Below are 57,671 nucleotides of genomic sequence, written 5' to 3'. Positions count from 1 at the left end.
GACGAGCACGGTGCCGCCGTCGGCGAACACCGCGACCGCCACCGCCAGGGCCACCACGAGGGCGATCTGCCACGGGCCCGAGCCGATCCAGGAGATCAGCAGGTCGCCGATCAGCACGCCGAGACTCACCCCGAGGACGAGTTCGGCGGTCCGGCGCAGCCGGGACCCCAGCGCGACACCGAGGCTGATCACCGCGGCGATCGGGGCGAAGAAGGGCCGCGCGTGCCCCACGAGGTCGGCCGCGACGAACCAGGCCAGGCCCGCCGCGAGCCCGCACTGGACGATCGGCACCGCCGACACCCGCAGGCGACGCGCCCCCAGGTCCAGCCGGGTGCGCGCCCGTGCAGCCACGCTCATGGAGCAGCGTTCGTCCGACGGCTGGGGGTCAGGAGACGCCCAGCGCCGCGGCGGCGGCCGGGTCGGAGTCGGTGAGGAACGACCGGATCCGCTCGACCTCGTCCGTCTCGCCGATCGCCTCCGCGGCGCGCAGCAGCGACCCCAGCGCCCGCAGGAAGCCCTGGTTCGGCTCGTGCGACCACGGGATCGGGCCGAAGCCCTTCCAGCCGTTGCGGCGCAGCTGGTCCAGGCCGCGGTGGTAGCCGGTGCGGGCGTAGGCGTACGCCGCCACGGTGTGCTTCTCCGCCAGGGCGTTCTCCGCGAGGACCGCCCAGGCGATCGACGACGCGGGGTTGGCCGCCGCGACGTCGGCCGGGTCCTCGCCCGCGGCCAGCGCGGCCGCGGCGGGGTCGACGGGCAGGCGCGTGGGCTCGGGGCCCAGCAGGTTGCCGTGCAGACTCATGTCCCCATCCTGCCCCGTCGACCCCGCGTGCGATCCGGCCGGGCTCAGCCCGCCAGGGACCTGCCCGCGGACTTCAGCGACTCGCAGGCCTCGACGACGCGCTCGGACATCGCGACCTCGGCCTTCTTGCCGTACGAGCGCGGGTCGTAGGTCTTCTTGTTGCCGACCTCGCCGTCGACCTTCAGGACGCCGTCGTAGTTCTCGAACATGTGCGCGGCGATCGGCCGGGTGTAGGCGTACTGGGTGTCGGTGTCCACGTTCATCTTCACGACGCCGTAGGACAGCGCCTCGTGGATCTCCTCCAGCAGCGAGCCGGAGCCGCCGTGGAACACCAGGTCGAACGGCTTGGAGCCCTCCGCCAGGCCCAGCTTCTGCGTGGCGACCTGCTGGCCCTCCTTGAGGATCTCCGGCCGCAGCTTCACGTTGCCCGGCTTGTAGACGCCGTGCACGTTGCCGAAGGTCGCGGCCAACAGGTAGCGGCCCTTGTCACCGGCGCCGAGGGCCTCGACGGTGCGCTCGTAGTCGCCGGGCGCGGTGTAGAGCTTCTCGTTGATGTCGTTGGCGACGCCGTCCTCCTCGCCGCCGACCACGCCGATCTCGATCTCCAGGATGATCTTCGCCTTGGCCGCCTCGTCGAGCAGCTCGGCCGCGATCTTGAGGTTCTCCTCGAGCTCGACCGCGGAGCCGTCCCACATGTGCGACTGGAACAGCGGGTTCCCGCCCTTGGCCACGCGCTCCTGGCTGGTCGCGATGAGCGGGCGGACGAAGCCGTCGAGCTTGTCCTTCGGGCAGTGGTCGGTGTGCAGCGCCACGTTGACCGGGTACGAGTCCGCCACCACGTGGGCGAACTCGGCGAGCGCGGTCGCACCGGTGACCATGTTCTTCACCCGGGTGCCGGAGAGGAACTCGGCACCGCCCGTCGAGACCTGCACGATGCCGTCGCTACCCGCCTCGGCGAAGCCGCGCAGGGCCGCGTGCAGCGTCTCGGAGCTGGTCACATTGATGGCCGGGTACGCATACTCCCCGCTCTTGGCCTTGTCGAGCATCTCGTTGTAGATCTCGGGGCTGGCGATCGGCATCTGAATGCCCTCCTCGGGTCCGCGTCGTCGCCCGCCAGTATCACCCACCAGCACCGACGTGCCGAAGGGCGTCGACGGTCGACTTCACGAGCCCCGTCTGCGCGAACGCCACCCTCGATAAGGTGGCGCCCGTGGGGGGAGCGAACCCGGTGGACACCGGCGGCTACGAGAGCACGGTCGAGCGCACGCTGAGCAGGCTGCGGCGGATCGACTCACGGCCCGATCCCGCCGTCGCCGCCCCGCCGCCGCCGCAGGACCCGGGCGCCCCCCTGACCCTCGCCGACCTCTACCGCGACCACCGGATGCGGTTGGTCCGGCTCGCCGTGCTGCTCGTCGACGAGCCCGCCACCGCCGAGGACGTCGTCCAGGAGGCCTTCGCCGGGCTGCACCGGCACTGGGCCGGGCTGCGCGACGAGGCCGCGGCCGTCGGGTACCTGCGCACCGCCGTCGTCAACGGGTCCCGGTCCGTGCTGCGCCGGCGCCGCACCGCCCGCGAGTACGTGGCCCCGCACCAGGTCAACGCCCGGTCGGCCGAGTCGTTGGCGATGCTCTCGGCCGAGCACCAGGCCGTCGTCGAGGCGCTGGGCGCCCTGCCCCCGCGGCAGCGCGAGGTCCTGGTGCTGCGCTACTACGGTGGGCTGTCCGAGGCCGAGATCGCCGAGTCGGCCGGGATCACCCGCGGCACGGTCAAGTCCACGGCCAGCCGGGCGCTCGACGCGGTGGCCCGGGTGATGGCGGAACGGTCCGGGGGAAGATGAGGCCCGGGAGGACGACCATGACGAACCCGCACGCCCACGCGACGCCGAGCCCGTCGGCGGACCCCGGCCGGCGGCTGGCCGAGGCGCTGCACGCCCAGGCGGTCTCCGCCGCCTCGACCCCGACCGGGCACGCCGCCCCCCGCCCGCGGTCCCCGGTGCCGGGCCTCGACGCGGCGCTGCGCCGGCAGATCGTGTGGGCGCTGGTGCTCGCGCTGCTCGCGGGCCTGGTGCTCGGCGCGGGCATCGGGCTCGTCTCGCTGCTGTTCCCCGGGGTCCTTCCCACGGTCGGCTGAGGGGACGCACAGGTGCGCCCGGTACCGTCCTCGTCGTGACCCACACGCTCGCCCTGGGCCCGGAATGGCTGAAGCCCGACGTCATCATCGGCTGGCTCGGCCCCTGGGCGCTGCTGGGCCTCGCACTCATCGTGTTCGCCGAGTGCGGCCTGCTGCTGGGCTTCTTCCTACCGGGTGACTCGCTGCTGTTCACCGCGGGCCTGTTCGTGGCCTCGGGTGCCATCCGCACCCCGCTGTGGCTGGTCTGCCTCCTGCTCGTGGCAGCGGCCTTCGCCGGCAACGCGTGCGGTTACCTGATCGGGCGCAAGGCCGGCCCCGCCGTCTTCGACAGGCCGCGGAGCAGGCTGTTCAAACCGCAGCACGTCACGAAGACACAGGAGTTCTTCGACAGGTACGGCAACCGCGCCATCGTCCTCGGCCGGTTCGTGCCGATCGTCCGGACGTTCATCACCGTGATGGCCGGCGTCGGGAAGATGGAGGCCAGGCGCTACTTCACGTACTCGCTGATCGGGGGCGTGGCCTGGGCCGCCGGCGTCACGGTGCTCGGCTACTTCCTCGGCCAGATCGAGTTCGTGCGGGTCAACATCGAGCTGATGCTCCTCCTGATCGTGCTGCTGTCGGTCGTGCCGATCGTCGTCGAGTTCCTGCGCGCCCGCCGGCAGGGCCACGGCGCCCTTCCCGCCGACGGGATCGACCCGGACGCGACCGTCCGCATCCCGATCGTGCGGCCCGACGAGCGCCCGCCCGGCCACCCCCGCTGACCCGGCCACCCGCCGACCGGAGAGACACGTGCGCGAGACCGTCCTGGCCCTCGACCCGCTCGGCTCGGCCGGGCCGGTGACGGTCTGGGTCGTCGTCCTCTCGTTCGTGTTCCTCGAGTGCGCGTTCGTCATCGGGCTGTTCCTGCCGGGCGACTCGCTGCTCGTCGCCGCCGGCGTGGTGCTCGCCGCCCACCAGCTCGAGGTCTCCGCATGGCTGCTCTCGGCGGCCGCGGTGGTCGTCGCGGTGGCCGGCAACCAGGTCGGGTACCTGGTGGGCCGCTACACGGGGAACCGGATCAAGGTCCGCAAGGGCGGGCGGATCCTGACCCGGGAGAATCTCGACCGGGCCGGGCGGTTCCTCGACCGGTGGGGGTTCTGGTCGGTCGTCGTGGCGCGCTGGGTGCCGTGGGTCCGCACGCTGGCCCCCGCCATCGCCGGCGCCGCGCGCATGGACAACCGCAAGTTCCTGCTGGCCAACCTGGTCGGCGCCCTGGTCTGGGTGCCCACCCTGATGATGCTCGGCTACTACGCGGCGGGCCTGCTCGACCGCGTGCCGTGGGTGCGCCAGGTGGCGGTGGTCGCGGCGATCGCCTTCTTCGCGATCGGCACCGCCGTCGGGATCGTCCGGTACGTGCTGGAGGTCCGCAAACCGGTCGACGACGGCGCGGAGCCCGCCGGGTCCGCAGTGGCACGTCCCGCGGGCCCGGGCGGCTCGGGCGGCTCGGCGACCGACCGCCCCTGACGCGGCGCCCCTGCCGACCACGCGCTCAGGCGACGCCTGCGCGCTCCAGCCGGGCCGCGGCCTCCAGCAGCATCCAGCCCGAGAGCTGCACGGACAGATCGCCGTCGGGTGTCCCGGCGGCGGGCCGGCGGGCACGCGTGCGCCAGTCGTGCGCGAAGGCCGGCCCCGCGGCCGTGTCCGCCCGGTTCTCCCAGACCGACTCCGCGCTGGCGAGGACCAGGTCCCGGGCGTGCGGCAGTCCGGGCTGGCGGACCGCCGCGTCGGCCAGGTAGCGCGCCAGGATGCCGTTGAACAGCCCGCCGTCACCGCCGTCGTCGTAGCCGCCGATCACCCCGTCCGGCTCGGCGAGCCCGCGCGCCGTCGCCGCGAGCACGGAGGCGGCGCGGTGCGACCAGCGGGCATCGCCCTCGCGCTGCGCCAGCTCGACGCAGGCCCCGAGGTAGACGCCCTGGCAGTAGGTGTAGGTGGTGGCCGCGACCTCCCGGATCCCGCCCTGTGCGTCGAGCCGGACGCCGTCGCGCACCAGGCCCGTGGCCGGGTCGACGAGCGTGGCCGCCATCCAGTCGGTGAGCGCGGCGGCGGTCACCAGGTCCTCGACCGCGCCGGTGCGGGCGAGCAGGATCGCGGCCGGGCCGTTGGCGGGGGCGTTCGTGAAGTCGTCGCCGCGGCGCCACCAGATGCCGCCGCCCCCCGCCGGGGTGTGCGCGGCCCGGATCCGGGCGGTGACGGCGTCGAGCGCCGCGCGCCGGCTCCGCACCCGCACCCCGGCGCGCTGGACGGCCAGGCCGAACCAGGCGATGTCGTCGTAGTAGTCGTTGGTCCAGCGGCCCAGGTTGCGTACCCGGATCCCGCGCACGAGCCCGGCGATCGCCGCCGCCCGGCCCCGCCCGGGGGCCCGGCCCTGGGCGTCGACCAGGCAGTCGAGCAGGTGGGCCTGCCACCAGTAGTGCCACGGCCCGATGAGCGCGCGGGCCCGCTCGCCGGGCGCGGCGGGCCGCGGGCTGCGGATGCGCCCGATTCGGGTGGCGGGCAGCACCCCGCCGACGCGATGCAGGTAGCGACGGGTGACCGCGCGTTCCGCCGCGGCCGCCCGATCCGTCCACCGGCTCGTCATCGCGACGATCCTCGCAGACGTTTTCTGTCGGGGGTCGGGCCTACCGTCCGCGGCATGAACCCCGAGATCCCCTCCGAGCTCGTGCATCGCATCGACCAGTACGAGGCCTGGCAGCGGGAGACGATCCGCGGGCACGGCTGGGCGTTGCAGGCGGTGCTGGGAGACGCGGAGGGCCCACCCTTCGTGTACACGGTCGGGCTGTCCGGCTTCGACCATCCCGAGCTGATCGTGTTCGCGCTCGACCAGGCCACGGCGGCACGCGTGCTCAACCGGCTGGGCGAGTACGTCCGGCTCGGCGGCCGGCTCGGTCCCGGGGACACGGTCGGTCTGCCCGAGGGCCTGGTCAGCCTGCTCGCCTTCCCGGACTCCGAGGCGTGGTTGCCGGGCGCGAACCGGCTGTACCAGCTCCCGGGCGGGCCGCCGGTGGAGGCGCTGCTGCTCGTGCCCGAGGAGGGTCGGGCCGACGGGGCCCGGGCCGAGGAGCCGGGGGAGGAGCTGCCGTGCCGGTTCTGCGGGTGACCGGGCAGGTCCCGGCGGCCGTCCGGCTCGTCACCAGGCGCGCGAGAGGTCGGCGTACTGCCGGACCCACGTGTGCATCGTGATGCCCGCGGCGACACCGGCGTTGATCGAGCGGGTGGAGCCGAACTGGGCGATCGAGACCAGGAGGTCGGCTCCGGCCCGCGCCTCGTCCGTGAGGCCCGGCCCCTCCTGGCCGAAGAGCAGCACCGCCTCGCGAGGCAGCTCGGCGGTCTCCAGCGGCACCGAGCCCGCGGTGTTGTCGACCGCCACCACCACGAGTCCGTGCTCGCGGGCGAAGGCGAGCAGTCCGGCGACGTCCGGGTGATGGTGCAACGTCTGGTAGCGGTCGGTGACCATCGCTCCGCGCCGGTTCCACCGCCGTCGTCCGACGACGTGGACGGCGGCCGCCGCGAACGCGTTCGCCGTGCGGACGACGGTGCCGATGTTGTGGTCGTGGCCGAAGTTCTCGATCGCGACGTGGAACGGGTGGGCGCGGGTCGCGAGGTCGCCGACCACGGCCTCCCGCCGCCAGTACCGGTAGGCGTCGACGACGTTGCGCCGGTCCCCGTGCTCGAGGAGCTCGGGGTCGTAGCGCGGGTCGTCGGGCCACGGCCCCTCCCACGGGCCGACGCCCACCTGGCCGGGCACGGCCCACTCGGTCGCCCCGCGACTGTCCTCCGCCACGGCCCCATGATCCCGCCCGACCCCACCCGCCCGCACACGACTCCGCCACCGGCCGGGTCCGGGGCCGGGCGACCCTCGTCCCCCGGCACAAGAAGCCCGACTCACCGAAGCCCAGAACCCGACTCGCGCACTGTTCCGCGAGTCGGGCTCCTGGCTTCGGTGAGTCGGGCTCTCCGACGGTCCACGGGCCGGCGTTCGCCGTGTGTTCGGTGACGCCGTGTGTTCGGTGATGACGTGTGCTCGGTGACGACGTGTGCTCGGTGACGACGTGTGCTCGGTTACGGGGTGGCCGGCGGTGGCATGGCCGCCGCCGAGCTGCCCTCCTCGCGCTCACGGATCGCGGGCAGGGCCAGCCGGACGGGGGCGTGGGCGCGGTGGGCCCCGGCCGCCGCGGCGTGGTACTCCTCGAGCAGGGTGAGGAACTCCGGGTCGGCGTAGATGCGGCCGTCGACCGTGGGGCCCTCCTGCCCGGTCAGCACCGCCTCGACGTCCTCGCCGGTCAGCGTCTTGTGCGTCTCCAGGGCGTGCGCGATGGCGAGCACGGAGGAGCGGTTCTCCCGCAGGATCTCCGCGGCCCGGTCGAGCAGGAGTCCGAGGTGGTCCTCGATCCGGTCGGCGAGCGCCCGGCGGAGCACGTCCTCGGTGCTGCCGTCCTTGCCCGGGGCGCCCTTGCCGCCGCCCGGGGAGCCGACCTCGAGCCGCCGGGCCGAGGAGTACGACGAGACCGTCGACCCCATGCCCCAGAACCCCTCCATGAACGACGCCACCGTGGTCGCCGACTCGAGGTCGCCGGACACCCCGGACGAGCTGTCGCCGTCGAAGAACATCCGCTCGCCCGCCAGCGACGCGAGCGAGACGAGGATGTCCGCCTCGTACTCCGACCGCCACCGGGTGAACTGGTCCTCCGGCGGGATGCTGGCGACCATACCCAGGTAGTCGCTGCCCTTCTCGATCGTCGCGAGGTCGATCTCCATGTGCTCGCGCACCCGGAAGGCGACGACGGCGTGGCAGCCCTCGTGCACGGCCACGGCGTGCCGCTCGCGCTCGATGTACTCGACGTCCTCCGGCGGGCCGAGCTCCTTGAGCTGCTTGGCCCGCATCAGGTCGCGGTAGGTGATGACCTCGCGGCCGTCCCGGATCGCGGTGATCAGGGCCTCGTTGACCAGGTCCTTGATCGTGGCGCCGGTGGCGTACGGGGTGATCGTCGCGAGCTTGTCGAGGTGCTCGTCGGTGATCTCGTGCGGCACCTTGTCCAGGTAGCCCTGGTAGGTGCGGATCCGGCCGGCCTTGGACGGGTAGCCGACCCGGTAGATCCGGTCGATGCGACCTGGCCGCAGCAGTGCCTCGTCGAGCGACTCCGGCATGTTCGTGGCCATCATGACGAGGATCCGGTACTTGGGCGGCGGCTTGGGCCGCATGCCCAGCGCCCGCCGGCCCCACCTGTTGAGCAGGCCGCGGGGCTTCTTCAGGCCGGAGAGCTCGGTGAGCAGCGCCTGGAGCGTGCCCATGCCGCCCCCGCCGCCGCCCATCGCGCCCCCCATCACGAACCGGCTGCGCGGCTCCTCGACCGGCGGCGCCGACGCCATGGACTCCCGGAAGAGCATCGACTGCGTGTCCCGGGACAGGTAGGAGAAGCCGTGGCAGCCCGTGCCGTGGAAGGGGGCGGGACCGAACCCGCGCGGCCCCCCACCGGGGCCGGTCGAGGCCAGCGTCCCCCGGTTGCCCAGCGCGTCCGCCTCGTCGAAGAACACGATGACCCCGCCGTAGCGCAGCGAGAGCTTGCGCAGCTTCCGGAACAGCGACTTCACCTTCAGGATGCCGATACCCATGAACATGTTGATGAAGGCGCCGGGGTCGACGAAGACGTAGGGCCTGCCGGTCTCGCCCGCGACGGCCTCGGCCATCAGCGTCTTGCCGGTGCCGGGCGGGCCCCAGAGCAGGATGCCGCCGGGGACGTAGCCCCCCTTGGCCTCGATCTCCTCCGGCTTCTCCAGGAACATGATGTTCTCGCGGATCCGCTGGACCACGTGGTCCTGACCCCAGACGTCGGAGAACCGCGTCTTGATGTCGTCCGGGTAGTAGGTGTCCACGCCACCCCGGGACAGCAGCCAGAACAGGCCGATGAACTGGAAGGCGATGAAGAAGAACGCGAACAACAGCTGGAAGATCATCGGCAGGGCCTGCCAGATGAGCGCGGGCGCCTCGAACAGGGCCAGCAGCGGCGAGGTCTCCAGGACCTGCGCCAGGATCACGGCCACGAGCGCGAGGAACGCGACCAGCTTCAGGATCCGGGCCAGTCGGAACCGCGTCCAGTCCGAGAACCGCCGCTTGAGCAGCCGGTCGGTGCCGCCGAAGACCTTCTGCGACCAGAACCGGTGATAGGCCGCGATGCGCTCGGAGAGCAGGTAGTGCACCTGCCGCAGGGCCTCGAGGCCCGCGAGCCAGAGCAGCCACTGCTGCTCGACGAGTTGGAGGCGCAGCGCGTCGGCGAACGTGATCAGCGGGTTGTCCGCCACCATCGCCCACACGAGCACGAGGAACGCGACGGCGAGCAGCAGCAGGATCTTGACCCGGTCCCACAGCGCCATCCTGGTGCGCCGCACGTCCGTCCTCGGTGGCGGCGGCTCGTGGTGCGCCTCGGGCGACGGGCCGTCCGGCGCCCCCGGCTTCCCGGGATCGGTCGGGTCGTCGGTGATGGTCATGGGCCCTCCCGAACCGTGAACGAGCTGACGACGCCGTCGATCTCGCCCTGCCGCTTCTCGAAGCAGTCCGCCGAGCAGCGGGCCAGCGCGAGGTAGAGCTTGCTGGCGTCGTCGTTGAGGTAGCCGGTCTGGTCGAAGATCTGCGGCTCGCCGCCGTTGACCCGGTAGGAGAACACGGTGCGCACGCCGCGGACCCCGTCGCCCGGGGTGAGCACCTGGTCCCCGAGCAGGGTGAAGCCGGTCAACCCGCTCTGCTGCCCGCCGAACTGCATGGTCTGGCGGGCGGTCTCGGAGACCGGGTAGATGAAGTCCCGGATGGTGTCCAGCGAGATCTGCCCGCGCGACTTCTCCGGGATGGGCTGGACCGTGACCAGGACCGCCGGGGACGTCGCGGACTCGCCGATGATGTGGCTCAGCGAGGGCCGAGCATCCGCGTCGTAGGCCTGGATCCACACCCCCTCGGTGGAGTCCTTCGCGGGCTCCACCCCGAGCCGGCTCTCCACCTCGGCGGGGTCGACCTGCCTCCACGACGTGGGCACCTTGAGATAGGTACGGTCGGTGGAGTTGGTGACGTAGGTCCAGGAGGGCGCCCCGCAGCCGGCGAGGAGCGCGACCAGCAACCCGGTCGCCAGCAGCACCGGCGCGCGCAGCGCGGGCCCACGCCGTCGTCGGCGCCCCGCTCGTCCTGCCATGGAAGCCCTCCCCCGCCGTGACTCTTCCGTGACCTACGGAGTATGCGCCACGAAACCGCCCCGACAGTGCACCTTTCGGGTTGCGACGACGTTTCCGCGCGCAGGAAGTGTGCCGTGCGGGCCTGCGGGAAACCTCACCAGGGCGGCGAGCCGAACGGCGGACGAGGGGCACGGACCCGGGCCGTGTCGGCGCGCCTGCGCCGTGTGGCCACGGTCGGTCTGCGAGCGGTGGCGGTGGGCGACCGTTCAGCGGACGCCCGAGCCGAATCTGAGGGGGTTGCTCGGCGTTCGGAGCAATTGCCAGGGCGTTCGGGGCAACTTCGTGCCCGTCGTCGACCGCCGGGCCCGCGCCGGGCGCCGTCGCCCGGCGGGCCCTTAAGCTTCCGTACCCCTGCGCCGGGCCTTGCCTACCGTCCCTCGCCGTGGACAGGACGACGGTCTCGGCGGCCCCGGCGGCGGGCGCCCGTGCAGCATGGGTGACGGCACTGCTCGTGGTGCTCGCGGGCCCCGCGGTGGCGCACCTGCTGACGACCGAGCCCATGAGCATGTGGCGGCAGCTGTCGTCCGTCACCGGTCTGGTGGCCCTCTCCGCGCTGGTCTGCACGGCCGCGCTCCCCTCCCGGCTGCGCGGGCTGACCCGGGCCTTCGGCATCGAGACGGTGCTCGGGCTGCACCGCCAGCTCGGGATCCTCTCCGCGATCCTCATCGCCGTGCACCTGGCGGCCGTCGTCGCGGCCAACCCCACCCAGGTCGGGCTGCTGATGGTGCAGAGCGCACCGAACCGGGCCCGTGCGGCGGTCGCGGCGACGGTGTCGATCGGGCTGCTGGTCGTGCTGGCGATCTGGAAGCGCAAGATCAACCTGCGCTACGAGGTCTGGCGCTGGCTGCACGTGATGCTCGCCGTGTTCGTGCTCGGCGGCAGCGCGCTGCACGTGCTCTGGCTGCAGCACCTGGTCAACGACGCCGTGATGGGCCCGATCCTCACCGCGCTCGGCCTGCTCGTCGTGGTCGTGTTCGCGGCCCGCTGGTGGGGCAAGGCGGTGCTCGACCAGGGTGGTGAGTTCACCGTGCAGGCGGTGCGGGCGGAGAACCCGACCGTGACCACGCTCGTGCTCTCCCCGCGCGAGGGCGGTGAGGGACTGCGGTTCGCACCCGGCCAGTTCGCGTGGGTGCGGCTGCAGCGATCGGCGGTGGAGGAACACCCCTTCACCATCGCCAGCAGCGCACACGACCCGCGGTACACCGAGTTCACCATCCGCGGCACGGGCGACTTCGCGACCGGCGTGCGGGACCTGCGCGCCGGGGAGTCGGTGTGGGTCGACGGGCCCTACGGCTCGTTCACCTGCGACGACGTCCCGGCGGCCGGGCTGGTCCTGATCGCCGGCGGCGTGGGCATCACCCCGATGATGAGCATGCTGCGCACGGCCGCCGACCGAGGTGACCAGCGGCCGCACCGGCTGATCTACGTCGCCCGGGACACCGGTGACCTGCTCTTCCGCGACGAGCTCGCGATGCTGCGCCACTACCTCGACCTCGAGGTCACCGAGGTTCTCCGCCGCCCTTCCGCGACGTGGACGGGCGCGACCGGCGAGATCGACGTCGCACTGCTGACCACCGTCCTGGACACCCTCGACGTGTCCGCCCGCAACGACTACTTCCTCTGCGGGCCGCCCTCCATGGTCTCCGACGTGCACGGCGCGCTGACCGTGATGGGCGTCCCCGACGACCACATCCACACGGAGCAGTTCGACATGGCCTGACCCCCGATCACCCGCCGGCCGGTGCCGCCCGGCGGAGCACGACCCGCACCACCGCACGACCCGGCCACGCTCCCCCTCGCGGCCGGCACGCACCCGCTCCCGACGGGCCGCTCCCCGAAAGGTCCCCCGATGTTGCACCGCATCCCGCGCTCCGTGCGCTGGGCCCTGCTCGTCGCCGTCCTCGGCGCCGTCATGGTGTCCGTCCTGCAGTCCTGGACGACCGGCGCGCCCGGCACGGGCGGCTGGCAGCAGACCCAGTGGGGCCCGCTCGGGCCCGCCGACCGCGACCTGCTGATCAAGGTCCGCCAGGCCGGGCTGTGGGAGCTGCCCACCGGGCAGCAGATGTCCCAGCAGGCCACCAACCAGCAGGTCCGCGAGACCGGGGCGCACCTGGCCGAGCAGCACGCCGTGCTCGACCAGATCGACCGCGACACCGCGGACAAGCTGGGCGTCCAGCTGCCGAGCCGGGCCACGGACCAGCAGATCGCCTGGATGAACCAGATCTCGCAGACCACGGGCACGGACTACGACAAGGTCGCCGTCCAGCTGCTGCGCCAGGCGCACGGGATCGTCCTGCCGGTGATCGCGGAGGTGCGCGTCGGTACCCGCAACGAGCTGGTCCGCCAGTTCGCCGACACCGCCTTCCAGTACGTCACCGGGCACATCGCGATGCTGGAGGCGACCGGACTCGTCGACTACTCGGCCCTGCCCGAGGCGCCCTCGCCCGGCCTGCTGAGCGGCTCCACCAGCCCGGCCGACATGATCGTCCCCGCGATCGTGTTCCTGGCCTGTGCCGCCGCGGCGATCGGCCTGCTGGTCACGCTGCGCCGCGGCAAGAAGAAGGCACCGGCCCCCGCCGCGCCGGCCACCGGTCGTCAGCTCGCGGCCCTGCACTCCGCCCCGGTGCTCACCATCCCCGCACCGCGCGGGGAACCCGCGCCGGGCCGGCGGGGGAAGGGCGCGTCGCTGCCGATGGGGGGCGCCGCCACGGCCGCCGACGGGGCGACCTCCACCGGCGGGCACCGCGCCCGGCGCCGCGGCTCCCGCAGCGGTGGGGTGCGCGTCGACGACTCGGGCGGCCTCCGCGTCGACGACTCGGGCGCCTTCCGCCGTGCCGACACCGGCGGCCACCGGCTCGGCCGTCCGGCCGGGGACACCGGCGGCCACCGGGTCCGCAACGCGGCCGACTCCGGCGGCTACCCGGCCGCCCGCGCGGCGACCGCGGTCAGCGACTCCGGCGGCTACCCGTCCGTCTCCGACACCGGCTCGCACCGCCGGCGCCGCGCCGCCGACACCGGCGGGTTCCGCTTCGACGACCTGCTCGGCTCCGGCCGGGCCGACACGACCGGCGGCCAGCCCGTGCCGCGCACGACCGACACCGGCGGCCACCGGTTCGACGAGTACGACCCGGCCGCCCGCTCCCCCCGCACCGCGACCCGAGGAATGACCCACTGATGGCAACCCGGACCGACACCCCGAACACCCCCGAGAACCCGCGCGTCGGGCGCACCGCCCGCTCCGCCGGCCTGCGCCGTGTCCTGCTGGCCACCGCGGCCGCCGCCATGGTCATGGTCCCGACGGCCTGCGGGTACGCCGAAGCCTCCGACCGGATCTCCTCCGGTGGCAGCGGGCACGGCGCGCACGCCACCGCCCCCGTCGCCGACCGCGAGGACCAGCCGGGCACCGCGCAGGACCCGGCCCAGGACGCGACGGGCGAGCAGGACGCGCAGCGCGGCCGCGGTGAGGAGAACCGCGCCGACCGGGCCGACGAGAACGCCCGCAACGGGCAGGGCCGCGGCGCCGGGCAGGAGGCCCCGGCCGAGGGGCAGGACGCCGAACCGGCCGCGGACGAGGGCGGCGACCAGGACGCCGCCGGGGGCGGCGAGAAGATCAACGGTCTCGACGTCCTCGCCCGGGACTGCTCCCGGAGCGAGCTGGCCCCGCACGACGGTTTCCAGAAGGGCGACCGGTGCGTGTCGACCGCCTTCGGCGAGGTGGGCGACGCCGACCGGAACCCGACCCTGCTGATCACGAAGTTCCCGCAGCAGGTGCAGGAGGGCCAGGCGTTCAGCATCGACGTGACCACGCGCAACCTCAAGCGCGACCGGTTCCTCGGCGCCGCGGCCGGCGGCTACTACCTGGAGAGCTCGCTGCTCGACGAGAACGGCATCCAGCGCGGCCACTTCCACACCGCCTGCCGGATGATCTCGCTCGACGAGGCGCCCGCACCGGGCGAGAAGCCGGCCTTCTTCGTCGCCACGCAGGACAACCAGGGCGGCGCGGGCGAGAGCACGGTGACCGTCGACGTCACCGGGCTGCCGAAGGGCGTCGCGCAGTGCAGCTCGTGGGCCGGTGACGGCTCGCACCGCATCCCGATGATGGAGCGGGCCGACCAGACCCCGGCCTTCGACTCGGTCCGCATCCAGGTCGTCTGACCCCGGCCGGCGGCGCCCGCCGACCCGGAGACCCGGTACGACGGCCGGGAATGGGGCGGGGCGGCGGGCTACAGCCCCAGGTCGGCGAGGCCGAGGAGCGCGCGGTACGGCGCGCCCTCGGCCTCGATGGCTTCCCGGGCCCCGGTGGCCCGGTCGACGACCGTGGCCACGCCGAGGACGCTGGCCCCGGCCTCGCGCACCGCGCGGACGGCCTGCAGCACCGAGCCACCGGTCGTGGAGGTGTCCTCGACGACGAGCACGGGGCGGCCGGAGACGTCCGGGCCCTCGATCAGCCGCTGCAGCCCGTGCTCCTTGGTGGACTTGCGGACCACGAACGCGTCGACCGGCGGGACCTCGGGGTCCGCGGCCCGCTCGGCCGCGGCCGCGTGCAGCACGGCGTCGGCCACCGGGTCCGCGCCGAGGGTCAGCCCGCCGACGGCGGTGTAGCCCCAGTCCGCGGTCAGCGTGCGCAACAGCCGGCCGACCAGCGGCGCGGCCTCGTGGTGCAGCGTGACCCGGCGCAGGTCGACGTAGTAGTCGGCCTCGCGGCCGGAGGACAGCGTGACCTTCCCGTGCACGACGCCGAGCTCGCGCACGAGCTCGGCCAGCCGCAGCCGGCCGGTGTCGTCGGTGGGGTCGGTGGCGGTGCTCATGCTTCAGCGCTCCCGGTCGAAGGTGGCGACCAGCCGGCGGACCACGCGGCGCGGCAGCACGCCCACCACCGACGAGATCGCCTTGTACTGCAGGCTCGGCACGGACAGGACGCGGCCGTCGGCCAGGTCGGCGAGACAGTCGTCGACCACCCGGGCGGCGTCGAGCCACAGCGGCCCGGTGCGCGCGCCGACGTCGATGCCGGCGCGCTCGTGGAACTCCGTCCGGACGAACCCGGGGCACAGGGCCAGTGCCCGCACCCCGGTGCCGGCCAGCGACGCGGCCACGCCCTCGGTGAACGCGGTGACCCACGCCTTGTCGGCGGTGTAGGTGGAGCCGCTGCCCGGCAGGAACCCGGCCACGCTCGAGACGTTGACGATCGCGCCGCGACCCCGGTCCACCATCCCCGGCACCACCGCCCGGGTCAGCTGCAGCACCGCCGTGACGTTGAGGTCGTGCTGCACCTGCAGGTCCTCGGCGGAGGTGGTGAGGAAGCCGCCCCGCTGGCCCATGCCGGCGTTGTTGACCAGCAGGTCCACCGGCGAACGGTCCGGGTCCGCGAGCCTGCGGACGACGCGGGCGCGCTCGTCCGGCACGGTGAGGTCGGCGGGCAGGACCTCCACCGACACACCCGCCTCGCGGTAGCGCGCGGCCGCCTCCTCCAGCCGGTCGACGGTGCGGGCGACGAGCACGAGGTCGCGGCCCTCGGCGGTGAGCCGGTCGGCGAAGGCGGCACCGATGCCGGAGGTGGCGCCGGTGATCAGGACGGAGGGCACGCGGGCGACACTAGTCCGCCCCGGGGCCGGGCTCAGCCGCCCGTGGTGCGGCGTGTGCGGTCAGCGCCTGCTCGAGAGCGGTCGCGACCTCGGCGAGGTCGGCGAGCAGGTCCTGGCCGCGTTCCGGCGAGACGTCGGCCGGCGCGGCCGCGAGCACCCAGGTGTCCTCGGCCCAGAGCAGCTCGATGTCCTCGCCCACCGCGTCGGCGGCGTCGGCCACGCGGTCGGTGAGCAGCGGGCGGATGGCGTCGGCGTCGGAGACGAAGGAGTACCGCTCGCCCACCGGCTCGAGCAGGTCCAGCCCGGCCCCGTCCGCCTCGGGGAGCGGGGCCGACGGCAGCCGCAGCTCGACGGCCGCGGGCAGCGCCTCGCGCAGCTGCACCGCCACCACCGCCGCGTTGACCCGGCCCTGCTGCTCGTGGTCGAAGATGAACCCGGGCCGGCCGCCCTCCGGGGTGGGCACGGTGCCGCTCGCCAGGTTGCGGGCGATGCCCGGCCCGCCGTTCTGCACGGTCCCGTAGCGCCAGCGGCTCGGCAGCACCGGGTCGCTGTCGAGGTACTCCCAGTCGTGCATCGCGGCCCAGCGCTTGCGGTCGCGCACCCCGGTCTCCCCGGCCCCGCCGCGCCGGCGGTCGGCGAGGAGCAGCGCGGCGCCGACGAGCAGCGCGACCACGGCGATCACGAACCAGACCCACGACGGAACACCCACGTGGTGACCCTAGCGCCGCAGGGCCGGATCGTCCGGGAACGCCACGATCACCCGTCCGGGGAGGACGGTCGACGCCGCGGGACGCGCGGTGAACGGTGGTCCGGGCACATCGGTCGGTGCGCACCGGCCCAGGACGGACCCGGAGGTGATCACGGGAGGTGATCACGGGGGTGCCGCCGCCCAGCCGGCCCGCACGCCGTCGACCTTCGCGCCCTCCTTCCCGGTCTCGACGACGGCGTCGCGCCCGAACCCGAGCAGCGCGTCACCCGGCCCACCGAGGGGTTCCAGGACCCGGGCCGCGGCGGGCACGGCGGAACGCTGCGCGAGGCGGGCGAGCGGGTCGAGGAGGACGCCGAGGGCGGCCCGCGCCTCGTCCAGCCAGGTGAGCAGGGCCGCGACGTTCCCGGCGATCCGCGCCGCGAGCGCAGCCGCCTCGCCGACCGCGGACGCGACCGCGAGCGGGGTGAGGGCCCCGGCGCTCGCGATCGAGGCGAGCGCCCAACGGGCGAGATCCCACAGGAAGCCGGCGACGGTGTCCCGGACGAGTGCCCGCTCGGCGCCGACCGTCGCCCCGACCTCCAGGAGCCGGTCCGCCACGGCGGCGCAGTCGGCGGCGAGGCCGCCCAGTGCGGCCGCGTCGCGGGCGGCGGCCGCGCGGGCGGCCCCGGCCGCGGATCCCGTCCAGGCCCCGAGGTCCGGACGGCCCCGTGCCGCCGCCTCCGCGGACACGGCCTGCGCCCCGCGTCGCCAGTCCGTCGCCCGTGCGACGATCTCGGCCGGGTTCCCCGCCAGCCGGTCGAGGGGCTCGCGCAGGAACCCGACGTGCTCGATCAGCCACCCGATCCCGGCCGTGGCGAGCTCGCCGAACGGATCCGCGACGAACCCGAGCGCGTCGAGCCCGGCACCCGCGGCCGTCCACGCCAGGGCCCCCGGGTCGGGCCGATCCGCCTCCGCCGCGGCCGCGACGTCGGCCACGCTCGACGCGAGCCCGGCCCCGTCGAACGGCCCCGGCGCCTGGGCGGGGGTCGGGACGAAGAGCGGCGGGTCGCCGGCGGCGGGCGGGGCGGAACCGGTCCTCCCGGCGTCCGCCGGGGCGGTCACGGTGCCCCCGGCCCGGCCGCCGCCCGCTCGAGGGCGAGGGCCGCGGCCAGGTCCGCCTCGCGGTAGGCCACCGCCGCCTCCCGCGCCGACGCCGCCGCGCGGACCAGGCCCCGGCGGGCCGCCTCCAGCGCGGCGACCCCGGCGCCGGCCGCCTCGCTCGCGGCGCCGGCGAACAGCCTTCCGACCAGCCCGAACGCGTCGGGGGACAGTGCGGTCGGGCCCGGCGCCCCGCTCGCGAGCCGCCGTTCGGCCGCGTCCAGCGCCGCCGCGTGCGCCTCCAGGGCCGCCGGCTCCACCGCGAAGCCCGCGCACCCGCCACTCACCGCTGCTCCACCGCGAAGCCCGCGCACCCGCCGCTCACCGCTGCTCCAGCAGCGGGCCGAGCGCCGCGGTCGCCCGGCGGGAGACCTCCGCGACGGCCCTCGCCGTCGTCGCCATCACGAGCTCGGCCAGGGCACCGCGATCCAGCCCGTCCGCCGCCGCTCCGAACGCGAGCCCGGTCAGCGCGCCGCTGCTGTCCACCGTGGCCCGGACGGCGCCGTCGGGGCTCGCGGCCGTGGACGTCAGCTCCGCGATCTCGGCCCGGGCGTGCTCGGCGCGCCCCCGCAGCTCCTCGATGCGGCGCCGGTAGTCGGCGAGCCAGGCCTGCCCGTCGCCGGGAACACTGCTGCTGGGAACACTCATGGGCGCGGACCGTAGGGGTCACGGCCCGCGCCCACGGCGCTTCGCGACGATCACTTCACGATCGTCAACGAACCTCAGACGGCGGCCGGCACGCCCCGCCCGACGATCAGGCCGCCGGTGCCGCCCTCGGCCGTCGGGTCGAGGTCGACGCGCACGGTGTCGCCCTCGCGCACGGCGCCCGAGAGCAGCTCCTTCGCGAGCTGGTCGCCGATCGCGGACTGCACCAGCCGGCGCAGCGGGCGGGCGCCGAAGACCGGGTCGAACCCGTTCATCGCCAGCCACTCGCGGGCGCCGTCGGACACGTCGAGGGTGAGCCGGCGCTTCGCCAGCCGCTGCCGGAGCACGTCGAGCTGGATGTCGACGATGTGCGTGAGCTCCTCGGTCGACAGCGCGTGGAAGACCACCACGTCGTCGAGCCGGTTGAGGAACTCCGGCTTGAAGTGCCCGCGGACCACCGCCAGCACGGCGTCCCGCCGGCCCTGGTCGTCGAGCCCCGGGTCGGCGATCGCCTGGCTGCCCAGGTTGGAGGTCAGCACCAGGATCGTGTTGCGGAAGTCGACGGTCCGGCCCTGGCCGTCCGTCAGCCGGCCGTCGTCGAGCACCTGCAGCAGGGTGTCGAAGACGTCCGGGTGGGCCTTCTCCACCTCGTCGAACAGCACCACCGAGTACGGGCGGCGCCGCACGGCCTCGGTGAGCTGGCCGCCCTGGTCGTAGCCGACGTAGCCGGGAGGGGCACCGACCAGGCGAGCCACGCTGTGCTTCTCGCTGTACTCGCTCATGTCGATGCGGACCATCGCCCGCTCGTCGTCGAACAGGAACTCGGCGAGCGCCTTGGCCAGCTCGGTCTTGCCGACGCCGGTCGGGCCGAGGAACAGGAACGAGCCGGTGGGCCGGTTCTCGTCGGCGATCCCGGCGCGGGCCCGGCGCACGGCGTCCGAGACCGCTCGCACCGCCTCCGTCTGCCCGACGACCCGCTTGCCCAGCTCGTCCTCCATGCGCAGGAGCTTCGCGGTCTCGCCCTCGAGCATCCGGCCGGCGGGGATGCCGGTCCAGGCGCTCACGACGTCGGCGACGTCGTCCGGCCCGACCTCCTCCTTGAGCATGACCTCCTCGTGGCGCTCCACCACGGCGGTCTTCTCGGCCAGCTCCTTCTCCAGCTGCGGGATGCGGCCGTAGCGCAGCTCCGCGGCGCGGCCGAGGTCGCCGTCGCGCTCGGCGCGCTCGGACTCGCCCTTCAGCTGCTCGAGCTGCTCCTTGAGCTCACGGGTGGACTCGATCGCCGTCTTCTCGTTCTGCCAGCGCGCGGTCAGCGCGGAGAGCTCCTCGCGCTTCTCGGCGAGCTCGGCCCGCAGGGCCTGCAGCCGGTCCTTCGAGGCCTCGTCGGACTCCTTGGCCAGCGCCATCTCCTCGATCTCCAGCCGGCGCACGGCGCGCTCGACGGTGTCGATCTCGACGGGCCGGGAGTCGATCTCCATCCGGAGCCGGGACGCGGCCTCGTCCACCAGGTCGATGGCCTTGTCCGGGAGGAACCGGGCGGTGATGTAGCGGTCCGAGAGCGTGGCCGCGGCGACCAGCGCCGCGTCCGTGATCCGGACGCCGTGGTGCACCTCGTAGCGCTCCTTGAGCCCGCGCAGGATGCCGACGGTGTCCTCGACACTCGGCTCGCCCACCAGCACCTGCTGGAAGCGGCGCTCCAGGGCCGGGTCCTTCTCGATGTGCTGGCGGTACTCGTCGAGCGTGGTGGCGCCGACCATCCGCAGCTCGCCGCGGGCGAGCATCGGCTTGATCATGTTGCCGGCGTCCATCGCACCCTCGCCGGTCGCCCCGGCGCCGACGATGGTGTGCAGCTCGTCGATGAAGGTGATGATCTCGCCGGCGGAGTCGGTGATCTCCTTGAGGACGGCCTTGAGCCGCTCCTCGAACTCGCCACGGTACTTGGCGCCGGCCACCATCGAGCCCAGGTCCAGGGCCACGACACGCTTGCCGCGCAGCGACTCCGGGACGTCGCCCGCCACGATCCGCTGGGCCAGGCCCTCGACGATCGCGGTCTTGCCGACGCCGGGCTCGCCGATCAGCACCGGGTTGTTCTTGGTGCGTCGGGACAGCACCTGCACCACGCGGCGGATCTCGGTGTCCCGCCCGATGACGGGGTCGAGCTTGCCCTCGCGGGCCCGCCCGGTCAGGTCCTGGCCGTACTTCTCCAGTGCCTGGTAGGTGCCCTCGGGGTCCGGGCTGGTGACCCGGGACGAGCCGCGGACCTTGCCGAAGGCCTCGCGCAGCGCGTCGGGGGTGGCACCGTGCCGGCGCAGCAGCTGGCTCACCGGGCCGCCCTTGTCGGCCAGGCCGACGAGCAGGTGCTCGGTGGAGACGTACTCGTCGCCCATCTCCGTGGCGAGCTGCTGGGCGGCACCGATCGCGGCCAGCGCCTCCCGGTTCAGCTGGGGCGTGGCCACCGTGGAGCCGGAGGCCGACGGCAGCCGGTTGCCGAGCTGGGTCAGCTCGGCGCGCACGGCCGCGGCGTCCGCGCCGACGGCGGCGAGCAGTGGAGCGGCGATCCCGTCCCCCTGGGCCAGCAAGGCGCCGAGCAGGTGGGTGGGACCGACGTCCGGGTTGCCGGCCAGCGCGGCGGCCTGCGCGGCCGCCGAGATCGCCTGCTGGGTCCTGGTGGTGGGGTTGAAGGAATCCATCCCCGTGTCTCCTCGGATCGTGCGGTCTCCGGGCACCCTCGGTGCCCTCTCGTAGTGCTCAACGACAGGAAAGTTGAGTGTGTTCCGCTCAATGCGGAAAAACTCCGCGCGGTGCACCACGGCGTCGTGCGGAGGGCGCCGTCGCAGCGGGACGTGGACATGATCGGCGCACTAGCGTGGCGGGCATGGCAGAGAACGTCGTGGTGGTGACCGGCGCCGAACCCCGGGAGGTGCTCGACGCGCTCGCCGCGCTCGACGGCGCCGGCGCACTCGAGCTGCGGGCCGCGGCGATCGTGCACCGCGACACCGAGGGCACCCTGTCCCTCGACCACGAGACGGGCGACGCCGTGTCCTTCGCCGAGCGGCACCCCCGCCTCGGCGCGCTGGTCACGCTGCTGCTCGGGCCGATCGACACCCTGCTGTTCGGCAACCAGCTGGTCTCGCTGTACGGCGCCGCCGAGCAGAGCCCGGAGGAACTGGCGATCGGGCACCTCGCCCGCACGGTGCCCGCCGGCGGCACCGCCGTGATCGCGGACGTCGACGAGCCGGACCCGGGGCAGCTCGACGCGAGGCTCCCGGGCACGGTCGTGGCGCGGCGGCCCTACACCGAGGTGGAGCGGGAGATCGAGGCGAGCCGCGAGGCCGGCCCCGAGAACGGCTGAACCCCGCACCGCGCGGTACGGGGTCCGGCACATCGGTTCAGTCCCGCGGGTCGGCTCGGCGGCGCGGGGCCCGCGGCTTCCACACGACGACCTGCGACCCCCGTTCGGTCGGGACCAGGTCGCGCCGGTAGGTCTGGTGCACCATCGAGGCTGCCTGCTCGGCCGCCGCGTGCGCGGCCGCCAGCTCCTCGCTCAGCTCCTCGACCCGGGCCCGCAGCTGGTCGACCAGCTGCTCCAGCTCGATGATCCGCTTGACCCCGGCGAGGTTCACGCCCTCCTCCTGGGAGAGTCGCTGCACCTCGCGGAGCAGCGCGATGTCGCGGGCCGAGTACCGCCGGCCGCCGCCGGGCGACCGGCCGGGGCTCACCAGCCCCAGCCGGTCGTAGCTGCGCAGGGTCTGCGCGTGCAGCCCCGACAGCTCGGCGGCGATGGAGATGACGAAGACCGGGGTGTCCTGTCCCGCGCCGGGCGGGAGGGCTCCCTCGGGACCGCGGCCGTGGCGGTCGTCACGGTCCGGCACGTCCCCTCACCTCATCCCTTCGCTGATCTCAGCGTTCGCCCGCGAGCAGGTCGGCCCGCGGGTCGAACGCCTTGGTGGCGTCCGCGTACTCCTGCAGCGCCTTCGCCGCGGCGTCGTCGAGCCGCTGCGGGATCGCGACCTCGACGGTGACGAGGAGGTCGCCGGCGCCCTTCTTCGCCTGCACGCCGCGCCCGCGGACCCGGAAGGTCCGGCCGCTCTGCGTCCCCGCGGGGATCTTGAGCGACACCGTGGAGTCGAGCGTCGGCACGGTGAGCGTGGCACCCTGGACGAGCTCGGGGAAGGTCACCGGCACCTTCAGGGTGAGGTCGTTCGGGTTCTTCGCCGAGCGCCCGAAGACCCGGTGCGGCGTCACGCCCATCCGCACGTACAGATCGCCGGGCGGGCCACCGAAGCGCCCCGGCTCGCCCTTGCCGGCCAGCCGGATGCGCTGGCCGTCGTCCACCCCCGCCGGCACGCGGACGGTCAGCGTGCGCACCTTGGTGCTCACCCCGTCGCCCCCGCACTCCGGGCAGGGCTCGTCGACGACCCGGCCGGTGCCGCGGCAGTCCCGGCACGGCTCGGAGAAGGCGAACGCCCCCTGGCTCCGGCTGATCACGCCCGCGCCGCCACAGATCGGGCAGGTGTGGGCGCCGGTGCCGGGCCTCGCCCCGGACCCGTGGCAGGTGTCGCAGGTCCCGGGCGAGGAGATGTTCAGCGTCATCGTGGCGCCGCGCACCGCGTCCTCGAACGGGATCGTCAGCCTGCTCTCGACGTCGGCACCCTGCTGCGGGCGCTGCCCGGCGGAGAAGCCGCCGGTCGTGCCCCCGCCGCGCGAGCCGCCGAACAGGTTGCCGAAGAGGTCGCCGAGGCCACCGGCACCGCCCGAGCCGCCCCCCTGGCCGAACAGGTCGCCCAGGTCGAACCCCTGGGCGCCGCCCTGACCGGAGAACCCGCCCGGGAAGCCCTGACCCCCGGGGAAGCCACCGGAGAACCCGCCGCCGGCGAAGAGCTTGCGGGTCTCGTCGTACTCCTTGCGCTTCTCCGGGTCGGAGAGCACGCCGTAGGCCTCGGAGACGGCCTTGAACCGGGTCTCGGCCACGGCGTCCCCCGGGTTGGCGTCCGGGTGCAGCTCGCGAGCGAGCTTGCGGTACGCCTTCTTGATCTCCGAGTCCGACGCCGAGGACGAGACGCCCAGCTCACGGTAGAAATCCTTTTCGATCCAGTCGCGCTGGGTCATCCCGCCTCCTTCCGGTGTGTCCCTGGTGGTCCCGGCCTCAGGCCGGGTTGGTGGGCTCGTCCGGCGAGGGTGCCGGGCCCGGCCCGCCGGCCGGGGCGTCGGGCACCTCGGCGCCGGCGGGCGCCTCGGACTCGGGCCGGTCCGCCACCATGACCATGGCGGGCCGCAACACCCGGTCCGCCATCCGGTAGCCCCGGCGCAGCACCGCGGTCAGCACCGTGACCGTGGGGCCGGGCGCGTCGGCCGGCTCGTGCTGGACGGCCTCGTGCAGGGCGGGGTCGAACAGCTCCCCGTCCGCGCCGAAGGACTCGAGCCCGAGCCCGGTCGCCACACCGACGACCTTGTCCGCGACCGACTTGAACGGGCCGTTCAGGTCGCCGTGCTGCTCGGCCCGCTCGATGTCGTCGAGCACGGTGAGCAGGTCGGACACGAAGGAGACACGCGCGCCCACGGCCACGCCCTCCCGGTCCCGGTCCACCCGGCGCCGGTAGTTGGCGTACTCGGCCGAGACGCGCTGCAGGTCCGCCGTGCGCTCCTCGAGCTGCTTCTCCAGGTCGGCGATCCGCGGGTCGTCCAGCTCGATCTCGGGCTCGGGCTCACCGCCGGGGGCGGCCCCGGCCGGGGCGCCGGCGGCCTGCTGGCCACCGGCGTCGGCCGAGGACCGGACCTCCCCCGTCAGGGGGTCGATCCGGCGCCGGTCGCGCACGCGGACCGGCTCCTCCTGCTCCCCCTCCGGGCCCGGCCTGCGGTCGGATCCGTACGGGGTGCTCACTTGTCCTTCTTCTCCTCGTCGTCGACGATCTCGGCGTCCACCACGTCGTCGGCACCGGCCTGCTGGCCGCCGGCGTCGCCCGCGGCACCCGGGTTCTCCCCGGCGCCGCCCGGGGCGCCCTCGGCGCCCGGCTGCTGGTAGAGGGCCTGGCCGAGCTTCTGCGACTCGGTGGCGAGCTTCTCCATCGCGGACTTGATCGCGTCGGTGTCGGTGCCCTTGAGGGCCTCCTGCACCTCGCCGAGGGCGGAGTTCACCGAGTCCTTGACGTCCGCCGGGACCTTGTCCTCGTTGTCCTTGACGAACTTCTCCGTCTGGTAGACGAGGGTCTCGGCCTGGTTGCGGACCTCGGCCTCCTCACGCCGCTTCTTGTCCTCCTCGGCGTGCTGCTCGGCCTCGCGCATCATCCGGTCGATCTCGTCCTTGGACAGCGCCGACCCACCGGTGATGGTCATGTCCTGGCTCTTGCCGGTGCCCTTGTCGACCGCGGAGACCTTCACGATGCCGTTGGCGTCGATGTCGAAGGACACCTCGATCTGCGGCACGCCGCGCGGAGCCGGCGGGAGACCGGTCAGCTCGAACATGCCGAGCTTCTTGTTGTAGGCCGCGATCTCGCGCTCGCCCTGGTAGACCTGGATCTGCACCGACGGCTGGTTGTCGTCCGCCGTCGTGAAGATCTCGGACTTCTTGGTCGGGATCGTGGTGTTGCGCTCGATCAGCTTGGTCATCACGCCGCCCTTGGTCTCGATGCCCAGGGACAGCGGGGTGACGTCGAGCAGCAGGACGTCCTTGACCTCACCGCGCAGGACACCGGCCTGCAGCGCGGCGCCGACGGCGACGACCTCGTCCGGGTTGACGCCCTTGTTCGGCTCCTTGCCGCCGGTCAGCTCCTTGACCAGCTCGGTCACGGCGGGCATGCGGGTCGAGCCGCCGACGAGGACGACGTGGTCGATGTCGCCGACCGAGATGCCGGCGTCCTTGATCACCTGGTTGAACGGCGCACGGGTGCGGTCGAGGAGGTCCGAGGTGATGCGCTGGAACTCGGCGCGCGACAGCGTCTCGTCGAGGAACAGCGGGTTCTTGTCGCTGTCGACGGTGATGTAGGGCAGGTTGATCGTGGCGCTCGAGGAGCTCGAGAGCTCGATCTTGGCCTTCTCCGCGGCCTCGCGCAGCCGCTGCATCGCCATCTTGTCCTTGGTCAGGTCGATGCCGTGGCTGCCCTTGAACTTGTCGACGAGCCAGGTCACGATCCGCTCGTCCCAGTCGTCGCCACCGAGGTGGTTGTCGCCGTTGGTGGCCTTGACCTCCACGACGCCGTCGCCGATCTCCAGCAGGGAGACGTCGAAGGTGCCGCCACCGAGGTCGAAGACGAGGATCGTCTGCTCGGTCTCGCCCTTGTCGAGCCCGTAGGCCAGCGCGGCCGCGGTGGGCTCGTTGACGATGCGCAGGACGTTGAGGCCCGCGATCTGGCCGGCCTCCTTGGTGGCCTGGCGCTGCGCGTCCTCGAAGTACGCCGGGACGGTGACCACCGCGTCGGTGACCTCCTCGCCCAGGTACGCCTCCGCGTCCCGCTTGAGCTTCTGCAGCACGCGGGCGCTGATCTCCTGCGCGGCGTAGGTCTTGCCGTCGATCTCGGGGGTCTGCCAGTCCGAGCCGATGTGCCGCTTGACCGACCGGAAGGTGCGGTCCGCGTTGGTGACGGCCTGGTTCTTGGCGGACTGACCGACGAGGATCTCGCCGTTGCGGGCGAACGCCACGACCGAGGGCGTGGTGCGGCTGCCCTCGGAGTTGGCGATCACCGTCGGCTCCCCGCCCTCCAGGACGGAGACGACGGAGTTGGTGGTCCCGAGGTCGATACCGACCGCACGAGCCATGGTGGGTGCCTCCGTGTCGAACTGTGTGGAACTGTCAGGTCCGTACCGCTGTTGAGCGGATCTGGCTCAAGTTTCGCGATCCGGCCGCTCGCCGTCAACTCGGCCTTGAGCCTCGGTCACTCAACTTGCTGCCCGGTCCAACGGACGACCTACCCGACTTGTTCCCCGCCGACTCAACTTTTCGTGCGTTGCGGACGCCACACCACGCGAGCCCCCTGGCCCGGAGCGCGACTCGCGACGAATTCGGGTGTCTAGTGCGAGGCCGAGAAAGAGGTAGAGGCGGTTACAGCACGGGAGCGGGCCGCGGCGGGGGGACCTCGTCCCCCGGGCGCGGGAGGCTCTCCTCGACCGGCGCGAGGGCCCGGTGACCGTCCGGGTCGGGCACCGCCTCGCCGGAGGCGTCCCGGTACTCCAGCCGGCCCTGGGGATCGAGGTCGGCGACGTACCCGGCGGCGGCCAGCTGCTCCTCGTCGAGGTCCCGCAGCAGCTCCCAGCGGCTCGGTACCACCCGGTAGTCCGGCCAGTCGAGGTGGCCGTAGGCGTCGTGCAGGTCGGCGAGCAGCCCCGCGAACACCTGCTGCCAGCGCAGCGGCATCGCCTCGGCGAGCCCGCGCGGCACGACCAGGTAGTCCGGGCCCGCGCCCGGGGCCGGGCGGTCGAGGTAGTCGGCGAGCGGCGTGGTCGAGCGCGGCCGGGCGGGGACGGGACCGGCGGGGCGCTCCGGGCGGGCCATCGTGCGTGCTCCCGGGGGACGGTTCGACAGCGGAGGGGTCAGACGGTGTTGGCGGGCGTGCCCGGGCGGGTCGCGAGGGGCACGAGCTCGGCGTAGTCCCACCTTACGGGCTGCACCCGGACGTTCCGCCCGCTGTAGGGCGCCTCCACCATCTGGTCGTTGCCCAGGTAGAGGAACACGTGGTGGATTGTCCGCGGGTCGGTGCGGTCGTAGGCGTAGAACATCAGGTCACCGGGCCGGGCCTGGCGGACCGGGACGTGGCCGCCGGCCCGGTACTGGTCCCGGGACACGCGCGGCAGCGTGATCCCCGCCTTCTCGAAGGCCCGCAGCATCAGACCCGAGCAGTCGTAGGTGTTCGGCCCGGTGGCGCCCCACACGTAGGGCTTGCCGACCTCGCCGAGGGCGAACTCGATCGCCGTGCGCGCCATCCCGGCCGGCAGCTCGGCGGAGCCCGGGCCGCAGCCGGTGGGGTCGGTGACGTCGCCGAGCTGCTCGACGAGGCTCGCCGCCAGGCCCTCCCACTTCGCGTAGGCGCTGGGGAACGCGGAGCGCTGGACGGTCTGCGCGGCCACCGTGACCGGCTGGTCCTCCCAGTTCGGGACCTTCAGCAACCGGTCGTAGAAGATCCGCGCGCTGTAACCCGGGTCGGTGACCTGGGCCGGTGAGCCCCAGCCCTGCGAGGGCCGCTGCTGGAACAGCCCGAGCGAGTCCCGGTCGCCGTAGTCGATGTTGCGCAGCGTCGACTCCTGCATCGCCGTCGCCAGCGCCACCAGCCACGCCCGCGGCGGGGCCTGCAGCTCCTTGCCGACGCCGATGATCGTCTCCGCGTTCCGCCGCTGCTCGTCGGTCAGCGTGTCGATCGTGGCCCCCGCCGCGCCCCCGCGCCCGACGGTCCCGATCGGCCCGATGCCGGCGTCGCACCCGCTGCTGGCCCGCGGCTGCTGCGCCGCGTTGGGGGCGAAGGCGAGGAAGCCGAGTGTCAGGAACACCACGAGCGCGACGCCGATCGCGACGAAGGGCAGCAGCAGCCGCAACGGCCGGAGCAGGCGCACCGCGTCAGGCCCGGTCGTAGCCGGCCACGCGCCAGCCGGCCTCGGTGTCGACGACCGTGACCTGCAGGGTCACCCCGTCCGTCGGGACCTCGGTGGTCACCGACGCAGGGGAGACCTGCAGCGCCCGCGCCGGGCCCGTGACCGTCGTGGCCGGGATGTTGGCGGGATCGACACCGGTGAGGGTGCCGACGTACTCCGGGGTCGTCCAGGGGATCAGCGCGTCCACCCACTGCTGGTTCGTCATGCCCTCGGGGTGGGTGGCCCACGCCGTGGCCCAGTTCTGCGCCACCTGCAGCGCCTCGGCGGGTGCGGCGGACAGCGGCAGCGTGGTGGGGGTCAGCGCCGCCACCGGGGGGAGGGCCGTCGGCGTGGGGGACGCGGGGGCCCGCGCGCCCGTGGTCGTCGTCGCACCCGGCCGATCTGCCGCCGAGGTCTGGGCGGGCGCGCGGAGCCCGCCCGTGGCGAGGCTGACCAGCACGGCGAGGGCCAGCACCACGACGACGGTGGCGCCGAGCCGCAGCGGGGTGCGCAGCGGCCACGTCCACACCGCCCGGTAGGCGGCCGCCCGCCCGCGCGGGGACCTAATCGGCATCGCGGCCCGTCCGGGCGGGGCGGTAGATCCGGTAGACCGGAACGCCGTCGACGAGCTCGGCGTCGACCGGGCGGGCCTGCACCGCCCGCGGGGCCGCCCCGTCCGACCGGCGGTAGATCACGCGCTCGTCGATCTCGCTCGGATCGGTGCGGGCGGGGTAGCCGCCGGTCGCGGCGGGGGCAGCCGGGCCACCGGCGGGCAGTGCCGGGCGGCGGGCGGCGGAGACCGCCGCGGCGTCGGTCCCGGTGACCTCGGCGTGCCGGCGCGGCGTCCGCGCCCCGGGCCCGGCCGGGGTGACGGTGGCCTGCACCGGGGCGACCCGCGAGTACTCGGCCTCGGGCCGCACGGCGTCGGGGTCGGTCCCGGGGCCGGTGCCCCGGCGCTCGTCCCACCACCGGCCCTGCCGGTCCTCGGGATCGGCACCCCGGACCCGCTGCCAGACCCGCGACATCGGGCCGGCACCGACCGCCGGCACGATGCCGCCGAACTGGTCCCTGGTCAGCGACACCATGGACACCAGGCGCCGGAAGGGCCGCGCGACCGCCCACAGCACCACCGTGACCACGCCGGTGACCAGCAGCGCGAGCCACAGGTCGATCCCGGCGCCGGGCCGGAACAGCGACACCACCAGCAGCGCGTGCAGCCCGGCGAGCGCGCCGACGATGATGGTGTTGACGATCGCGGCGCCCGCCACCCGCAGCAGCGCGGGGAGGATCTCCGGCTTCAGCACCGCGACGACCGCGATCGCGGGGGCGGTCATCACCATGAGCCGCAGCAGCAGCATCGCGACCAGCACCAGCACCTTGGACAGCAGCTGGAACAGCGCGATGCACGCGGCCTGCACCACGGAGAGCACGCCGACGCCGACCCGGCTCCCGGACTCGCCCTGGAAGTAGCTGTACCGGTCGCCCATCTGGCCGGCGAGCGTGGCGTAGTCGTTCTTCTTCTGCTCGGCCAGCTGCGGGGTGTCCCGGCCCTCGGCGACCTCGTTGATCGTGAAGGTCGACGCGCGCAGCAGCGGCCGGCCGAGGTCGGAGGCCTGCGGGACGTCCGGCGAGCCGAAGTTGCCCCGCAGCCAGTTCGTGTAGACGACCTGGTCGACCAGCACGGTCGGCAGCGTGTCCCGGTCGCCGAGGCCCACCTGCGAGAGGAAGCCCTCCTGCATCTGGGTGACGCCGTCGAGCAACAGCGTGTCCGCCGACCGCGCCCAGTCCACCGGGGCCAGGTAGGCCGCGCCGGCGAGCACCAGGGCACCCAGTGCGAAGGCCGCCCGCTGGGTCTGCCGGGCCAGCTCCCCGCGCATCGCCAGGACCAGCAGGATCACAGCGAGGATCACCAGCGCCACGCCGACCCAGAGCGTGAAGACCGAGTCGTACATGGCCCGGGTGGCCGAGGTGATGACGGTGTCGAGCGGGTCGAGCAGCGCCCCGCCGTCGGCGATCAGGTAGTGCGCCCAGTTGACGCCGCCGACGGCGAACTTGGCGACGTTGAAGGTCTGGTTGCCCAGCCACGTGTCCGTGGTGGTCGACGGGTCGAGGACGCCGCCGGCGCAGCCGAGGTCGTAGTTGTGCCAGGTCATCCCGGCGTAGCCGACCTCGCGGTAGACCGAGCCGGGCTCCCCGCCGTCCGGCCGCGGCGGGTCGATCGAGCCGACGAGGCCCGTGCCGGGGCGGTCCGGTTCGGGGGACTGCTTGCAGTCGAAGCCCTGCGCGAGGGCCGGGCTGCCGACCAGCCCGCTGCCCGCCACCACCGCGACGACCAGCAGGAGGGCGGCGCCGCGACGGCGGCGCGGCGGGGCCCCGGGCTCCGCGCGGGACCGCCGGCGGCGGGCCCCCGCCACCACGGCGGCAACCAGGACGAGGAGCACCGCCACCAGCCCGGTGGTCCCGCCGGTCGACGCGGGGACGGACGCCGGGTAGGGCGCCGTGAGGAGCACGGGAGCCGTCACCGCCCGCCCTCGCCGGGGGCGCCGGATCGGGCGCGCAAGGGGTCGCCGTCGAGGTCCTCCCCGGCCGCCGGCCCGTGGTCGCCGTGCAGGTCGCGGCCGTCCGTGCCGCGGTGCCCGTTCCCGGCCGCCGCGGGCTCCCCGACGGTCGTCGGCTCGGCGATCTCCTCGTCGTCCAGGTCCGCCCAGCCCTCCTCCAGGTCGTCGAGGAGGTCGAGCTGCTCGTCGTCGAGGGAGTCCTCGGCCGGCGACCCCGGCACCACCTGCACCCCGGTGTCCCAGCCCGGCCGCCCGGGGCCGACGCGGGTGGCCTCGCCGGTGCGGATCTCGGGCGCGGAGAGGTCGACGGGGTCGAGGTCCTCGTCCAGGTCGATCCCGCCCGGCGGCACGACGACCTGGCGCGCCCCGACGGGGCGCGGCTCGTCGGGCGCCCGGCCGGAGTCCGCGGCCAGGACCGGCGCACCGCTGACGGAGACCCGGCTGGCGTCGGGGTTGGTGTCGAGGGCCTCGCGCACGTGGTCGAGGTGCGGCGCCTCGAGGTCGATCCGGATCTTCTCGACGCCGCCGTGCCCGTCGGCGAACACGAACTGGCGGGGGGTGTCGTCCGGCCGGTCGTCGTGCCGCGGGCGCGGGGACAACGTGCTCAGCATCTGCTCGTAGCCGACGCCGGTGGGGACCCGGAGCAGGCGCAGCGCGTCGGTCTGGGCCTCCTCGTCGTCCGTGCGGCCGACGAACACGGCGTTGACCAGGGACGCGAAGCCGGAGACCCGGAGCAGGTCGCCGGCCAGCTGGGAGGCGAACAGCGCCCGGACGTTGAACTTGCGGGAGTCGCGGGCGAGCCGGTCGATCAGCACCTTGCCGGTGGGCACCTGGGAGAGGAAGTGCGTCTCGTCGAGTGCGACGCCCTTGCGGAGGTTGCGGTCGGCGTCGTAGATCGTCCGCTGGGTCAGCCAGGAGGCCAGGTTGAGCAGCTCGACGGCCAGCGCCTCGTTGTCCGTCCACTCCTCGCGCGGGCTGCCCGGCCGCGGCAGCGTCATGCCCTGCATGGTGAGCACGGTCAGCCGGTAGTCCCGGTCGGCGGCCCACGGGTCGTCCCGGCTGGTGTCCGGGAACAGCAGCGCGGCCTGGGGGAGCTCGCGGCGCTCCTCCAGGAAGTCCGCGACCACCCCGGCGTGCTCCTCGCCCTCGCGCTGGTGGCGGCGCAGGGCGTCGATGACCAGGCCGGGGTGCCGGTCCGGGGCGCCGCCGACCTCGCGCACCGCGCGGAGCAGCACGATCCGGGTGTGCGGCAGCCGGGCGACGTCGTAGGGCAGCAGACCGGTGAGCACGTCGAGCACCAGGCGCCGGCGGGTGGCGGCGGCCAGCGAGCGCTCGCGGCGCCAGGACCGCTCGGGGTCCTCGTCGTCGGCGAAGTGCTCGGGCCGCGGCTCCGCGACCACGCGGTACGGGTTGAGGATGCCCGGGTCGGCACGCAGCAGGTTGATGTGCCGGGAGAAGGAGGCCAGCTCCGGCAGCCGGGTCAGCTCGGCCAGCGGGCCCGACGGGTCGAGCACCGTCCAGCGCGCACCGGCGCGGAGCGTCTTGTAGACGATCAGGCCGGTGAGGAAGGACTTGCCGGACCCCAACCCGCCGACGACGGCGGTGAGGCCCGAGGCCCGCCGGACCTCCTGGGCCAGCCACGGGTCCCAGGCCACCGGCCGCCGGGTCGCCGTGCAGGTCTCACCGAGCATGATGCCGCGCCGGTCGCCGACGCTGGCCGTGGCGGCGGGCACGGCGGCCGCCGCCCAGGTCACCGATCCCCGACGGCGGTAGGCGGTGGACGCCAGCGCCTCGCCGGGGATGAACTCGCGGGCGTAGCGGTACTGCGCCTCCGGGTGCTCGATCTGCACCTTCGGCGAGTACAGGTCCAGCACCTGCTGGGCCCGCAGGACGGCCTCGCCCTCGTCCGGCCCCGACACGGCGATCCGCCACCAGCCGTAGAGCCGGGTGTTGAGCCGGGTCAGGCCGCTGGTCAGCTCGTCCTCGACCTCGAGCACCCGGTCGGCCTGGCGGGCCAGCGACATCGGCGGCTCGAGGTCGTGGTCGTGGGTGTAGTGCCGGATCTGGCTGCGCACCTTGCCCATCTGGCGCTGCAGCTCACCGGTCACCTCCTCGGGCCGGCGGACGTACATCCGCGCCGACCACTCCACGGGGAAGGGGAGCCGGTCGGAGTGCTGCATCCACGGGTCGTCGACCTCCGGGATGCGCAGGCCCTCCATCAACCCCAGCGAGAGCACGGCGACGTCGCGGGTGACGGTCTGCCCGCGCACCCGGCCGGTCACCTTCACCGTGGGGGCGTAGGGCTCCTGGTGCAGCTCGACGCCGTCGGTGAAGGCGGCGAGGTCCTCCTCCTCCCACCGGCTCACGCCGACCGGGACCGAGGACAGGCTGCGCGGCGCGGGCAGACCCAGCGCGACCGAGCGGTGCATGAGCCACGCCATGTCCGACGCCGACGCCGGCACCGCGTCGAGCCCGGAGCCGGCCACCAGCGCGTCGAGGTGGTTGAGCTCGGACTCCAGCGCGGAGAGCTCGGCGCGCACGGCCGCGGGGACGACCCTGCCCAGCACCGGCGCCGCCCGCTCGACCCACCGGTCGATCATGCTGCGGCCGGAGACCTCGACGCCGAGGAACACCTCCTTGTCGCTCATGGAGAGGCCCATGAGGTGGCGCTGCTCGCCCTCCAGGAAGCCGTCCCAGCCCAGGGCGCCCGGCACGTCGGGCATGCGGCCGAGGGCGTTCTTGTCGAAGGACTCCGCCCACATGTGCACCGGGTAGGGGCGAGTGGTCACGCGCAGGTGCAGCCACCGGCCCTGCAGCTCGCCGAGCTGCGCCGCGATCTGCCGGATGAGGATCTCCCGCTGGCCGTCGCTGCGGAAGCTCCAGGCCTGCGGGGAGAGCCGGTACCAGGCCATGACCTGGGTCGCGGTGCGTGTGACGTGCCCGTCGATGCTGCGCAGCGCGATCGTCGGGCTGAACCGGGGGAGCTTGGCCTCGCCCTGCAGGGCCCGTCCGGCGGGACGGCGTCCGTCACGGTAGGGATCGCGCTTCTCACGCGCGGCCACGGCCGGACCACCCCTTCCCCCGGTTCGCGGCCTCGCGGCGCTGGGCCGAGGTCGCCCAGGGCTGCGGGGCGGCGCCCGGGCGTCCGCTCCGGCGCGGCGCGGTCCGGACCGGCGCGACCTCGCGCGGCACGGGTGCGACCTCGACGACCTCCGGGACCGGCGCGGCCCCGACGACCTGCGCGGTCGGCACGGGGTCGACGACCTGCGGGACCGGCGCGGGGTCGACGACCTGCGCGGCCGGCGCGGGGGCGGGCTCGGCCGGGCCGACCCCCGGCCCGGTCGGCGCGGGCCCGGACGACATCGGCCACTGCGGGACCGCGGGCGGGGCCGGGTGGCCGCGGCGGGGCAGTGTCCGACGGGCTCGCAGGTGCGCGAACCGCACCGGACCGCCCGCCCCCTGCCGGCGCCGGCGCGGCCCGGTGACCTCGTGCCGGAACAGCTCCGCCACCTGTCCGAGCGGGCGCTCGTAGTCGATCTTCTTACCGAGGAACCGGGTGACGAACACGGTGAGCACGACCGCCCAGGCCACGGAGAAGAAGTCCAGCCCGATGCCGATCCGGCGCTGCAGGAACATGATCAGGATCATCACGAGCAGGCCGACACCGTAGGAGACGTAGCGCGCGCGCCACGGGAAGGTCGCGCGCGGCGGACCCAGCCAGACGGAGTCGACCCGGTAGACCTCGTCGTCGGTGCGGACGAGCACGGCTAACCGGTGATCAGGCTGGCGAGGAAGCTGCCGACCTCCGGGCCGTTGCCGGACACCGCGATCCCGAGGGCGACCAGGCCGACGATGAGGCCCACGCTGCGGCGGGCCACTCCGGCGTTGTCACCCTTCCCGCCGATCCACAGCAGGACGATCGCGATGCCCAGCAGGATGAGCGGGACGATGTTGTCCTGGATCCACCCCTGCAGGCCGTTGGTGGTGAGGTTCTGGGCGTACCAGAGGGTGCGGGCCCCTGGTCCGGTCATCGGTGTTCTCCTGCCGTGGTTCGCCGCGGCGGCCCCGGGGACGGAGGGAGCGCGGGAGCAGGGGCCGCCAGCGGACCAGGGTAGCCAGGCCGCGCGGAGGAATCCGTCAGGTCGCGGCGGAGCCACCCGTTCGCCACGTCTCGGGCCGCACCGTGGAACCCGTTCGCCCCACGACTCCCACCGATCGTGAGGAGGTGCCCGCCGACCGGGTGAGCCAGGTCCTGGCGTCGCACGGCCGGTCACCGCGCACCTCGGACCACGGCCTCGCCGACCGCGCGGACCGGGCCGGTCGGTGATCCCGCTCTCAGAAGCCTACCCTGACCACGTCGCCCTGACCGGGGGAGCAGCAGTTGCGGAGCGCGTCCGGCAGCCCCCGTCACCGCAGCGTGCCGCGCCCGTCACAGGGCGCAGGGCCACTCCGGTGACCTATTCTCCCGCTCACGCGATTGTCGTCGCGGACCGCAACGAGGCCTTGTCGTGTTGCTACTCGTCAGTAACCACGCGTCTGGCCTTCTTGCCGGGACCACGACAGGGAGGTTCTTCCACATGACCTGGGTGCAGTACGTGCTCGGCATCGTCACGGTGTTGTCCGCCGTGGTGGCCGTGGCGCTGGTCTGGCGCACGGTGGCGAGCATGGTGAGCATCATCCGCCTGGGCCAGGCCGACGGGACGCGGACGGGCCCGTTCGGGGCGCGGTTCGCCACCATGCTCAAGGAGACACTCGGCCACACCCGGATGCTGAAGTGGAGTCACGTCGGTGTCTTCCACTGGCTGGTGATGGTCGGCTTCGGCGGGCTGTTCCTGGCGCTGATCGAGGCGTTCGTGGAGGTGTGGAACCCGACCTGGCACCTGCCGCTGATCGGCGAGTGGGGCCCGTACTCGCTGTGGGTCGAGCTCCTCGGCGTCGGCACGGTGGTCGGCATCCTGCCGCTGATCGTCTACCGGCAGGTGAGCAACCCGGCCCGGCTGGGGCGGGCGTCGCGGTTCTACGGCTCGCACATGGGCCGGGCGTACTTCGTCGAGGCGATCGTGTTCCTCGAGGGCGTGGGCATCCTGGTGGTGCGCGCCGGGAAGATGGCGCTGGGTGCGTTCGACGCCCCGAACTGGTCGACCTTCGTCGCCGGCCCGTTGTCCACGGTCCTGCCCGCCAGCCCGAACCTGGTCTCGGTGTTCGCCGCGGTGAAGGTGCTCTCCGCGACGCTGTGGCTGATCGTGATCGCGGCCAAGCCCACCATGGGTGTGGCCTGGCACCGGTTCACCGCGTTCCCGAACATCTACTTCAAGCGCGAGGACGACGGGCGCAAGGCGCTGGGCAACGTCAAGCCCATGACGTCGCAGGGCAAGGTGCTCGACCTCGAGGAGGCCGACCCGGACACCGACACCTTCGGCGCCGGGCGGGTCGAGGACTTCACCTGGAAGGGCCTGCTCGACTTCACCACCTGCACCGAGTGCGGCCGCTGCCAGAGCCAGTGCCCGGCGTGGAACACCGAGAAGCCGCTCTCGCCGAAGCTGCTCGTCAACGCCCTGCGGGACCACGCCTACGCCAAGGCCCCGTACCTGCTGGCCGGCGGGCGCAAGGACATGACCGGCGACGAGGTCGGGCTGACCGGCGACGACGCCGAGGCCCGCCTCGCGGCGATTCCCGAGGCCGCGGTGAAGGAGGCCGAGCGCCCGCTGGTCGGCGGCGAGGACGTGCTCGGCGTGATCGACCCGGACGTGCTGTGGTCGTGCACCACCTGTGGCGCGTGCGTGGAGCAGTGTCCGGTCGACATCGAGCACGTCGACCACATCGTCGACATGCGCCGCTACCAGGTCATGATCGAGACCGAGTTCCCCACGGAGCTGTCCGGGCTGTTCAAGAACTTGGAGAACAAGGGCAACCCCTGGGGCTCCAACCAGAAGGACCGCCTGGCCTGGACCCAGGACCTGCCGTTCGAGGTCCCGGTCTTCGACGGCGAGCTGTCGGCGGACACCGAGTACATCTTCTGGGTCGGCTGCGCCGGCGCCTTCGACGACAACGCCAAGAAGACCACCCGCGCCACCGCCGAGCTGCTGCACCGGGCCGGGGTGAACTACGTGGTCCTGGGCACCGAGGAGACCTGCACCGGCGACCCGGCGCGGCGGGCGGGCAACGAGTTCCTGTTCCAGATGATGGCCCAGCAGACCGCGGAGATGCTCAACGCGGTGTTCGAGGGCCGCGAGCCGGGCACGCGGAAGATGGTCACCACCTGCCCGCACTGCCTCAACTCGCTGTCGCGCGAGTACCCGCAGCTCAGCCAGAACGGAGATGGTGGGGGCCACTACGAGGTCATCCACCACACCCAGCTGCTCAACAAGCTGGTCCGCACCGGCAAGCTCGTCCCGGTCGCCGACCCCGACAGCTCGACGAACGTCACCTACCACGACCCGTGCTACCTCGGCCGGCACAACGAGGTCTACGAGGAGCCGCGCGAGCTGGTCTCCGCCGTCGGCACGCTCACCGAGATGCCCCGGCACGGCGACCGCTCGATGTGCTGCGGCGCCGGTGGAGCGCGGATGTGGATGGAGGAGCGGATCGGGCAGCGGATCAACGTCACCCGCACCACCGAGGCGCTCGAGACGCTCTCCCCCGCCGGGGGCGACGGCGCGGCCGCCGCGGCGGGCACGATCGCCGTCGGCTGCCCGTTCTGCCGCACCATGATCGGCGACGGCCTGACCCAGAAGCAGGCCGGCGGCGAGGGCGAGCAGGTCCAGGTCCAGGACGTCGCGCAGATGCTGCTCGCGTCGGTCCGGCGAGGGGACTCGGCCGTCGCCACGCCGGCGGACGAGGAGGCGACCGAGGGCGACGTCGAGCAGACCACGTCCGCTCCGCTCACCGAGAACACCCCGGCCGGCGCCGCCGACTCGGGCGCGGCCGACGCCTCCGCCTCCCCCGAGGCCGCGGCGGGGACGGTGAAGCCGGCCGAGGCGCCGGGCGACGCGGTCGCGGAGAAGGCGACGGCCGCCGGCGCCACGGCGCCCGACGCGGACAAGTCCGAGGTCACAACCGAGATGAACGACGCCGCCGTCGAAGGATCGGGCAAGTCCCCGAGCGACGAGGCACCCGCCGACACGGCCGGGCCGTCGGAGCCGCCGACGGGGTCGACCGAGGCGTCGAAGGAGTCCACGGGCGCCAACGGCTCCGGTCCCAAGCCGGAGACCAACGGCCACGCCCGCACCGACGCCTCCTCGGGCACCGGTGAGAAGGGCGACTCCGCCTCCTGACACAGATCCACTGACCGGCCCCGCGATCCTCGATCGCGGGGCCGGTGGTGTTCTCGGGTCCGAAGGCGTTCTCGGAGGCAGTGGTGTTTCGGAGCGGTGGTGTTCTCGGCGGGGGCGGTGTTCTCGGGGGCGGTGGTGATGTTCTCGCGGGCGGTGATGTTCTCGCGGGCGGTGATGTTCTCGCGGGCGGTGGCGCTTCGGAGCGGTGGTGTTTCGGGGCCAGCGCATGGATGGGGTGCGGGCGCGACGGGGGACTGTGCCGCAGAAGACGCCGTGATCGTCGTACCGGACCGTTCGTGGCCGCGTGTGGCCGAATGTCACCTTGAACAACGATCTTGCGAGCTCGGCCGAGCGCTCGACTCCCTGACCGGCCACAGCGCGACTCGGCGGAGGTCGGATCAGAGCGCGACTCGCCGAAACCCACAGCGCGACTCGCGGATTTCCACAGCGCGACTCGCGGGCGGTGAGAGCCCGACTCGCGGAAGCCCACAGCCCGACTCGCGGATGCCCACAGCGCGACTCGCGGGGGCCTGCTGAGGGGTGCGCGGTCAGGGGCAGGGGCGGAAGCGCGCGACCCGCCAGGTGGCCTTGGCGGTGTTGTCGGTGCGCACCGCGTCGACGGTGCCCAGTGCGGGGAGAGCGAGGCCCCAGGCGGTGGCGCAGCCGTCGAGGGCGAGGACCGTGCCCGGCGGCGGGACCGGGGTGGGCGAGGTGGAGGCGCGGGGCGCGGCGGTGGGGCTGCCCGCCGGCACCCGGCTCGCGGCCGCGCCGACCCCGGCGGTGCAGTCGGCGGTACCGGTGGCCTGCGCCAGCTGGGTCTGGGCGGCGGGGTCGAGGAGCCGGCACACCGCCTCCGGATCGGCCGGGGTCAGGCCCTCGCCGAGCTTGGTCAGCACGAGGTCGGGACGGTCGTAGCCGAAGCCCGCCCGCATCTGCGTGCCGGCCTGCTGCGCGAGCTGCGCCTCCTGGTCGCGGACCTCGGCGGCGCGGAACTGGTAGCCCACGAACGACACCAGACACAGGGCCGCCCCGACCGCGGCGAGCTGCCATCGCGGCAACCGCAGCAGCCCGGCGATCAGCACCCCGATGCTCGCGGCGAAGGCCCAGGACCACGGGTTCCCGGCGGTCTCGTGCACGAGCCCGGCCAGCAGCGCGGCCCCGGCGACGTGCCAGGTCCAGCCCTTGAGGAGCCGATCCAGCCGCAGGAGCGACAGCAGCACGAGCACCACGAGCCCGGCCGCGACCGGCACCCACCAGCGGGCGCGGTCGTCGAACGCCAGGAAGAGGAACAGCAGGGCCGCCGCGCCCAGGATCCCGAGCCCGACCGCCCCGCGCCAGCTCCCCGGGCGGAACCTGCGCAAGACCGACACGTCCGGCGCTCGGATTCCGCGCGGCTGCGGCTGGTCCCGGTCGGTACCCCCGGCGGAGCCCGACGTGCCCTCCTCCCGCCGGTCCTCACGGGCGCGCCGGTCCCTCCGGACCCGCTCCCGCTCGCCGTCGCCCTGCTCAGGTCCGTCCCGTTCGGGCCGTTCCTGCTCGCCACGACCCCGTGCCGGAGGGTCCTGCTCGAGCCACTCCAGCGCGGAGGCCCACTCCTGCCCGGGCCGCCGGTCGCCATCGTCCCGCGGCCCCGCAGCGCCTTCGCCGCGCCGGACGACCTGTGCCCCGGGACTCGTGCGTTCGTCGTCGGCGCTCACGGGGCCGCGGTCGACCCGCGTCTCCTCGGACCCCGGGGTCGAGCGCCTCACCGGCGCGTGCCGCCCACTGCGCCACGCCCCCGTCCCGGGCGAGGGATCGGGGCGGGCTGCAGGATCGCGGCGCTCCATCGCCGACCAGCCTAAGGGGCGTCCGGTGGATCACCGTCGATGGACTCGGTGATCCGGGCGGCTCCTGGTGAGGCGGAGCCGGGTCCTCACAACGGGCGTGTCCGGGCCCGGCGACAACGCAGCCAAGGGCCGTGCGGGCGCGAGACCGCGGCGGACGATCCACCAGACGCCGCTGGTGGCGGCCTCACAACCAGCCGTGGTCGCGCGCCCGCTCCAGCGCCTCGACCCGCGTCGCCACCCCGAGCTTCTGCATCGCGGAGGACAGGTAGTTGCGGACCGTGCCGGCCGAGAGGTGCACGCGTCGCGCAATGTCGGTGGCCGTGCCCGCCGGTCCCACCTGTCCGACGCTGCGCAGGACCTGCAGCTCCCGCTGGGTGAGCGGGCAGTCCTCGGTCGCGAGCGCGGTCATCGCCAGGTCGGGGTCCACGTAGCGGCCGCCACCGTGCACCCTGCGGATCACGTCGGCGAGCTGGGAGGCCGGCGCGCTCTTGGTCACGAAACCGGCGGCCCCGGCCGCGAGCGCCCGCCGCAGCACCCCGGGCCGGGCGTGTCGGGTCAGCACGATGCACCGGACCCCGGGCGCGTGGGCCTGGACCCACCGGGCGACCTCGGCGCCGTCGAGGCCGGGCATCTCGACGTCGAGCACCGCGACGTCGGGTTCCTGCGCGGCGATCACCGCGACCGCCTCGTCGCCCGAGGACGCCTCCGCCACCACGGTCAGGTCCGACTCGAGGTTCAGCAGCGCGCCGACGGCCCCGCGGGTGAGCGACTCGTCGTCGGCCAGGACGAGGCGGATCACCGGCCTTCCCCGAGGACCGCCTCGAGCCGGTAGCCGCCCCGCCCGTCGTCGCCGGCGGCGAGCCGCCCGGTGTGCTCCGCCAGGTGGCGCTCCAGCCCGGCGAGTCCGGTGCCCCTCCCGTCGCCGGGGGCCGACACCCCGTCGTTGCACACCACCAGCCGGTCCGCGCCGATCTCGATCGTGCAGCGGCTCGGCTGGGCGTGCCGCAGGACGTTGGTCATGGCCTCGCGCAGCACGCGGCCGAGGACGTTGCGCGCGGGGGGGCGCGACGGTGTCCGGGTCGCCGCGTACCTCCAGCGCCACCCCGGCGGACCCGAGCACCGCCCGCGCCCCCGCGAGCTCGGCGGCGAGGTCGGTGTCCCGGGTGTTCCGGACCAGGGCCCTGACCTCGGTCAGCGACTCGCGCGCCACCCGCTGCACCTCGTCCATCTCCGAGCGCGCGCGGTCCGGGTCGACCTCCTGCAGCCGGGCGGCGAGCTCGCTCTTGAAGGCGACGACCTCGAGCGCGTGCCCGAGGATGTCATGCAGGTCGTCGGCGAGCCGGAGCCGCTCGCGGGCGGTGGCCAGCTCGGCGGCGGTGCGGCGGGAGTCGTCCAGGTCGGTGACGGCCTTGAACCACCAGAGCCGCTCGACGTCGAGACACCACATGCTCGCCACGTAGAACGCGGAGATTCCGGCCGCGAACCACGGCGAGACGGGGACGTCCTCGGCCGCGGGGGCGAGCACGCCGACGGCGTAGGTCAGGCCGAGCACGATCCCGGCCGAGGCCACCACCCACAGGGCGATGACGCGTGCCCGCCGGCCCGCGACGACGTCGCCCAGCAGGACCCCGGCCACGAGCGCCCACGTCCATCCCGCCCACGACGCCGCGACGCCGACGAGCGTGATCGCCAGCCCCACCACGCACGCGGCCGCCACGAACGCCGCTGGGGCCGGGGTGCCCAGCGACCGGACGTGGCGCCGGATCCGGAGCAGGTGCAGCGCGATCGCCGCGAGGTACAACGGGACGAGGACGGCCAGCCAGGCCGGCTCCGGCAGCCCCGTCCACAGCACGAACGCGGGCACGAGCAGCAGCCAGCCGACGGTGATGACCAGCCCGATCCGGTTGAACCGTCGCGCCGCGAGGACCTGCCGCTCCTCGGCGGGGAGCCGCCCCCTCGACCCGACGGTGATCCGTCCCCTCGTCCCGGCCGTGGGACGTCCTGCGGGGCCGGCGGTGGGCTGCCCCCGGGGCCCGGCGGGCTCCCCGGCCGGCGGACGGTCGCTCGTCACGGGCCGACCGTAGCCGAGGCGGCCGCCCCGGCCGGCGTCCGCGGCGCGCCCGATGACAGCTGTCATGTGCACGCGTGCGCAGTGTCAGCGGGACGGGTGACGCGACGTCCTACCGGGAGGCACCGTCCGGCGGGCACGGTGGTGGACATGACGGAGACGGTGAGCCGGCCGGCGGTGGCCGGCACGGGGGGACAGGACACGGCGATCCGGGTACGGGGACTGCGCGTGCGGTACGGGACGTTCGAGGCCGTCCGGGGGGTCGACCTCGAGGTCCTGCGCGGCGAGGTGTTCGCGCTGCTGGGCACCAACGGCGCGGGCAAGACGACCACGCTGGAGGTCCTGGAGGGCTTCCAGCGGCGCAGCGACGGCGAGGTCGCGGTCCTCGGCCTCGATCCCGGTAGCCAGCGGGGCCGGCTCCGGGCGCGGATGGGGATCCAGCTGCAGGAGGGTGGGTTCGTCGAGGAGCTGACGGTCCGCGAGACCCTCGAGCTGTGGGGGAAGCTGGCGATCCGGCCCGACCGGGTCGACCGGCTGCTGGAGCGCTTCGACCTGGCGCACCGCGGGGACGTCCGGATCGCGGCCCTGTCCGGCGGGGAGAAGCGGCGTCTCGACCTCGCGACGGCGGTGTGGGGTTCGCCCGAGCTGGTCGTGCTCGACGAGCCCACGACGGGGCTGGACCCGGGATCGCGCCGGCGGACCTGGGACGCGATCCAGGAGCTGCAGGAGGCCGGCCGGACGGTCGTCCTCACGACGCACTACCTGGAGGAGGCCGAGGCGCTGGCCGACCGCGTCGCGATCATGCACGAGGGGCGGCTGGCCGTGTCCGGCACGCTCGAGCAGATCCTCGCGAGCCGGCCCGCCGGCTTCTCGGCGACGCTCCCCGACGGCGTGACGCCGCCGGACGGCGTGCCGCTGGAGGGCCGCACCGTCCGGGTGCGCACCACGGACCTGCAGCGCGACCTCACCGCGTTCCTGACCTGGGCGGCCGAACGCGGAGTGCGGCTGTCCGACCTGCGGGCCGCGCCGGCGTCGCTCGCCGACATCTACCACTCGATCCGCTCCGAATCGATCCGCCCCGACACGAACGAGGAGGTGTGATGGACCGCGTCGCCGCTCTGGTCTGGTCCGAGCTGAGGCTGATCCTGCGCAACCGGACGCTGCTGACCTCGGTGCTGGTCGTGCCGCTCGCCCTCGGCGTGTTCCTGACCGTCACCCAGATCGGCTCGCCGAGCTACGTCGTCGCCATGCAGTTGGTGTTCGCGCTCGGGATGGGCGTGTACGTCGGGGGGACGCAGACCCTGGTCGCCCGGCGCCAGTCCCGGGTGCTCAAGCGCTTCCGCACCAGCGGGATCTCCGACGGCGGGCTGCTGGCCGGCACCATCGGCCCCGCCGCCGTGCTCGCCCTGGCGCAGATGGTCCTGTTCGCGCTGTTCGACGTCGTCGCCGGCCTGGAGGTGCCGACGGCGCCGCTCGCGCTGCCGCTCGCCGTGGTGGGCGGGCTCGCACTGGTGACGACGGCGGCGCTCGCGACCACGATCGTGACCCCCTCCGCCGAGCGGGCGCAGATCACCACACTGCCGCTGTTCTTCGTGGTGGTCGGGTCGGCGGTGATCATCGCCGTGATCCCCGCGGGCGGCTGGCCCGACGCGCTCGCGCTGCTGCCGGGCGGGGCGCTCGGGGCGCTGAGCCGGGTCGCCTACGGCGCACCGTGGACGCCGTACCTGCTCGTCTCGCTGGTCGTGTGGCCCCTGCTGTTCGGCTGGCTCGCCGCGCGCCACTTCCGCTGGGACGCGCGGGTGGCCGCGGCCTGACCCTGCGGCCCGAGCCTCAGCGCCCGGTGTCGACCTTGTGGAAGTTCTTCCACGCGCGCGAGGGCGTCGGGCCCCGCTGCCCCTGGTAGCGGGAGCCGACGCCCTCGCTGCCGTAGGGCCGCTCCGCCGGGCTGGACAGCCGGAACAGGCACAGCTGGCCGATCTTCATGCCCGGCCAGAGCGTGATCGGCAGGTTCGCGACGTTGGACAGCTCGAGCGTGATGTGGCCGGTGAAGCCGGGGTCGACGAAGCCTGCGGTGGAGTGGGTGAGCAGACCGAGACGGCCGAGCGACGACTTGCCCTCCAACCGGCCCGCCAGGTCGTCGGGCAGGGAGACCTGCTCGAACGTGCTGCCGAGGACGAACTCGCCCGGGTGCAGCACGAAGTTGTCCCCGTCGACGGTCTCGACCGGGGTGGTCAGCTCGTCCTGCTGGATCGACGGGTCGATGTGGGTGTAGCGGGAGTTCTGGAAGACCCGGAAGAAGCGGTCCAGCCGCACGTCGATGCTCGACGGCTGCAGCATCGCCTCGTCCCACGGGTCGAGCCCGAGGCGCCCGGACTCGATCTCCTTGCGCAGGTCGCGGTCGGACAGCAGCACCGGCGAGCCTCCTCTGGTCGGCGACGGCCACCTTAGGCGACCTGGTGGAGATCACGTCCGGAAGGGGTGGAGGAGGTCCGCGGGCGGGATGCTAGAGTCGTCCTCACGCGCTGCGGATGTAGTTCAATGGTAGAACATCAGCTTCCCAAGCTGAATACGCGGGTTCGATTCCCGTCATCCGCTCTCAACGCGAAGGCCCAGCTCAGACGGTGTCCACACCGGAGCTGGGCCTTCGTCGTCGCCGGGCTTCGGTGGCGCCGGGCGCCCCCTGGGCACCGCCACCGCTGACGTCCGGGCAGTGCCCCCGCCTCGACCGGCTGCGTCGCCGCATCGCCCGCGAATGGCGGCCGGGCCTCCGCCGCCTTCGAGACCTGCCGCGCCGACATCGACCGACTGCTCGACCGCTGCTGGCCCACCCTGCCGGTGGTCGATCCGACGGCTGCGTGACCGCCATGCCGGCGGGCACGATGGCCCGATGGCCCACCTGCGCCCCTACACCGCCGAGGACCGCGACGTCGTGGTCGCGCTGTCGCTGCGGGCCTGGGAACCCGTGTTCGCGTCGATGCGACGCGTGCTGGCCGGGTCAGGGGTGTACGAGGCCTTCTACCCGGACTGGCGGCGCGCCCAGGCCGAGGCCGTCGCGCGGGCCTGCACCGAGCTGGAGGCCTGGGTGGCCGAGGTCGACGGCCGGATCGCCGGGTTCGTCGCCCTGCACTCCCTCGACGAGACGACCGGGGAGATCCACATGGTCGCCGTCGATCCCGAGTCGCAGCGGCACGGCGTGGGCAGGGCCCTCACCGAGCACGCGACGACCCGACTGCGCGCGCGGGGCAGCACGGTCGCGATGGTCGAGACCGGCGGGGACCCGGGGCACGCGCCTGCCCGGGCCCTGTACGAGGACTGCGGCTACACGCCGCTGCCCTCGGTGCGGTACTTCCGCACCCTGTGAGGCAGCAGTGGTCCAGAGCGACTGCCCCCGACCGGACGCGGGAGACGTCCTGCAGGACACGGAGCTCAGGCCGGGGTGTGCGAGGTGAGGAACTCGGCGACCGCCATCTGCGCCATCGGGATGCTGTCGGGGTCCTTCCAGGTCTCCAGCAGCGTCGCGTGCGGGGCGAGCCGGGCCAAGGTCCGTGACGCGACCTGCGGGTGGAACTCGTCGTCGCCCATGAGCACGAGGATCGGGTTCCGGAAGCGCTCGACGTCGGCGTCGGACACGCTCCACAGCACGTCGTCGCCGCCGTAGAGGTTGTCCCGGAAGCCGGCGAGGTCCTCCGCGGGGATCCCGCGCTCCTCGCCCCAGTCCTGGACCATCTCGTGGAACCGCTCCCGGTTGCCCGAGAGCCCGATGGGCTGCAGCGCGACCGCCGCCGCGACCCGGTCCGGCGCCGTGCGCAACAGGTTGGCGATGAAGGCGCCGCCGATGCACATGCCCAGCACGTGCGCCCGTTCGACGCCCGCGTGGTCGAGCACGGCGAGCTGGTCGGCGGTGTAGGTGTCCCAGCCGTCCGAGCCGGAGACCGGCCCGGAGGAGCCGCCCCCGGCGTTGCGCTGGTCCATCGCCAGGACCCGGTAGAGCGGGGCGAGCTCGTCGACCGGGTTCCAGGGGGCGCGCTGCCAGGCGGCGACGGTCGACCGCAGCCCACCGGGAGCCAGCAGGAGCACGGGGAACCCGGAGCCGTGCTCCTCGTAGTGCAGCGTGGCGCCGTCGTGGGTGAAGGTCGGCATCGGTGCTCCTTTCGGCCGGTCAGCGGACGTGCCGGCGCCGAGGGTGCCCGGTCGCGACCGCCGGCGCATTCGCGAGGGCCACCACGCCGGCGACGGCGACCACGAGCCCCGCCACGAACGGGATGAGCCAGCCGTCCCGGATCGGGTCGCCGAGCAGCACGATGCCGACCAGGCCGGGCGCGATCACCTCGGTCACCGAGAACACCGCCGTGACGCCCGCGAGGTGGCCGATCGTGAGCGCCCGCGAGTAGGTGGTGATACCGATCACCCAGAAGACGCCGATCAGGTAGGTGGCCGGCTGCCCGGCGAGCTGCCCGACCTCGAAGGCGGCGTCGGGCGCGACGTGCACGGCGCGGACCGCGAGCGAGGTCCCGCCGAAGCCCAGCCCCGCGATCAGCGACAACGGCCAGGCGACGGGTAGCCGCCACACCGCGATCGCGGCCACGGCCAGGGCGGCGGCCGCCGCGCCCAGGACGACGATCGCCGTGCCGGAGAACGCCGCCGGGGCCTCACCGCCCGCGCTGCCCGCGACCACCCCCAGCCCCAGGACGCACGCCCCGACGCCCACCCGGTCGGCCACCCGCAGCCGGATGCCGTACAACCCCCACGTCGCGACGGCCGTCAGGGCGATGGACAGGCCGAGCGCGGCCTGCACGGCGAAGACCGGCAGGTGCCGCAGCGCGACCACCGTGCAGATCCAGCCGAGCGCGTCGACCAGCAGGCCGGCCAGGTACAGCGGGCGCAGGGCCAGGTGCGTACGCGACGTGGTCTGCTGTGCGGCCGCCGACTGCAGCAGCCCCGCCCCGCTGTTGAGGACGGTCGCGCAGAGCGCGAACAGCAGGCCGGTCAGCACGGATCGACGCCTCGGGCCACCTCACCACCGTGGCACGGCGGTGGGCGGGCGGCAGCTCACGCCCGGGTGCGGTCCGACTCCGCCGCTCCCTGCGGGACCGGGACCTCGAAGAACCCGCTCATGAGTCCGCCGGGCACCGGGGCGTCCTCGTAGCGGGCCGCGCGGGCCTCCTGCAGGCGGGCCCGGGGCTTCTCGGACAGCCGCACGAACAGCAGGACGAAGCCGGTGCCGACCAGGGCCGGGACCCCGACCAGCAGCATCGGCCACCCGAACGCGAGGTACGCGACGACCACCGCCGCGGCCTCGAGACCGATCACCAACCCTGCCAGCCGACCCACCGCGGGACCCTCCTCGCACTCGTTCCGCCTCGGGCACCCTCGTCCGCGGCGCCGTACCCGACTATCGGCCGAGGACGCGGAGACGTCACGCGGGGTGCGCGAGCCGAGACGGAACCGAGACCCGGATCGGGTGAGGGCACCGCACACGCCCCCTCCCGGCCACCCGTCGGACACCTGAGCGAGGGGGCCGGCCCCGGGGCGAGACCCTCTGTCCAGCGGCTCGGGCGGCAGGGGTCCGGACACCGCCGCGGCGCGGGCAGCGAGGCGCTCAGACGGTGGTCGGGGCGGACGACGGAGCCACGCTGGTCGACGAGGCGGGGGCGGGGGCGGGAGCGGGGGCGCCGCTGGAGGACGGGATCTCCTCGGACGCCGGAGGGGTGGACGGGTCGGTGACCGGGTCGACGGCGCCGCCCCCGCCCGAGTTCGCGTCACCGCCCCCGGTGCCCCCCACCGCGCCGCCGCCACCGCCGCCACCGTCGCCGCCGTCCCCGGCACCACCGGCTCCGGCGCCGCCTCCGTCCGCGTCGTTGGCCCCGGGGGGCGGGGGGCTCGACGACACGGGCGCCGGCGGGGGCGAACCGGGGGCGGGCTCGGACGAGCCGGGTGCGGGCGCGCCGGGGGCCGGGGCGGGGGCCGCACCGCCGCCGGCCGGGGTCCCCCCACCGCCGCCCGACCCGCCCCCGGCGGGGGCCGCGGGGGCCCGGCCGGCGTCGCCGCCGCCCGACCCCGTGGCCCCGCCCCGAACGGGGGCGGGATCCGCCGCGGCCGGGTCGGGGACGAGGGAGGTCGTGGTGGGGCCCGCCGACGGCAGGTCCGAGGTCGACACGCTCATCCCGCCCACACCGCTGCTCACGGCCGGCACCGGGGAGGTCCAGAACACCGCCGCCAGCACCACGCCGGTGGCCGCCAGCGCCCCTCCGACGCCGACCAGCAGCCCGACCGGCAGCCGGCTGCGGCCCGCGGGCTCGGGGTCGTAGTCCCAGTCCGCCGCGCCGGTGGCCGGCGCCGGGATCCCGGGCCGCGGCGGGGGCCCGGCCGTCGCCCATCCGCCCGTGGCGCCGATCGGGCCCGTGGAGCCGATCGGGCCGGTCGGGGGGCCGGCAGCGGGCGGGCCGATCGCCACGGTGGCGCCGATCAGCGCGGGCATGGAGCCCGAGCCGGAGTCGCTCGACGGGTCCGCGGGCGGGACCGGGGGCACGAGCCCCTCGCCGGTCGAGGTGATCGGCCCGTCCGGGACCGGCGCGAGCGCCACCGCCGGCCAGGACGCGGTGGGGCGCGGGGAGACGGCAAGTGCCGCCCCCTTCGCGATGGCGTTCTTCGGGTCGGTGTCGACGGCGACCGGTCGGCCGAGCTCCTGTGACACCAGCTGCCCGACGAGCGGAACGCGGGAGGACCCCCCGACGAGCAGCACGGCGTCGAGCCCCGCGGGCTGCAACCCGGCCGAGGCGACGGCCCGACGCAGCGCCTCGACGGTCTCCTCGACCCGGTCCCGGATCGCCTCCTCGAACTCGCTGCGGTGCAGCCGGACCGCGCCGCGGTGCCCGGGCAGCAGCACCGGGATCGACGCCTCGGTGTCGGCCGACAGCGCCTCCTTGGCCTCGGTGCACTCGCGCCGCAGCCGTGCGACGGCCGCGAGCACGGCCGGGTCGGCGTCGTCGAGGCCCTCGAACGCGTCGGGCACACCGGTCACGACGTGGTCGAACACCACCTGGTCGAAGTCCACCCCGCCGAGCCGCTCGATCCCCTCGGGCCGGCCCTGCAGGGTGAAGTGGGAGCGGTCGGTCTTGCGGACCACGGCGGCGTCGAAGGTGCCGCCGCCCAGGTCGTAGACGGCGATGGTGGAGCCCGCGGCCACCCGCTCGCCCGCGGCGTAGTGCAGGGCGGCGGCCTGTGGCTCGGCCAGGAAGGTCACGGCGAGCCCCTGCTCGTCCAGCGCCTCCGCCATCAGCTCGAGCTTGTGCCCGCCCCAGGACGCGGGGTGGGTGACGGCGATGCGCTCCGCGGGGCCGCCCTCCCGGTCGGCGACCTGGTCGACGATCCAGCGGACCAGCCGGGCACACAGCTCCTCGGGCGCCCAGGCCCGGCCCCCGACCACCACGGGCGTCGAGTCCCCGACCCGGCGCTTGAACTCGCGGACCACCCGGTCCGGGTCGGTGACCGCGCGGCGCTCGGCGGCGTCGCCGACCAGCACCTCGCCGTCCGGCCCGACGAACAGCACCGAGGGGACGTCCGTGCGTCGGCCCGAGAGCGAGACCATCTCCGGTGCGACCCACTGCTCGCCCACCGGCCGGCACACGGCCGCCGCGCTGTATGTCGTCCCCAGGTCGATGCCGAGCTGGTAGCCCATCGTCGTTCCCCCCGCCGAACCGGCAGCTCTGCCTCCGGCACGCCCCCGCGCGCCTGTGACGCCATCGCGCCGCGGAGCCGCGGCGTTATCGTCCCCGACCCCTGCCTGACACGATCGAGTGACATCGAGGGGTGCCGGGCCCCGCACCCCCTAACGGCCCCCGGCCCCCGATCCCCTATGCCACCCAGTGGGGAACCGTGCCCGATCCCCGATGGCGGGGCCGCCCCGCCCTCCTACCTTTCGGATCAACGCCAGCCGGGGTCGCCCGGGGCGACACCGACACACCCGACCCACGGAGACGATCCCCATGACGCTGCTCGAGTTCCTCCTCAAGCTCATCGGCAACGACGAGGAGTCCCTCGACCTCCAGGAGGACTTCCGCGAGGACCCGTACGGCACCCTCCGCGACGCCGGCCTCGAGGACCTGACCGCCGAGGACGTGCACGACGCCCTCGTGCTGATCCAGGACAACGACACCGCGTCCTTCGACCGGAACTACGACACGGGCAGCAACCACCTGGTCGCGGCCGCCGCGGCCCCGCGCCACGACGGCGGTCACCACGACGGCGGGCACCACGACGGCGGGCACGACGAGGGCGACCACGACGGCCACAAGGGCGCGGTCGAGTACATCAACAAGTACGTCACCAACAACTACGTCGACGACCGCGACACCATCGTCGACAACTCCGTGAACCAGAAGATCGACACGGACGGCGGCGACTTCCGCCAGGACATCGACATCGACGCCGTCACCGCCTCGGGCGAGGGCGCGGTCGCCGCCGGCGGCGACATCGAGGACTCGGTCGTCACCACGGGCGACGACAACATCGTCGGCGACGACAACAACGTGGTCGAGGGCGACGGCAACACCACGGCGTTCGGCTCGGGCAACGCCAACAGCGCCTCCTTCGAGGACGTCTCCGTGGACGAGGGCGGCGCCCTCTCGGTCGGCGGCAACGCGACCGGCGACTACGACGTCTCCGACTCGTACAACTCGGTGAGCAACGAGACCAACACCGACATCGACATCGAGGACTCGTACAACGAGACCACCGACGTGTCGTTCGAGTCGCACTCGGACTCCTACTCCGAGACCAACACCGACATCGACACCGAGACCAACGTGCTCAGCGGCAACGAGGTCGACGTCGACGCCTGATCTCCGCTCCCCCTTCCACCGACCTTCACCAACGTCACGGAGACCACAGACATGGCTTCCCCCCAGACCCTCATCGAACTGCTGCTGAGCCTGCTCAAGGACCCGGAGGCCGCGGAGGCCTTCAAGGCCGACCCCGCCGCCTACATCGAGGGCTGCGGCCTCACCGAGTTCACCGCCGAGGACGTGCACGACGCCGTGCTCCTCATCCAGGACAACGACGACTCGGACTTCGAGCGGAACCACGACACCGGTGGCAACCACCACCACACCCCGCCGCCGCCCCCGCACAAGGAGCCGCACGAGTCCGACCACGAGCACGCCGTCAAGTACCTCAACACGTACGTCACCAACAACTGGACCGACGACCGCGACACCATCGTCGACAACTCGATCAACCAGCACATCGACACGGACGGCGGGGACTTCCGCCAGGAGATCGACATCGACGCGGTGACCGCGTCCGGTGACGGGGCCGTGGCGGCCGGCGGCGACATCGAGGACTCGACGGTCACCACCGGGAACGGCAACGTCGTGGGCGACGGCAACGACGTGGTCGACGGCGACGGCAACACCACCGCGTTCGGCTCCGGCGACGCCAACAGCGCCTCCTTCGAGGACGTCTCGGTCGACGAGGGCGGCGCCCTCTCGGTCGGCGGCAACTCCAGCGGGAGCTACGACGTCGACAACTCGGGCAACGAGTACTCGACCGAGACCAACACCTCGACGTCGATCGACGACTCCTACAACGACGACTTCTCGTTCGAGTCGAGCGTGTCCGACGAGGACACCACGATCAGCGACACCGACGTCGACACCGAGACCAACATCGGCAGCGGCAACGAGGTGGACGTGCACGTCTGATCCGCCCCTCGCGCGATCCGGAGGCCCTGTCACCCCGCCCGGGGTGACGGGGCCTTCGTCGTGGCCGCGATCGGGTAGGCAGAATGTGACGGGCAGGTGTCCCGACGGTCGGGACCGGGGAGGACGACGATTCGGTGGCGGTACCGGCAGCGGTCCAGCTGGTCGACCTGGCGCTCAAGGCCACGACGGCCTACGAGCGTCCGGATCTCTCCGTCCGGCTGCAGGCGACCCGGGCCCGGCTGGCCGACCCGAACGTGCGGGTGTTGATCGTCGGGGAGTTCAAGCAGGGCAAGAGCCAGCTGGTGAACGCGCTGGTCAACGCCCCGGTCTGCCCGGTCGACGACGACATCGCCACCGCCGTGCCCACGGAGGTCCGCTTCGGCGAGACCACCACCGTCACGCTGGTGAAGGTGCCGCCGGGCGCGGCGGAGGGCACCGAGCCCGTCGAGGAACGGACCGTGGTCGAGTCCTCCCGGCTCGCCGACTTCGTCTCCGAGGCGGGCAACCCCGAGAACCGCGCCGGCCTGCACCACGCCGAGGTGACGCTGCCCCGCAAGCTGCTCCAGAGCGGCCTGGTGCTCGTCGACACGCCGGGGGTCGGGGGGCTGGGCTCCGCCCACGGCGCCGCGACGATGGCCGCCCTGCCGACCGCCGACGCCGTCGTCCTGGTCTCCGACGCCGCGCAGGAGTACACCGCGCCCGAGATCGACTTCCTGCGCTCGGCGATGGGCCTGTGCCCCAACGTCGGGTGCGTGGTCACCAAGACCGACCTGTACCCGCACTGGCGCAAGATCGTCGAGCTCGACAAGGGCCACCTGGAGAAGGTGGGCGTGGAGGCGGAGATCTACCCGGTCTCCTCGGCGCTGCGGCTCGCGGGTGCCGAGACCGGCGACGCCGAGCTGATGAGCGAGTCCGGGTTCGCACCGCTGGTCGGGTTCCTGCTGCGCAAGGTCGTCGCCCGGGCGGACGACCTGGACCGCCGCTCGACCAGCCAGGACGTCCGGGCCGTCGCCGAGCAGCTCTCCGCGCAGTTCACCGCCGAGCTCGCCGCCCTCGAGGATCCGGGCGGGGCCGAGGCGCTCGTCCAGGAGCTGACCCGGGCCAAGGCGCGGGCGGACGACCTGCGGCAGCGCTCGGCACGCTGGCAGATCACGCTCAACGACGGCGTCGCCGACCTGATCTCCGACATCGAGTACGACCTACGGGACCGGCTCCGCGCGGTCACCCGGGAGGCCGAGCAGCTGCTCGACGACGCCGACCCCGCCGACATCTGGGACCAGTTCGCCCACTGGTTCCACCAACAGGTGAGCCAGGCGACCTCGGCCAACTACGTGTGGACCGCGCAGCGCGCCCGCTGGCTCGCCGAGCAGGTCTCCGAGCACTTCGCCGAAGGTGCCGACGCGGCGATCCCGGAGATCCAGATCGACGGCAGCCGCCTGGGCGGCTCGGTCCAGGCGCTCGAGCAGCCGGAGGGCGAGAAGTTCGGCATCGGCCAGAAGCTGTTCGTCGGCATGCGCGGGGGCTACGGCGGCCTGCTGATGATCGGCCTCGCGACGAGCTTCGCCGGCCTCGCCCTGCTCAACCCGTTCTCGATCGCCGCCGGCCTGCTGTTCGGCGGCAAGACCGTGCGCGACGAGCGCAAGCGGCTGCGCGAGCGGCGCCGGTCGGAGGCGAAGAGTGCCGTGCGCCGGCACATCGACGAGGTCACCTTCCAGGTCGGCAAGGACTCGCGGGACACGCTGCGCCGCGCCCAGCGGCAGCTGCGGGACCACTTCACCGTGCTGGCCGAGGAGCTGTCGGTGTCGCTCGCGACGTCGGTGTCGGCGGCCCAGAGCGCGGTGAGCACGGACGCGTCGCAGCGGAAGAAGCGGATCGAGGACCTCAAGGCCGAGATCGCGCGGGTCGAGTCCCTCGCGAAGCGGGCCCGGGCGCTGGTGGACGAGAAGTGACCGATCACCCGACGACCCGGACGGTGGCCCGACCGGTGGGCCTGGGCGCCGAGGTCCGGACCCTGCTCCGCCGCGCGATCGACGTCTACGCCGACAGCCCGCAGGCCGTCGGCTGGCTGCGCCACCACCTCGGCCGGTTCGAGGAGCCGCTGCGCGTCGCGATCGCCGGCAAGGTCAAGGCGGGCAAGTCGACGCTGCTCAACGCGCTGGTCGGCGAGGAGATCGCGCCGACGGACGCGGGGGAGTGCACCCGGGTCGTCACCTGGTACCAGGACGCGCCGGCGCCGCGGGTGCAGCTGTTCCCGCGCGCCGGCGCCCCGCGGCAGCTCACGATCGCCCGGTCCCGCGGCGCCCTGCAGCTCGACCTCGGCGGGCTGCCGGCCGACCAGGTGGACCGGCTCGTCGTCGACTGGCCGTCGCAGTACCTGCGGACGACCACGCTCGTCGACACCCCCGGCATCGCGTCGCTGTCGGCCGACACCGCCGCCCGGGCGGGCGCCTTCCTCGCCCCGGACGACTCGCCCTCCCAGGCCGACGCCGTCGTCTACCTGATGCGCCACCTGCACAGCACGGACGTGCGGTTCCTCGAGTCCTTCCTGGACCGCGGGGTCGCTCGGGCGACCCCGGTCAACACGATCGCGGTGCTGTCCCGGGCGGACGAGATCGGCGTCGGCCGGCTCGACGCGCTCAGCTCGGCCCGCCGCATCGCCCGCCGCTACCGGTCCGACACGAAGATCCGCGGGCTCTGCCAGACCGTCGTGGCCGTGGCCGGGCTGCTCGCCCAGACCGGCCGCACCATGCGCCAGGACGAGTACGCGGCGCTCGCCGCCCTCGCCGGCATGCCGCGCGCCGACCTCGACGCCCTGCTGCTCTCGGCGGACCGCTTCGCCAACCGGGAGGTGGAGGGGGCGCCGGCGACGGAGGTGCGGGCGCGGCTGGTGGAGCGGTTCGGGCTCTTCGGCGTCCGGCTCGGCACCACCTTGGTCCGCCAGGGCACGACCGACCCGTCGGCGCTGGCCGCGGAGCTGGTGCGGCGCAGCGGGCTGGAGGACCTGCGCTCGGTGCTCGCCACACAGTTCGCCGAGCGCCGCGAGCTGCTCAAGGCGCGGTCGGCGCTGCTCGCCGTCGAGCTGGTGCTGCAGCGCGAGCCGCGGCCGGCCGCGCAGCCGCTCGCCGCCGAGATGGAGCGGATCCTGGCCGGCGCCCACGAGTTCGTCGAGCTGCGGATGCTGTCCGCGCTGCGGGCCGGCGCGGTGACCTTCCCCGCCGACGCGCTGCCCGACGCCGAGCGCCTGCTGGGCGGCGACGGCAGCGGCGTCGCCGCCCGGCTCGGCCTCGACCCCGCGGCGGGGCCGGACGAGCTGCGCGCGGCCGCGCTCGACGCGGTCGTCCGCTGGCAGCGGCGGGCGGAGAGCCCGCTCGCGAGCCGGGCGACGGCCGACGCCGCCCGGGTCGTGGTGCGCAGCTGCGAGGGGATGCTGGCGCGGCTGCACTGAACAGCACCCGACCCGACCGCCGCCGGGTTCGCTACCCGACGATCCGCTTGAGCTGTGCGAACAGCTCGCCGCGACTCGTCGAGCCCAGCCGCTGGCGCATCCGCGCCACGTGGTGCTCCACGGTCTTGGCCGAGATGAACAGCTTCTCGCCGATCTGCTTGTAGGTCAGGCCCTCCAGCACCAGGGCGGCGACCTCGCGCTCGCGGTCGGAGAGCGGGCCGTCCGCGGGATCCTCCTCGGCGGCCGCGCGGGCCGCCTCCGGCGCCGGGTCGGGCGTCGACGACGTCCGTGCCGGCGCCGGCTGCCCCTGCTGGCCCTGCAGTGCGCGGGCGCACGTCAACAGGGTGCTCATCGCCCGGCGGTCGTCGGTACGGATCGCGGCCTGGCCGGCCAGTTTGCCGCCGTCCCAGGACAGGCCGACGGCGTGCAGGCCCCGGGCGGCGGCCTCGACCGCCACGGCGTCGACCCGGGAGTCGAGCAGCGCCACCCAGTGCGGCGCCGCGACCGCCATCGCCTCGGCGAAGCGGCTGCCGCACGCCGATCCCTGCAGGGCCGCCGCGTGCGCCGCGGCCTCCTCGCGGTCCTCGGCCAGGATCGCCGTGTGCAGCCGGGCCCAGTGCAACGGCGCGGCCCACAGCGGCGGGCTGCCGAGCCGGTCGAGCAGGGCCTCCGCCTCGTCGAGGTGCGGGCGGACCCAGCTCGGCTCGCGCAGCCGGGTCGCGGCGATCGCCAGCTCCCCCAAGGGCTGCAGCACGAAGAGGTCCACGGGATGGCGCACGATCGCCTCGCGGGCCCGGCCCCAGAGCGGCATGAGCGTGGCGAGGTCGCCGGCGCGCCGGGCCAGGGCGACCTCCAGGGCCGAGGCGAGCAGCTCGTCCCGGGGCTCCAGCGGACCCGTGCCCACCGCGTCGAGATGGGTGCGGGCGGACCCGAAGGCGCCGCGGTTCAGCGCGATCCAGCCGAGCAGGAGCCGGTGGCGGGCGGCGGCCGCGGGTCCACCCAGCCGGACGGCGACGGCCCGGTCCAGGAGCGAGCGGGCGACCTCCAGCTCTCCGGTCTGCACCGCCACCAGGGCGGCCAGGGCGGCCGGGGTGTCCGGCAGCAACGCGGCCCGGGTGGACGACTCGAGCAGTGCGGCGGCCCGGGCGAGCTGGGAGAGCGCGCGGGTCGGCGAACCGGTGACCGAGTCGAACACGCCCTGCGCGGTGAGTTCCTCGGCGCCCGCGAGCAGGGTCGGGGGCCGGGCCGGACCACCGGTGGGTGCGCTCCCGCCGAAGCCGGGCGGAGCACCGAGCACCGCACCGGCCGAGGCCGGGGCACCACCCGGGACCGGGGGCGACGGCGGGGCGGGCATCGGGGCCGTGGTGTGCAGTGCCGCCCGGGCCTCCTCGAGCGCCCCCGTGCCGACGAGCGCGGGGACCGCGAGGGCCGTCGGCGCGCCCGCCCCCGCCATCCAGCGGTACAGCTCCGCGCTGCGGGCGAGCATGCCGCGGTGAGCGAGGACCGCGGCCGCGACCGTCCCGGCGCGCAGGGCGTCGTCGACGTCGACCCGGTCCAGCGAGGACAGGACCTGGTCGGCCTCGGCGAGGGCGTCGTCGAGCCGGCCGGCGCGGATCGCGGCCTCGGCGCGGCGCGCGGCGAGCGGCAGGGCGGGTGCCCCGGCCGCGACGGCGGCGGCGTAGAAGGGCCCGGCGTCCTCGTCGCCGCCGGTGCGGGCGAGCTCGTCGCCGGCGGCGGTGAAGACCTCGGCGGAGCGGGTGCCGGTCGCGCCGGTGCCGAGCATGCCGCGGGCCGCGGTGAGCACGCTCCCGCCGCGGTCCAGCTCGATCTCGGCGAGGGTGCGGCGGATCTCGAGCCGGCGGGCCTCGGGGGTCGCGCGCAGGATCGCGGTGGCCACGAGCGGGGCGGGGCCGCCGGTGGGGGTGAGGACGGCCGCGGCCCGGGCCTCCTCCACGAGCTCGTCGACCTCGTCGATCCCGCCGCCGGCGGAGTCGAGCAGGCCGAGCAGGGGAACCAGCACCTCGGCGTCGAGCGGGGCACCCAGGGCGACGGCGACGGCGAGCTCGCGCACACGGGCGTCGAGCGCCCACAGCCGGTGTCCGAGCTGGTCGAGCAGGCCGGTCGGTACCGGCACCCGCAGGGAGCCGGGCGGGGCGCCGCGCACCAGCCGGGAGCGGTGCTGCGGGCCGATCCGCTCGACGATCTCGGCGAGCATCCGGTCGACCAGCGCGGGCTGGCCCGCGGTCCGTGTGTGGACGTGCTCCACCAGCGGCTCCGCCGCCGGACCGCCCAGCAGCCGGGCGGCGCGCGCCGCCACGCCGGTGGGGTCGAGCGTGCCGAGGACCAGCGGGGGCCGGTGGGTGCTCAGGGCGGCTCCCAGCGCGGCCAGCCGCGGGCCGCGGGGCCACGGCCGGCGGGCCACGACCAGCCGGGCGCCGGGCCGGGCCGCCCGCTCGCACAGCGCGTCGAGCACCGGTGCGGGGAGCTCGTGCGCGTCGTCGACGACGAGCGGCCCCTCCTCGTGTCCATCCCGGACCGAGTCGGTGACCGAGGTGGACCAGGCCGCGGCGACGGCGCGCAACGTCGTGGACTTGCCGGCCCCCGCGGGCCCGACGACGTCGCAGACGAGACCGGCGCCGGGATCCGCGGCGATCGCGCGGACCAGCCTGCGCGCCGCCGGTGATCCGGCCAGTGCCTCTCCCGGGTCCGGTTCGGACACCGATCCACCCCCTTCCGGCCCCCACCGTGCGACTTTCGAGCGTATCGATCCGCGTCGGCGCAGCGTTCCGCCGCCGCATCGGGGCAGCCATGACCCCCCCAATCGGGTGAGGCTGGTTCTCAGCTTCGTGCCGGACGAGACGGGCCCGCGCCCACTGCCGGCGTCCGCGCCCGGACTGCTGTGCGACCGGGTCGTGGAGGCGGCACCGGGGTCGGGCCAGGGGCGACTGATCGGTGTGGTCGTCCGCCGCGGTCTCGGCGCCGGCCGAC

General features: G+C 74.3%; 50 protein-coding genes, 1 tRNA gene and 1 pseudogene (1 of these 52 running past the window's edge). 18 read left to right on the top strand and 34 right to left on the bottom strand.

The annotated features are described in order from the left end of the window. The 3 genes in view from ACL02T_RS16340 to fbaA are tightly spaced (at most 44 nt apart) and all read right to left on the bottom strand, a layout consistent with a single transcriptional unit that may run on beyond the window. Nucleotides 1-357, bottom strand: partial view of an FUSC family protein gene (locus tag ACL02T_RS16340; protein ID WP_412831574.1) — the beginning only. 732 nt of this gene lie to the left of the window's left edge; the window shows 357 of its 1,089 coding nt (coding positions 1-357); it begins with the start codon at nt 355-357; its stop codon lies off the left edge, out of view. 28 nt (nt 358-385) lie between these two features. Further along, complete coding sequence (locus tag ACL02T_RS16335; protein WP_412831573.1) at nt 386-799, bottom strand: DUF3151 domain-containing protein; 414 nt, start codon at nt 797-799, stop codon at nt 386-388. Between the two features lie 44 nt (nt 800-843). Then, a complete protein-coding gene (gene fbaA, locus ACL02T_RS16330; protein WP_412831572.1) occupies nt 844-1,878 on the bottom strand; it encodes a class II fructose-bisphosphate aldolase in 1,035 nt (344 codons plus the stop codon). A gap of 131 nt (nt 1,879-2,009) precedes the next feature. Here fbaA and ACL02T_RS16325 point away from each other — a divergent pair, with 131 nt between their 5' ends. The 4 genes from ACL02T_RS16325 to ACL02T_RS16310 are packed head-to-tail and all read left to right on the top strand — an operon-like array spanning nt 2,010 to nt 4,432. Further along, entirely contained in the window at nt 2,010-2,636 is a 627-nt protein-coding gene (locus ACL02T_RS16325) for a SigE family RNA polymerase sigma factor (RefSeq protein WP_412831571.1), read from the top strand. Nucleotides 2,637-2,653: 17 nt separating this feature from the next. Further along, nucleotides 2,654-2,929, top strand: a complete 276-nt coding sequence (locus tag ACL02T_RS16320) for a hypothetical protein (protein WP_412831570.1) — start codon at nt 2,654-2,656, stop codon at nt 2,927-2,929. Nucleotides 2,930-2,964: 35 nt separating this feature from the next. Next, nucleotides 2,965-3,690: a DedA family protein gene (locus ACL02T_RS16315; protein ID WP_412831569.1), complete on the top strand. Its 726-nt coding sequence runs from the start codon at nt 2,965-2,967 to the stop codon at nt 3,688-3,690. A gap of 28 nt (nt 3,691-3,718) precedes the next feature. Then, nucleotides 3,719-4,432 carry a DedA family protein gene (locus tag ACL02T_RS16310; RefSeq protein ID WP_412831568.1) on the top strand — a complete coding sequence of 238 codons (714 nt, stop codon included), beginning with the start codon at nt 3,719-3,721 and terminating at the stop codon, nt 4,430-4,432. A 25-nt stretch (nt 4,433-4,457) separates the two neighbouring features. Here ACL02T_RS16310 and ACL02T_RS16305 read toward each other — a convergent pair whose 3' ends face one another. Next, entirely contained in the window at nt 4,458-5,546 is a 1,089-nt protein-coding gene (locus ACL02T_RS16305) for a glycoside hydrolase family 76 protein (protein ID WP_412831567.1), read from the bottom strand. A gap of 54 nt (nt 5,547-5,600) precedes the next feature. Between ACL02T_RS16305 and ACL02T_RS16300 the strand changes: the two genes are divergently transcribed. Next, nucleotides 5,601-6,065, top strand: coding sequence for a DUF4262 domain-containing protein (locus ACL02T_RS16300; protein WP_412831566.1), 465 nt, complete (start codon nt 5,601-5,603; stop codon nt 6,063-6,065). A gap of 30 nt (nt 6,066-6,095) precedes the next feature. Here ACL02T_RS16300 and ACL02T_RS16295 read toward each other — a convergent pair whose 3' ends face one another. The 3 genes from ACL02T_RS16295 to ACL02T_RS16285 form a co-directional block, all read right to left on the bottom strand. Continuing rightward, nucleotides 6,096-6,749, bottom strand: a complete 654-nt coding sequence (locus ACL02T_RS16295) for a TrmH family RNA methyltransferase (protein WP_412831565.1) — start codon at nt 6,747-6,749, stop codon at nt 6,096-6,098. 278 nt (nt 6,750-7,027) lie between these two features. Next, nucleotides 7,028-9,451, bottom strand: a complete 2,424-nt coding sequence (locus ACL02T_RS16290; protein ID WP_412831564.1) for an AAA family ATPase — start codon at nt 9,449-9,451, stop codon at nt 7,028-7,030. Further along, entirely contained in the window at nt 9,448-10,143 is a 696-nt protein-coding gene (locus ACL02T_RS16285; RefSeq protein ID WP_412831563.1) for a hypothetical protein, read from the bottom strand. Before ACL02T_RS16285 ends, ACL02T_RS16290 begins: the two co-directional genes overlap by 4 nt. Before the next feature lie 422 nt (nt 10,144-10,565). Between ACL02T_RS16285 and ACL02T_RS16280 the strand changes: the two genes are divergently transcribed. From ACL02T_RS16280 to ACL02T_RS16270, 3 genes are all read left to right on the top strand, one after another. Next, nucleotides 10,566-11,903, top strand: a complete 1,338-nt coding sequence (locus tag ACL02T_RS16280) for a ferredoxin reductase family protein (protein WP_412831562.1) — start codon at nt 10,566-10,568, stop codon at nt 11,901-11,903. A gap of 129 nt (nt 11,904-12,032) precedes the next feature. After that, the gene (locus ACL02T_RS16275; protein WP_412831561.1) at nt 12,033-13,358 is read left to right on the top strand and encodes a DUF4142 domain-containing protein; all 1,326 of its coding nucleotides are present in this window, start codon (nt 12,033-12,035) and stop codon (nt 13,356-13,358) included. Then, complete coding sequence (locus ACL02T_RS16270; RefSeq protein ID WP_412831560.1) at nt 13,358-14,338, top strand: hypothetical protein; 981 nt, start codon at nt 13,358-13,360, stop codon at nt 14,336-14,338. Before ACL02T_RS16275 ends, ACL02T_RS16270 begins: the two co-directional genes overlap by 1 nt. Before the next feature lie 68 nt (nt 14,339-14,406). Here the strand turns inward: ACL02T_RS16270 and pyrE are convergent, their stop codons facing one another. The 7 genes from pyrE to clpB all read right to left on the bottom strand — a co-directional run bounded on the left by pyrE (nt 14,407) and on the right by clpB (nt 20,946). Then, a complete protein-coding gene (pyrE, locus tag ACL02T_RS16265) occupies nt 14,407-14,991 on the bottom strand; it encodes an orotate phosphoribosyltransferase (protein WP_412831559.1) in 585 nt (194 codons plus the stop codon). A gap of 3 nt (nt 14,992-14,994) precedes the next feature. After that, nucleotides 14,995-15,765, bottom strand: coding sequence for an SDR family NAD(P)-dependent oxidoreductase (locus ACL02T_RS16260; protein ID WP_412831558.1), 771 nt, complete (start codon nt 15,763-15,765; stop codon nt 14,995-14,997). 10 nt (nt 15,766-15,775) lie between these two features. Further along, nucleotides 15,776-16,474, bottom strand: coding sequence for a TtfA family protein (locus ACL02T_RS16255; protein ID WP_412831557.1), 699 nt, complete (start codon nt 16,472-16,474; stop codon nt 15,776-15,778). A gap of 162 nt (nt 16,475-16,636) precedes the next feature. Then, nucleotides 16,637-17,575 carry a hypothetical protein gene (locus tag ACL02T_RS16250; protein WP_412831556.1) on the bottom strand — a complete coding sequence of 313 codons (939 nt, stop codon included), beginning with the start codon at nt 17,573-17,575 and terminating at the stop codon, nt 16,637-16,639. Continuing rightward, complete coding sequence (locus ACL02T_RS16245; protein WP_412831555.1) at nt 17,572-17,898, bottom strand: hypothetical protein; 327 nt, start codon at nt 17,896-17,898, stop codon at nt 17,572-17,574. The genes ACL02T_RS16250 and ACL02T_RS16245 overlap by 4 nt, the downstream gene beginning before the upstream one ends. Nucleotides 17,899-17,932: 34 nt before the next feature. After that, the gene (locus tag ACL02T_RS16240; RefSeq protein ID WP_412831554.1) at nt 17,933-18,259 is read right to left on the bottom strand and encodes a YbaB/EbfC family nucleoid-associated protein; all 327 of its coding nucleotides are present in this window, start codon (nt 18,257-18,259) and stop codon (nt 17,933-17,935) included. Nucleotides 18,260-18,333: 74 nt separating this feature from the next. Further along, nucleotides 18,334-20,946, bottom strand: coding sequence for an ATP-dependent chaperone ClpB (gene clpB, locus ACL02T_RS16235; protein ID WP_412831553.1), 2,613 nt, complete (start codon nt 20,944-20,946; stop codon nt 18,334-18,336). A 185-nt stretch (nt 20,947-21,131) separates the two neighbouring features. Here clpB and ACL02T_RS16230 point away from each other — a divergent pair, with 185 nt between their 5' ends. Then, nucleotides 21,132-21,608 (top strand): hypothetical protein, encoded by a 477-nt coding sequence (locus ACL02T_RS16230; protein ID WP_412831552.1) that lies wholly within the window; start codon nt 21,132-21,134, stop codon nt 21,606-21,608. Between the two features lie 37 nt (nt 21,609-21,645). On the opposite strand, the gene ACL02T_RS16225 is transcribed toward ACL02T_RS16230, so the two are convergent. From ACL02T_RS16225 to ACL02T_RS16175, 11 genes are all read right to left on the bottom strand, one after another. Continuing rightward, nucleotides 21,646-22,128: a heat shock protein transcriptional repressor HspR gene (locus ACL02T_RS16225; RefSeq protein WP_412831551.1), complete on the bottom strand. Its 483-nt coding sequence runs from the start codon at nt 22,126-22,128 to the stop codon at nt 21,646-21,648. Nucleotides 22,129-22,156: 28 nt separating this feature from the next. Further along, complete coding sequence (gene dnaJ / locus ACL02T_RS16220) at nt 22,157-23,365, bottom strand: molecular chaperone DnaJ (protein ID WP_412831550.1); 1,209 nt, start codon at nt 23,363-23,365, stop codon at nt 22,157-22,159. A 37-nt stretch (nt 23,366-23,402) separates the two neighbouring features. Then, nucleotides 23,403-24,137: a nucleotide exchange factor GrpE gene (gene grpE / locus ACL02T_RS16215; protein ID WP_412831549.1), complete on the bottom strand. Its 735-nt coding sequence runs from the start codon at nt 24,135-24,137 to the stop codon at nt 23,403-23,405. Next, entirely contained in the window at nt 24,134-26,008 is a 1,875-nt protein-coding gene (dnaK, locus tag ACL02T_RS16210; RefSeq protein WP_412831548.1) for a molecular chaperone DnaK, read from the bottom strand. Before dnaK ends, grpE begins: the two co-directional genes overlap by 4 nt. Before the next feature lie 283 nt (nt 26,009-26,291). Next, nucleotides 26,292-26,741, bottom strand: coding sequence for a hypothetical protein (locus ACL02T_RS16205; protein WP_412831547.1), 450 nt, complete (start codon nt 26,739-26,741; stop codon nt 26,292-26,294). A gap of 38 nt (nt 26,742-26,779) precedes the next feature. Then, entirely contained in the window at nt 26,780-27,793 is a 1,014-nt protein-coding gene (locus tag ACL02T_RS16200) for a C40 family peptidase (protein WP_412831546.1), read from the bottom strand. A gap of 4 nt (nt 27,794-27,797) precedes the next feature. Continuing rightward, nucleotides 27,798-28,385 carry a hypothetical protein gene (locus ACL02T_RS16195; RefSeq protein ID WP_412831545.1) on the bottom strand — a complete coding sequence of 196 codons (588 nt, stop codon included), beginning with the start codon at nt 28,383-28,385 and terminating at the stop codon, nt 27,798-27,800. Then, on the bottom strand, nt 28,375-30,333 hold the full coding sequence (locus tag ACL02T_RS16190) for a hypothetical protein (protein ID WP_412831544.1): 1,959 nt from the start codon (nt 30,331-30,333) through the stop codon (nt 28,375-28,377). The genes ACL02T_RS16195 and ACL02T_RS16190 overlap by 11 nt, the downstream gene beginning before the upstream one ends. Beyond that, a complete protein-coding gene (locus ACL02T_RS16185; protein WP_412831543.1) occupies nt 30,330-33,431 on the bottom strand; it encodes an ATP-binding protein in 3,102 nt (1,033 codons plus the stop codon). The genes ACL02T_RS16190 and ACL02T_RS16185 overlap by 4 nt, the downstream gene beginning before the upstream one ends. Beyond that, on the bottom strand, nt 33,418-34,134 hold the full coding sequence (locus ACL02T_RS16180) for a hypothetical protein (protein ID WP_412831542.1): 717 nt from the start codon (nt 34,132-34,134) through the stop codon (nt 33,418-33,420). Before ACL02T_RS16180 ends, ACL02T_RS16185 begins: the two co-directional genes overlap by 14 nt. 2 nt (nt 34,135-34,136) lie before the next feature. Continuing rightward, nucleotides 34,137-34,400, bottom strand: coding sequence for a hypothetical protein (locus ACL02T_RS16175; RefSeq protein WP_412831541.1), 264 nt, complete (start codon nt 34,398-34,400; stop codon nt 34,137-34,139). A 546-nt stretch (nt 34,401-34,946) separates the two neighbouring features. Between ACL02T_RS16175 and ACL02T_RS16170 the strand changes: the two genes are divergently transcribed. Continuing rightward, complete coding sequence (locus ACL02T_RS16170; protein WP_412831540.1) at nt 34,947-37,643, top strand: heterodisulfide reductase-related iron-sulfur binding cluster; 2,697 nt, start codon at nt 34,947-34,949, stop codon at nt 37,641-37,643. Between the two features lie 548 nt (nt 37,644-38,191). Here the strand turns inward: ACL02T_RS16170 and ACL02T_RS16165 are convergent. The 3 genes and pseudogenes from ACL02T_RS16165 to ACL02T_RS16155 all read right to left on the bottom strand — a co-directional run. Next, nucleotides 38,192-39,340 carry a hypothetical protein gene (locus tag ACL02T_RS16165; protein WP_412831539.1) on the bottom strand — a complete coding sequence of 383 codons (1,149 nt, stop codon included), beginning with the start codon at nt 39,338-39,340 and terminating at the stop codon, nt 38,192-38,194. 313 nt (nt 39,341-39,653) lie between these two features. After that, the gene (locus tag ACL02T_RS16160; RefSeq protein ID WP_412831699.1) at nt 39,654-40,268 is read right to left on the bottom strand and encodes a response regulator transcription factor; all 615 of its coding nucleotides are present in this window, start codon (nt 40,266-40,268) and stop codon (nt 39,654-39,656) included. A gap of 363 nt (nt 40,269-40,631) precedes the next feature. Further along, nucleotides 40,632-40,916, bottom strand: a pseudogene (locus tag ACL02T_RS16155) (histidine kinase); the annotation flags it as partial. Nucleotides 40,917-41,687: 771 nt separating this feature from the next. Between ACL02T_RS16155 and ACL02T_RS16150 the strand changes: the two are divergent. Together ACL02T_RS16150 and ACL02T_RS16145 are read left to right on the top strand one after the other, a co-directional pair. Continuing rightward, nucleotides 41,688-42,638, top strand: a complete 951-nt coding sequence (locus ACL02T_RS16150; protein WP_412831538.1) for an ABC transporter ATP-binding protein — start codon at nt 41,688-41,690, stop codon at nt 42,636-42,638. Then, a complete protein-coding gene (locus tag ACL02T_RS16145) occupies nt 42,638-43,351 on the top strand; it encodes an ABC transporter permease (protein WP_412831537.1) in 714 nt (237 codons plus the stop codon). Before ACL02T_RS16150 ends, ACL02T_RS16145 begins: the two co-directional genes overlap by 1 nt. A gap of 16 nt (nt 43,352-43,367) precedes the next feature. Here ACL02T_RS16145 and dcd read toward each other — a convergent pair whose 3' ends face one another. Then, a complete protein-coding gene (dcd, locus tag ACL02T_RS16140; RefSeq protein ID WP_412831536.1) occupies nt 43,368-43,949 on the bottom strand; it encodes a dCTP deaminase in 582 nt (193 codons plus the stop codon). Between the two features lie 112 nt (nt 43,950-44,061). Between dcd and ACL02T_RS16135 the strand changes: the two genes are divergently transcribed. Together ACL02T_RS16135 and ACL02T_RS16130 are read left to right on the top strand one after the other, a co-directional pair. After that, nucleotides 44,062-44,132 (top strand) — tRNA-Gly (locus ACL02T_RS16135). Nucleotides 44,133-44,424: 292 nt separating this feature from the next. Continuing rightward, nucleotides 44,425-44,898, top strand: a complete 474-nt coding sequence (locus ACL02T_RS16130) for a GNAT family N-acetyltransferase (protein ID WP_412831535.1) — start codon at nt 44,425-44,427, stop codon at nt 44,896-44,898. Between the two features lie 65 nt (nt 44,899-44,963). Here the strand turns inward: ACL02T_RS16130 and ACL02T_RS16125 are convergent, their stop codons facing one another. The 4 genes from ACL02T_RS16125 to ACL02T_RS16110 form a co-directional block, all read right to left on the bottom strand. Beyond that, on the bottom strand, nt 44,964-45,677 hold the full coding sequence (locus ACL02T_RS16125; protein ID WP_412831534.1) for an alpha/beta fold hydrolase: 714 nt from the start codon (nt 45,675-45,677) through the stop codon (nt 44,964-44,966). A 19-nt stretch (nt 45,678-45,696) separates the two neighbouring features. After that, complete coding sequence (locus ACL02T_RS16120) at nt 45,697-46,530, bottom strand: hypothetical protein (protein ID WP_412831533.1); 834 nt, start codon at nt 46,528-46,530, stop codon at nt 45,697-45,699. Between the two features lie 56 nt (nt 46,531-46,586). Then, entirely contained in the window at nt 46,587-46,868 is a 282-nt protein-coding gene (locus ACL02T_RS16115; RefSeq protein WP_412831532.1) for a hypothetical protein, read from the bottom strand. A gap of 268 nt (nt 46,869-47,136) precedes the next feature. Continuing rightward, nucleotides 47,137-49,215: an Hsp70 family protein gene (locus tag ACL02T_RS16110; RefSeq protein ID WP_412831531.1), complete on the bottom strand. Its 2,079-nt coding sequence runs from the start codon at nt 49,213-49,215 to the stop codon at nt 47,137-47,139. 307 nt (nt 49,216-49,522) lie between these two features. Here ACL02T_RS16110 and ACL02T_RS16105 point away from each other — a divergent pair, with 307 nt between their 5' ends. The 4 genes from ACL02T_RS16105 (at nt 49,523) to ACL02T_RS16090 (ending at nt 54,683) form a co-directional block, all read left to right on the top strand. Beyond that, nucleotides 49,523-50,377, top strand: coding sequence for an IniB N-terminal domain-containing protein (locus ACL02T_RS16105; protein ID WP_412831530.1), 855 nt, complete (start codon nt 49,523-49,525; stop codon nt 50,375-50,377). 51 nt (nt 50,378-50,428) lie between these two features. Continuing rightward, nucleotides 50,429-51,238: an IniB N-terminal domain-containing protein gene (locus ACL02T_RS16100; RefSeq protein WP_412831529.1), complete on the top strand. Its 810-nt coding sequence runs from the start codon at nt 50,429-50,431 to the stop codon at nt 51,236-51,238. Nucleotides 51,239-51,372: 134 nt separating this feature from the next. Further along, the gene (locus tag ACL02T_RS16095) at nt 51,373-53,187 is read left to right on the top strand and encodes a dynamin family protein (RefSeq protein ID WP_412831528.1); all 1,815 of its coding nucleotides are present in this window, start codon (nt 51,373-51,375) and stop codon (nt 53,185-53,187) included. Continuing rightward, nucleotides 53,184-54,683: a dynamin family protein gene (locus tag ACL02T_RS16090; protein WP_412831527.1), complete on the top strand. Its 1,500-nt coding sequence runs from the start codon at nt 53,184-53,186 to the stop codon at nt 54,681-54,683. Before ACL02T_RS16095 ends, ACL02T_RS16090 begins: the two co-directional genes overlap by 4 nt. A gap of 31 nt (nt 54,684-54,714) precedes the next feature. Here the strand turns inward: ACL02T_RS16090 and ACL02T_RS16085 are convergent, their stop codons facing one another. Beyond that, nucleotides 54,715-57,402, bottom strand: coding sequence for a helix-turn-helix transcriptional regulator (locus ACL02T_RS16085; protein ID WP_412831526.1), 2,688 nt, complete (start codon nt 57,400-57,402; stop codon nt 54,715-54,717). Nucleotides 57,403-57,671: the final 269 nt, after the last annotated feature.

It is taken from the genome of Pseudonocardia oceanicola (genome assembly GCF_047200735.1).
Lineage (GTDB): Bacteria > Actinomycetota > Actinomycetes > Mycobacteriales > Pseudonocardiaceae > Pseudonocardia.
The sequence above is the reverse complement of the archived record's forward strand: the minus strand, read 5'-3'. Positions and strand labels throughout refer to the sequence as shown.

Coding starts and splice junctions, on each gene's coding strand:
- dnaK (WP_412831548.1), bottom strand. CDS start 26,008: ATGGCTCGTGCGGTCGGTATCGACCTCGGGACCACCAACTCCGTCGTC.
- ACL02T_RS16275 (WP_412831561.1), top strand. CDS start 12,033: ATGTTGCACCGCATCCCGCGCTCCGTGCGCTGGGCCCTGCTCGTCGCC.
- ACL02T_RS16125 (WP_412831534.1), bottom strand. CDS start 45,677: ATGCCGACCTTCACCCACGACGGCGCCACGCTGCACTACGAGGAGCAC.
- ACL02T_RS16195 (WP_412831545.1), bottom strand. CDS start 28,385: ATGCCGATTAGGTCCCCGCGCGGGCGGGCGGCCGCCTACCGGGCGGTG.
- clpB (WP_412831553.1), bottom strand. CDS start 20,946: ATGGATTCCTTCAACCCCACCACCAGGACCCAGCAGGCGATCTCGGCG.
- ACL02T_RS16145 (WP_412831537.1), top strand. CDS start 42,638: ATGGACCGCGTCGCCGCTCTGGTCTGGTCCGAGCTGAGGCTGATCCTG.
- ACL02T_RS16240 (WP_412831554.1), bottom strand. CDS start 18,259: ATGAGTGTTCCCAGCAGCAGTGTTCCCGGCGACGGGCAGGCCTGGCTC.
- ACL02T_RS16130 (WP_412831535.1), top strand. CDS start 44,425: ATGGCCCACCTGCGCCCCTACACCGCCGAGGACCGCGACGTCGTGGTC.
- ACL02T_RS16290 (WP_412831564.1), bottom strand. CDS start 9,451: ATGACCATCACCGACGACCCGACCGATCCCGGGAAGCCGGGGGCGCCG.
- ACL02T_RS16305 (WP_412831567.1), bottom strand. CDS start 5,546: ATGACGAGCCGGTGGACGGATCGGGCGGCCGCGGCGGAACGCGCGGTC.
- ACL02T_RS16150 (WP_412831538.1), top strand. CDS start 41,688: ATGACGGAGACGGTGAGCCGGCCGGCGGTGGCCGGCACGGGGGGACAG.
- ACL02T_RS16170 (WP_412831540.1), top strand. CDS start 34,947: ATGACCTGGGTGCAGTACGTGCTCGGCATCGTCACGGTGTTGTCCGCC.
- ACL02T_RS16285 (WP_412831563.1), bottom strand. CDS start 10,143: ATGGCAGGACGAGCGGGGCGCCGACGACGGCGTGGGCCCGCGCTGCGC.
- pyrE (WP_412831559.1), bottom strand. CDS start 14,991: ATGAGCACCGCCACCGACCCCACCGACGACACCGGCCGGCTGCGGCTG.
- ACL02T_RS16320 (WP_412831570.1), top strand. CDS start 2,654: ATGACGAACCCGCACGCCCACGCGACGCCGAGCCCGTCGGCGGACCCC.
- ACL02T_RS16300 (WP_412831566.1), top strand. CDS start 5,601: ATGAACCCCGAGATCCCCTCCGAGCTCGTGCATCGCATCGACCAGTAC.
- ACL02T_RS16270 (WP_412831560.1), top strand. CDS start 13,358: ATGGCAACCCGGACCGACACCCCGAACACCCCCGAGAACCCGCGCGTC.
- ACL02T_RS16105 (WP_412831530.1), top strand. CDS start 49,523: ATGACGCTGCTCGAGTTCCTCCTCAAGCTCATCGGCAACGACGAGGAG.
- ACL02T_RS16100 (WP_412831529.1), top strand. CDS start 50,429: ATGGCTTCCCCCCAGACCCTCATCGAACTGCTGCTGAGCCTGCTCAAG.
- ACL02T_RS16175 (WP_412831541.1), bottom strand. CDS start 34,400: ATGACCGGACCAGGGGCCCGCACCCTCTGGTACGCCCAGAACCTCACC.
- dnaJ (WP_412831550.1), bottom strand. CDS start 23,365: ATGACCCAGCGCGACTGGATCGAAAAGGATTTCTACCGTGAGCTGGGC.
- ACL02T_RS16110 (WP_412831531.1), bottom strand. CDS start 49,215: ATGGGCTACCAGCTCGGCATCGACCTGGGGACGACATACAGCGCGGCG.
- ACL02T_RS16335 (WP_412831573.1), bottom strand. CDS start 799: ATGAGTCTGCACGGCAACCTGCTGGGCCCCGAGCCCACGCGCCTGCCC.
- ACL02T_RS16230 (WP_412831552.1), top strand. CDS start 21,132: ATGGCAGAGAACGTCGTGGTGGTGACCGGCGCCGAACCCCGGGAGGTG.
- fbaA (WP_412831572.1), bottom strand. CDS start 1,878: ATGCCGATCGCCAGCCCCGAGATCTACAACGAGATGCTCGACAAGGCC.
- ACL02T_RS16205 (WP_412831547.1), bottom strand. CDS start 26,741: ATGGCCCGCCCGGAGCGCCCCGCCGGTCCCGTCCCCGCCCGGCCGCGC.